Source organism: Bartonella florencae (assembly GCF_000312525.1).
Classification (GTDB): domain Bacteria; phylum Pseudomonadota; class Alphaproteobacteria; order Rhizobiales; family Rhizobiaceae; genus Bartonella; species Bartonella florencae.
Genome location: NZ_HE997452.1, coordinates 335,203 through 392,873, shown reverse-complemented (window position 1 = coordinate 392,873; position 57,671 = coordinate 335,203). Strand labels below are relative to the sequence as shown.

The 57,671-nt window shown below is 39.0% G+C and carries 50 protein-coding genes, 1 tRNA gene and 5 pseudogenes (2 of these 56 only partly in view); 17 read left to right on the top strand and 39 right to left on the bottom strand.

The window, feature by feature from the left end:
- Positions 1-545, top strand: the 3' portion of a protein-coding gene (locus BN202_RS04465) for a SapC family protein (RefSeq protein WP_019219349.1). Its footprint begins 265 nt before the window's first position; 545 of the gene's 810 nt are visible here — the last part of the coding sequence; the start codon falls outside the window, past its left edge; it ends in the stop codon at positions 543-545.
- Positions 546-548: 3 nt separating this feature from the next.
- Positions 549-1,517: a tyrosine recombinase XerC gene (locus tag BN202_RS04460; RefSeq protein WP_019219348.1), complete on the top strand. Its 969-nt coding sequence runs from the start codon at positions 549-551 to the stop codon at positions 1,515-1,517.
- A 172-nt stretch (positions 1,518-1,689) separates the two neighbouring features.
- Here the strand turns inward: BN202_RS04460 and BN202_RS04455 are convergent, their stop codons facing one another.
- Positions 1,690-1,968, bottom strand: coding sequence for a BolA family protein (locus BN202_RS04455; protein WP_019219347.1), 279 nt, complete (start codon positions 1,966-1,968; stop codon positions 1,690-1,692).
- A 122-nt stretch (positions 1,969-2,090) separates the two neighbouring features.
- Between BN202_RS04455 and BN202_RS04450 the strand changes: the two genes are divergently transcribed.
- The 3 genes from BN202_RS04450 (at position 2,091) to cobT (ending at position 5,965) form a co-directional block, all read left to right on the top strand.
- Positions 2,091-2,711: a J domain-containing protein gene (locus tag BN202_RS04450; RefSeq protein ID WP_019219346.1), complete on the top strand. Its 621-nt coding sequence runs from the start codon at positions 2,091-2,093 to the stop codon at positions 2,709-2,711.
- 348 nt (positions 2,712-3,059) lie between these two features.
- Positions 3,060-4,046 carry a cobaltochelatase subunit CobS gene (gene cobS / locus BN202_RS04445; RefSeq protein ID WP_019219345.1) on the top strand — a complete coding sequence of 329 codons (987 nt, stop codon included), beginning with the start codon at positions 3,060-3,062 and terminating at the stop codon, positions 4,044-4,046.
- Positions 4,047-4,060: 14 nt separating this feature from the next.
- Entirely contained in the window at positions 4,061-5,965 is a 1,905-nt protein-coding gene (cobT, locus tag BN202_RS04440) for a cobaltochelatase subunit CobT (RefSeq protein ID WP_019219344.1), read from the top strand.
- A 590-nt stretch (positions 5,966-6,555) separates the two neighbouring features.
- Here the strand turns inward: cobT and BN202_RS04435 are convergent.
- Both BN202_RS04435 and rpmB read right to left on the bottom strand, forming a co-directional pair.
- Positions 6,556-7,239, bottom strand: a complete 684-nt coding sequence (locus tag BN202_RS04435; RefSeq protein WP_019219342.1) for a queuosine precursor transporter — start codon at positions 7,237-7,239, stop codon at positions 6,556-6,558.
- Between the two features lie 119 nt (positions 7,240-7,358).
- A complete protein-coding gene (rpmB, locus tag BN202_RS04430) occupies positions 7,359-7,652 on the bottom strand; it encodes a 50S ribosomal protein L28 (RefSeq protein ID WP_019219341.1) in 294 nt (97 codons plus the stop codon).
- Positions 7,653-7,931: 279 nt separating this feature from the next.
- Between rpmB and BN202_RS04425 the strand changes: the two genes are divergently transcribed.
- Positions 7,932-8,717, top strand: a complete 786-nt coding sequence (locus BN202_RS04425; protein ID WP_019219340.1) for an SURF1 family protein — start codon at positions 7,932-7,934, stop codon at positions 8,715-8,717.
- 627 nt (positions 8,718-9,344) lie between these two features.
- On the opposite strand, the gene BN202_RS09430 is transcribed toward BN202_RS04425, so the two are convergent.
- From BN202_RS09430 to htpX, 5 genes and pseudogenes are all read right to left on the bottom strand, one after another.
- A complete protein-coding gene (locus BN202_RS09430) occupies positions 9,345-9,497 on the bottom strand; it encodes a DUF1127 domain-containing protein (protein WP_019219339.1) in 153 nt (50 codons plus the stop codon).
- Positions 9,498-9,645: 148 nt separating this feature from the next.
- Entirely contained in the window at positions 9,646-11,262 is a 1,617-nt protein-coding gene (gene purH / locus BN202_RS04420; RefSeq protein WP_019219338.1) for a bifunctional phosphoribosylaminoimidazolecarboxamide formyltransferase/IMP cyclohydrolase, read from the bottom strand.
- A gap of 169 nt (positions 11,263-11,431) precedes the next feature.
- Positions 11,432-13,129 carry a heparinase II/III family protein gene (locus tag BN202_RS04415; RefSeq protein WP_019219337.1) on the bottom strand — a complete coding sequence of 566 codons (1,698 nt, stop codon included), beginning with the start codon at positions 13,127-13,129 and terminating at the stop codon, positions 11,432-11,434.
- Positions 13,130-13,193: 64 nt separating this feature from the next.
- Positions 13,194-14,561 (bottom strand): RsmB/NOP family class I SAM-dependent RNA methyltransferase, encoded by a 1,368-nt coding sequence (locus tag BN202_RS04410; RefSeq protein ID WP_019219336.1) that lies wholly within the window; start codon positions 14,559-14,561, stop codon positions 13,194-13,196.
- A gap of 52 nt (positions 14,562-14,613) precedes the next feature.
- Positions 14,614-15,644 (bottom strand): annotated as a pseudogene (htpX, locus tag BN202_RS04405) (zinc metalloprotease HtpX).
- A gap of 83 nt (positions 15,645-15,727) precedes the next feature.
- Between htpX and BN202_RS04400 the strand changes: the two are divergent.
- Positions 15,728-15,943, top strand: a complete 216-nt coding sequence (locus BN202_RS04400; protein WP_019219335.1) for a DUF1674 domain-containing protein — start codon at positions 15,728-15,730, stop codon at positions 15,941-15,943.
- Between the two features lie 318 nt (positions 15,944-16,261).
- On the opposite strand, the gene rpsP is transcribed toward BN202_RS04400, so the two are convergent.
- The 4 genes and pseudogenes from rpsP to BN202_RS04380 all read right to left on the bottom strand — a co-directional run bounded on the left by rpsP (position 16,262) and on the right by BN202_RS04380 (position 19,444).
- A complete protein-coding gene (gene rpsP / locus BN202_RS04395; RefSeq protein ID WP_019219334.1) occupies positions 16,262-16,630 on the bottom strand; it encodes a 30S ribosomal protein S16 in 369 nt (122 codons plus the stop codon).
- Between the two features lie 16 nt (positions 16,631-16,646).
- Positions 16,647-16,974, bottom strand: a pseudogene (locus tag BN202_RS04390) (chorismate mutase).
- Positions 16,975-16,999: 25 nt separating this feature from the next.
- Positions 17,000-18,568 (bottom strand): signal recognition particle protein, encoded by a 1,569-nt coding sequence (gene ffh / locus BN202_RS04385; protein ID WP_019219332.1) that lies wholly within the window; start codon positions 18,566-18,568, stop codon positions 17,000-17,002.
- A 219-nt stretch (positions 18,569-18,787) separates the two neighbouring features.
- Positions 18,788-19,444, bottom strand: a complete 657-nt coding sequence (locus BN202_RS04380; protein WP_019219331.1) for a carbonic anhydrase — start codon at positions 19,442-19,444, stop codon at positions 18,788-18,790.
- A 253-nt stretch (positions 19,445-19,697) separates the two neighbouring features.
- Here BN202_RS04380 and BN202_RS04375 point away from each other — a divergent pair, with 253 nt between their 5' ends.
- Positions 19,698-24,407 carry an NAD-glutamate dehydrogenase gene (locus tag BN202_RS04375; RefSeq protein WP_019219330.1) on the top strand — a complete coding sequence of 1,570 codons (4,710 nt, stop codon included), beginning with the start codon at positions 19,698-19,700 and terminating at the stop codon, positions 24,405-24,407.
- Between the two features lie 161 nt (positions 24,408-24,568).
- Here BN202_RS04375 and BN202_RS04370 read toward each other — a convergent pair whose 3' ends face one another.
- The 4 genes from BN202_RS04370 to BN202_RS04355 all read right to left on the bottom strand — a co-directional run bounded on the left by BN202_RS04370 (position 24,569) and on the right by BN202_RS04355 (position 29,376).
- Positions 24,569-25,624 (bottom strand): DUF2125 domain-containing protein, encoded by a 1,056-nt coding sequence (locus BN202_RS04370; protein ID WP_034987438.1) that lies wholly within the window; start codon positions 25,622-25,624, stop codon positions 24,569-24,571.
- A 148-nt stretch (positions 25,625-25,772) separates the two neighbouring features.
- Positions 25,773-26,519, bottom strand: coding sequence for a glutamine amidotransferase (locus BN202_RS04365; protein WP_019219328.1), 747 nt, complete (start codon positions 26,517-26,519; stop codon positions 25,773-25,775).
- A 119-nt stretch (positions 26,520-26,638) separates the two neighbouring features.
- The gene (locus BN202_RS04360; protein WP_019219327.1) at positions 26,639-28,177 is read right to left on the bottom strand and encodes a heme biosynthesis protein HemY; all 1,539 of its coding nucleotides are present in this window, start codon (positions 28,175-28,177) and stop codon (positions 26,639-26,641) included.
- Between the two features lie 11 nt (positions 28,178-28,188).
- The gene (locus tag BN202_RS04355) at positions 28,189-29,376 is read right to left on the bottom strand and encodes a COG4223 family protein (RefSeq protein ID WP_019219326.1); all 1,188 of its coding nucleotides are present in this window, start codon (positions 29,374-29,376) and stop codon (positions 28,189-28,191) included.
- A 387-nt stretch (positions 29,377-29,763) separates the two neighbouring features.
- Here BN202_RS04355 and tsaD point away from each other — a divergent pair, with 387 nt between their 5' ends.
- Both tsaD and BN202_RS04345 read left to right on the top strand, forming a co-directional pair.
- A complete protein-coding gene (gene tsaD, locus BN202_RS04350) occupies positions 29,764-30,858 on the top strand; it encodes a tRNA (adenosine(37)-N6)-threonylcarbamoyltransferase complex transferase subunit TsaD (protein WP_019219325.1) in 1,095 nt (364 codons plus the stop codon).
- 465 nt (positions 30,859-31,323) lie between these two features.
- Complete coding sequence (locus tag BN202_RS04345) at positions 31,324-31,740, top strand: EVE domain-containing protein (protein ID WP_019219324.1); 417 nt, start codon at positions 31,324-31,326, stop codon at positions 31,738-31,740.
- A gap of 32 nt (positions 31,741-31,772) precedes the next feature.
- Here BN202_RS04345 and BN202_RS10280 read toward each other — a convergent pair whose 3' ends face one another.
- Together BN202_RS10280 and BN202_RS10275 are read right to left on the bottom strand one after the other, a co-directional pair.
- Positions 31,773-32,120, bottom strand: coding sequence for a L,D-transpeptidase family protein (locus tag BN202_RS10280; protein WP_019219323.1), 348 nt, complete (start codon positions 32,118-32,120; stop codon positions 31,773-31,775).
- A 5-nt stretch (positions 32,121-32,125) separates the two neighbouring features.
- Positions 32,126-32,314 (bottom strand): hypothetical protein, encoded by a 189-nt coding sequence (locus tag BN202_RS10275; protein WP_019219322.1) that lies wholly within the window; start codon positions 32,312-32,314, stop codon positions 32,126-32,128.
- Positions 32,315-32,383: 69 nt separating this feature from the next.
- On the opposite strand from BN202_RS10275, the gene BN202_RS04335 reads away from it, so the two are divergent.
- Positions 32,384-33,067 (top strand): response regulator transcription factor, encoded by a 684-nt coding sequence (locus tag BN202_RS04335; protein WP_019219321.1) that lies wholly within the window; start codon positions 32,384-32,386, stop codon positions 33,065-33,067.
- A gap of 311 nt (positions 33,068-33,378) precedes the next feature.
- On the opposite strand, the gene BN202_RS04330 is transcribed toward BN202_RS04335, so the two are convergent.
- From BN202_RS04330 to argH, 5 genes and pseudogenes are all read right to left on the bottom strand, one after another.
- Entirely contained in the window at positions 33,379-34,143 is a 765-nt protein-coding gene (locus tag BN202_RS04330; RefSeq protein WP_019219320.1) for a class I SAM-dependent methyltransferase, read from the bottom strand.
- Positions 34,144-34,396: 253 nt separating this feature from the next.
- Positions 34,397-36,829, bottom strand: a complete 2,433-nt coding sequence (locus BN202_RS04325; protein WP_019219319.1) for a TIGR02302 family protein — start codon at positions 36,827-36,829, stop codon at positions 34,397-34,399.
- A gap of 126 nt (positions 36,830-36,955) precedes the next feature.
- Positions 36,956-38,221 (bottom strand): diaminopimelate decarboxylase, encoded by a 1,266-nt coding sequence (gene lysA / locus BN202_RS04320; protein ID WP_034987279.1) that lies wholly within the window; start codon positions 38,219-38,221, stop codon positions 36,956-36,958.
- Positions 38,222-38,230: 9 nt separating this feature from the next.
- A complete protein-coding gene (gene lptM / locus BN202_RS04315; protein ID WP_019219317.1) occupies positions 38,231-38,410 on the bottom strand; it encodes an LPS translocon maturation chaperone LptM in 180 nt (59 codons plus the stop codon).
- Positions 38,411-38,470: 60 nt separating this feature from the next.
- Positions 38,471-39,705: pseudogene (gene argH / locus BN202_RS04310) on the bottom strand (argininosuccinate lyase).
- A gap of 33 nt (positions 39,706-39,738) precedes the next feature.
- On the opposite strand from argH, the gene BN202_RS04305 reads away from it, so the two are divergent.
- On the top strand, positions 39,739-40,434 hold the full coding sequence (locus tag BN202_RS04305) for a TlpA disulfide reductase family protein (RefSeq protein ID WP_019219316.1): 696 nt from the start codon (positions 39,739-39,741) through the stop codon (positions 40,432-40,434).
- A 1-nt stretch (position 40,435) separates the two neighbouring features.
- Here the strand turns inward: BN202_RS04305 and BN202_RS04300 are convergent, their stop codons facing one another.
- The 7 genes and pseudogenes from BN202_RS04300 to BN202_RS04270 form a co-directional block, all read right to left on the bottom strand.
- Complete coding sequence (locus tag BN202_RS04300) at positions 40,436-40,930, bottom strand: YaiI/YqxD family protein (protein WP_019219315.1); 495 nt, start codon at positions 40,928-40,930, stop codon at positions 40,436-40,438.
- 12 nt (positions 40,931-40,942) lie between these two features.
- Positions 40,943-41,796 (bottom strand): annotated as a pseudogene (locus tag BN202_RS04295) (YihY/virulence factor BrkB family protein).
- Between the two features lie 493 nt (positions 41,797-42,289).
- Positions 42,290-43,222 carry a prephenate/arogenate dehydrogenase family protein gene (locus BN202_RS04290; protein ID WP_019219313.1) on the bottom strand — a complete coding sequence of 311 codons (933 nt, stop codon included), beginning with the start codon at positions 43,220-43,222 and terminating at the stop codon, positions 42,290-42,292.
- Positions 43,223-43,611: 389 nt separating this feature from the next.
- Complete coding sequence (gene holA, locus BN202_RS04285; protein ID WP_034987275.1) at positions 43,612-44,652, bottom strand: DNA polymerase III subunit delta; 1,041 nt, start codon at positions 44,650-44,652, stop codon at positions 43,612-43,614.
- Between the two features lie 4 nt (positions 44,653-44,656).
- Positions 44,657-45,451, bottom strand: a complete 795-nt coding sequence (locus tag BN202_RS04280; RefSeq protein WP_019219311.1) for an ABC transporter ATP-binding protein — start codon at positions 45,449-45,451, stop codon at positions 44,657-44,659.
- A complete protein-coding gene (locus BN202_RS04275; protein ID WP_019219310.1) occupies positions 45,448-46,341 on the bottom strand; it encodes an ABC transporter permease in 894 nt (297 codons plus the stop codon). Before BN202_RS04275 ends, BN202_RS04280 begins: the two co-directional genes overlap by 4 nt.
- A 61-nt stretch (positions 46,342-46,402) precedes the next feature.
- The gene (locus BN202_RS04270) at positions 46,403-47,380 is read right to left on the bottom strand and encodes an ABC transporter substrate-binding protein (protein WP_019219309.1); all 978 of its coding nucleotides are present in this window, start codon (positions 47,378-47,380) and stop codon (positions 46,403-46,405) included.
- Positions 47,381-47,574: 194 nt separating this feature from the next.
- Between BN202_RS04270 and BN202_RS04265 the strand changes: the two genes are divergently transcribed.
- A tRNA-Gly gene (locus BN202_RS04265) sits at positions 47,575-47,649 on the top strand.
- A 246-nt stretch (positions 47,650-47,895) separates the two neighbouring features.
- Here the strand turns inward: BN202_RS04265 and BN202_RS09425 are convergent.
- Positions 47,896-48,027 (bottom strand): annotated as a pseudogene (locus tag BN202_RS09425) (DnaB-like helicase C-terminal domain-containing protein); the annotation flags it as partial.
- A gap of 264 nt (positions 48,028-48,291) precedes the next feature.
- Between BN202_RS09425 and BN202_RS04260 the strand changes: the two are divergent.
- Positions 48,292-49,017 (top strand): GNAT family N-acetyltransferase, encoded by a 726-nt coding sequence (locus tag BN202_RS04260; RefSeq protein ID WP_244426411.1) that lies wholly within the window; start codon positions 48,292-48,294, stop codon positions 49,015-49,017.
- 1,001 nt (positions 49,018-50,018) lie between these two features.
- Here the strand turns inward: BN202_RS04260 and BN202_RS10425 are convergent.
- The 6 genes from BN202_RS10425 to thiD all read right to left on the bottom strand — a co-directional run bounded on the left by BN202_RS10425 (position 50,019) and on the right by thiD (position 52,460).
- Positions 50,019-50,153, bottom strand: a complete 135-nt coding sequence (locus BN202_RS10425) for a hypothetical protein (protein ID WP_019219305.1) — start codon at positions 50,151-50,153, stop codon at positions 50,019-50,021.
- A 175-nt stretch (positions 50,154-50,328) separates the two neighbouring features.
- Positions 50,329-50,457 (bottom strand): hypothetical protein, encoded by a 129-nt coding sequence (locus tag BN202_RS10420; protein WP_019219303.1) that lies wholly within the window; start codon positions 50,455-50,457, stop codon positions 50,329-50,331.
- Entirely contained in the window at positions 50,444-50,569 is a 126-nt protein-coding gene (locus BN202_RS10415; protein WP_280109564.1) for a hypothetical protein, read from the bottom strand. The genes BN202_RS10420 and BN202_RS10415 overlap by 14 nt, the downstream gene beginning before the upstream one ends.
- A gap of 177 nt (positions 50,570-50,746) precedes the next feature.
- Positions 50,747-50,812: an NAD(P)H-dependent oxidoreductase gene (locus BN202_RS10270; protein WP_280109567.1), complete on the bottom strand. Its 66-nt coding sequence runs from the start codon at positions 50,810-50,812 to the stop codon at positions 50,747-50,749.
- 12 nt (positions 50,813-50,824) lie between these two features.
- Complete coding sequence (locus BN202_RS10265; protein ID WP_019219301.1) at positions 50,825-51,019, bottom strand: NADPH-dependent FMN reductase; 195 nt, start codon at positions 51,017-51,019, stop codon at positions 50,825-50,827.
- A gap of 577 nt (positions 51,020-51,596) precedes the next feature.
- Entirely contained in the window at positions 51,597-52,460 is an 864-nt protein-coding gene (thiD, locus tag BN202_RS04245) for a bifunctional hydroxymethylpyrimidine kinase/phosphomethylpyrimidine kinase (protein WP_019219300.1), read from the bottom strand.
- A gap of 129 nt (positions 52,461-52,589) precedes the next feature.
- Between thiD and BN202_RS04240 the strand changes: the two genes are divergently transcribed.
- The 3 genes from BN202_RS04240 to BN202_RS04230 all read left to right on the top strand — a co-directional run bounded on the left by BN202_RS04240 (position 52,590) and on the right by BN202_RS04230 (position 56,190).
- Positions 52,590-53,402 (top strand): lysophospholipid acyltransferase family protein, encoded by an 813-nt coding sequence (locus BN202_RS04240; RefSeq protein WP_019219299.1) that lies wholly within the window; start codon positions 52,590-52,592, stop codon positions 53,400-53,402.
- A gap of 594 nt (positions 53,403-53,996) precedes the next feature.
- Positions 53,997-55,124: a D-alanyl-D-alanine carboxypeptidase family protein gene (locus BN202_RS04235; RefSeq protein WP_019219298.1), complete on the top strand. Its 1,128-nt coding sequence runs from the start codon at positions 53,997-53,999 to the stop codon at positions 55,122-55,124.
- A 4-nt stretch (positions 55,125-55,128) separates the two neighbouring features.
- Positions 55,129-56,190: a CobW family GTP-binding protein gene (locus BN202_RS04230; RefSeq protein ID WP_034987432.1), complete on the top strand. Its 1,062-nt coding sequence runs from the start codon at positions 55,129-55,131 to the stop codon at positions 56,188-56,190.
- Between the two features lie 145 nt (positions 56,191-56,335).
- Here the strand turns inward: BN202_RS04230 and BN202_RS09695 are convergent, their stop codons facing one another.
- Positions 56,336-56,548 (bottom strand): hypothetical protein, encoded by a 213-nt coding sequence (locus BN202_RS09695; RefSeq protein WP_156792107.1) that lies wholly within the window; start codon positions 56,546-56,548, stop codon positions 56,336-56,338.
- A gap of 462 nt (positions 56,549-57,010) precedes the next feature.
- Positions 57,011-57,671, bottom strand: partial view of a L,D-transpeptidase family protein gene (locus BN202_RS04225; RefSeq protein ID WP_034987270.1) — the 3' portion only. Its footprint extends 89 nt past the window's final position; only the last 661 of its 750 coding nucleotides appear in the window; its start codon lies beyond the right edge, outside the window; it ends in the stop codon at positions 57,011-57,013.

Genomic DNA, 57,671 nt, shown 5'->3' with positions numbered 1-57,671 from the left:
AAAATTGGAAAACAAACACTTATGTTCCGGCTTTTGTCCGCCGTTATCCTTTTGTTCTTGCGCAACTGAGCAATGAAAAAGAACTTTCCGTTTGCTTTGATCAAAAATCAGGCATGTTTAATGAAGTAGCAGGCACAGAACTTTTTAATTCTGATGGCTCTATTTCTCCTTTTATGGAAGAGCGGATTCGTTTTCTTGAAAGCTTTAAAATCGCTATGGAAAAAACTGCTGAATTTATTGATGCCCTTGTGGAGATGGATCTTCTCAGTCAAAAATCCATCAATGTGAAAAATGACAAAGGTCTTTCAGCGCAATTAGAGCATTTTTGGATTGTTGATGAAGAAAAACTCAATAAACTCTCTGCAAGCCAACTTGCAAAGCTGCACAAAAATGGTTTCCTAGGATTGATTTTTGCACATTTGATGTCAACGAATAATCTTCTAAAAATACTCTCTCTCAAAGGGGAAAAGCAACTTGCCAATAGTGAAGAGCAACTACAAAGTGAGAAGAGTGAAAAACCTAAAAAGAAAGAGACACTTAATTAAAAAATGCCCATAAAAGATGACACGAGAAAAGACGAAAATATCCCTCTCATTCCAGCAAACCATGTTGTTTTAACAGCAAGAAAAAATTGGCTGGACTGTCTGCGAGAAACACGTCGTATGGCTGTAAAAACAGTAGAAGCCTATGAACGTGATACACGACAATTTTTGTTTTTTCTCTGTCAACATTTGGGGCATGAACCAACCTTTAATGATCTCGCCAATTTGCGTGTTGTTGATTTGCGGGCTTATTTGGCTTATCGACGCGCGGATAATATAAGTGCACGCTCGTTAAGCCGAAGCATAGCTGGTTTACGCTCTTTTTTCAGCTATCTCGCCCGCGAAGAAATTGTCAGTATCCCTGCAGCTCAGCTCATAAGAACCCCAAAACATCCAAAATCTCTGCCAAAGCCTTTAACGGTAAAGTCAGCACTGCATTTAGTCAAACAAGAAAACCAACAAGAAAATGAACCATGGATCACCGCTCGTAACAGCGCTGTTTTGGTACTTCTCTATGGTTGTGGCATGCGAATATCAGAAGCTTTAAGCCTCACACCAGAACAATTTTCTGATCCGCAAAAAACAAGTTTATACGTGACAGGAAAAGGTCAAAAAACGCGCCTTATTCCTCTAATCAAAATTGTTCACGAAGCGATACAGAATTATCTCAAATGCTGCCCCTATCCTTTAGTAGAAAACCAACCAATGTTCCGCGGTGCGAGAGGTGGCCCCCTGCAACCAGCCATTATTCAACGCGCTATGCGAAACTTACGGGCGCATCTTGGTCTACCAGAAACAGCAACCCCACATACATTGCGTCATTCTTTTGCCACCCATCTTTTATCACGAGGTGGGGATTTACGTTCTATTCAAGAACTTCTTGGTCATGCGAGCCTTTCTACCACCCAAGCCTATACCCATGTGGATACAGACCACCTTTTGGAAATTTATCAAAAAGCACACCCACGTTCTTAAAAGATTTACAAAAAGAAAAAACGGAAGAGATACAGCTTCCACGCCAAAGCATGAAAATCGATTGTAAGCTTCATTCTAAAAGACCCAAATAAAAGCCCCTGATGGATTTCTACACGCATCATTCCTATAAAACTATACTTTGTATCTCAACACTCTTATAAAACAAGAAAAATTAAACAGGCGCAATCTCCAAAGCTAAAGCATGAACGCAGGTTGCCAATTCTTTTTCTAAGACTTTATAAATCGACCGATGGATCTCTACACGCGTCATTCCTTTAAAAGAAGAAGACAAAATTTTCACCCGAAAATGCGTTTCCCCTTTACCATCAAAAGCATATTCATCATGTGGATGTCCTTCATGCAGGTGACTCTCGTTAATCACCTCAAGTTTTTGTGGATGAAACGCGTCTTGAAGCTTCATCTTAATCGTTGTTTGAACTGCTGTAACCATTTTTATTCCTTCAGAAAATGAACGATGCAAAGCATTTTCTTCATGAGTAAACTAAGTGTGAAAATAAATTTTTCAAAAGTCAATTCTTGTAAAATTAATTGATTTTGCATAAATCTAAAGATATGACAATAACATCTAAATTATTCGATTCAATTCGAATCAGCTCTAATAAAAAACAAAAAGCTGAATCAGAGGCGCAAAAGTGCCAGTGGGAAGGTTGTGAAAAATCAGCATCCCATAAAGCGCCAGCGGGCCGAAATCACGAAGGCCAGTATCTGCATTTTTGCATTGAGCATGTACGTGCCTATAATAAGAATTTTAATTATTTCTCTGGCCTTAGTGACAAAGATATTGCAAAGTTTCAAAAAGATGCCCTTACAGGACATCGCCCAACATGGCCTACCGATTTTAACAATGGCACATCGAAAAAAACAGCTGCCAATTATGCACAAATTCGCTCTGGAACAGCGGCCTATCAAAATCGTATGCGTGATCCCTTTACGATTTTTAACAAGCGTCATTCAACCGATAATCCGTTGCGAAGGTTAAAACCCTTAGAAGCAAAAGCTTTTGATACATTAGGATTACAAGCAAACGCTTCCGCTGAAGATATTAAAACAAAATACAAAGAGCTGGTAAAGAAACACCATCCAGATTCCAATGGTGGCAACCGCTCTTCAGAAGAGCGTTTTCGCGATGTTTTACACGCCTATAATTTGCTCAAAAAAGCTGGTTTGTGCTAAAAAAATACATTCCAATACCCTCATTTTATTTTCACTGTAAGAAAATTCAAAGAGCGGACAAAAAACGTCATTCAGATTCCAATGGTGGCAAGCGCTCTTTGAAAGAAGTGTTTTGATAATCTTCTATAGGCACCTATAATGTGCTTAAAAAATTAGTTTATGCCAAGGGAAATTACCCCTATCAAATTCACTCTCACACGCATTATCGTTTTTTTCACAAAATATGATAAAGCCTAAATCTGCTCCTCCCTATCCAAGACTTTCATTATAGGGCATTGCATAAGAGCTCTAACTCTTGTATCACTTCCTAACAAATGAAAATAGCATTCTTTCCCTTCCAGAAAAACCATGACAAAAACAAATCTTACAGTAGAAAATGTGCCCAATATTACACTCTGTGCTCGTGATCTGTTTCATGTTGATACGGATATGAAAGTTCCTGCTTTTAGTACAAAAAGCTCCCATGTTCCGGATATAGATCCCGATTATCTTTTTGACCAGCAAACAACTTTAGCGATTTTGGCAGGTTTTGCCTTTAACCGCCGTGTCATGGTTTCCGGTTATCATGGTACAGGGAAATCGACGCATATTGAACAAGTTGCAGCACGTCTCAACTGGCCTTGTATCCGAATTAACCTTGACAGTCATGTGAGCCGTATTGATCTAGTGGGAAAAGATGCCATTGTTTTAAAAGATGGCTTACAAATTACTGAATTTAAAGAGGGTATTTTGCCATGGAGTTATCAAAACAATATTGCTCTTGTTTTTGATGAATATGATGCCGGTCGTCCTGATGTTATGTTTGTCATCCAACGCGTTCTTGAAGCCTCTGGACGTCTCAGTTTACTTGATCAAAGCCGTGTTATTACGCCTCACCCAGCATTTCGTATTTTTGCAACGACAAATACGGTTGGACTTGGTGATACAACAGGGCTCTATCATGGTACGCAACAAATCAATCAAGCCCAAATGGACCGCTGGTCTATTGTAACGATTCTCAATTATTTGCCCCATAACAAAGAGGTTGATATTGTCTGTTCAAAGGTCAAATCTTTTCAAACAACAGAAGGAAAAAAGACAATTTCACAAATGGTTCATGTTGCTGATATGGTACGTCAATCTTTTATCAATGGGGATCTTTCAACCGTCATGAGCCCACGTACAGTAATCACTTGGGCAGAAAATACGGAAATTTTTCAAAATGCGGGCTTTGCCTTCCGGCTTACTTTTCTCAATAAATGTGATGAACTTGAACGCCCTATAGTTGCAGAATTTTATCAACGTGCTTTTGGAGAAGAACTTTCCGAGTCACTCATTCACGGTGTTTTGCCTTAAGGAATCTGTCACGCATGACTACCGATATTGGTGATAACAAAAATCCGGCAAAGGACTCTCCCAACAACACTCTTGATGTTGAAGCTTTTAAAAAAGCACTTTCCACCTGTATGCGTGCCATTGCAGGTACACCCAACCTTGAAGTTTCCTTCAGTCATAATCGAGCATCTTTGAGCGAAAATTATGCGCGTTTACCGGAATTTCCTGTTCATACCACAGAGAAAGATATCATGATTAGCCGTGGATTAGGAGATTCCATGGCTTTGCGTACGGCATGGCATGATAAGCATATTCACACACAATTTTCTCCACAAGAATCGCAAGCACGTGCCATTTTTGATGCTCTTGAGCAAACACGTGTTGAAGCCATTGGCACTTTAAGCATGGAAGGAATTGCACAAAATCTTGATGAAATGCTTGCCGATAAATATCAAAGAGCCCATTATCAAAAGATAAGCAGCCAAAGTGAAGCGCCCATTCAGGAAGCGCTTGCGCTTTTATTGCGTGAAAAAATAACAGAACGCCCTCCCCCACAAGAAGCAGGACCTGTCTTAGAATTATGGCGTCAAGAAATTGAACAAAAAGCCGCCACGCAGCTGAATGAATTAACACAGCATATTCACGACCAACAAGCGTTTGCGCGGATTGTTCGTCAAATGCTTTTTACACTCAAAATGGCAGTTCAACTTGAAGAAATCTCTGAAAGTGAAAACAATAAAAAATCAAAAGATGGGTGTGAGCCTCAAAACCCAGAAGAAAAAGAAAACCAACACCAAAAACACGAGAAGAGTGAAGAACAAACAACTACTGAACAAGAAAGTGATGTGCAAGACAAAGGCAAAACCCAAGCAACAAAATCAAACGACAATGATAAAGATGAAGAAGAGCAAGAAAGTGATGCTTGGCAAAAAAAATCGAGCCAATCCAAACATCTTTTGACTATTTCAGAACAAATGCAAAAACTGACTGATTATAAAGTTTTCACCCGTGAGTTTGATGAAATTCTAGAAGCGACAGATTTTTGTTCTGAAAGCGAATTAGATCATTTACGCCGTTATCTTGATAAACAAATCAACCATCTACAAAACATTGTTGGGCGCTTAGCAAATCGTCTACAACGCCGCCTTATGGCACAACAAAATCGCAATTGGAATTTTGATCTTGAGGAAGGATATCTCGACACATCACGGCTTTCACGTCTGATTATAGACCCCATGCAACCTCTTTCTTTTAAAATGGAGAGCAATACTCAATTTCGCGATACCGTTGTTTCACTGCTCATCGATAATTCGGGTTCCATGCGAGGACGCCCCATTACGGTTGCAGCAAGTTGTGCAGATATTTTGGCACAAACTCTTGAACGCTGTGGAGTAAAAGTTGAAATTTTAGGCTTTACCACCAAAACTTGGAAAGGAGGAAAATCGCGAGAAGAATGGCTCAAACAAAATAAGCCTCATCACCCAGGCCGCCTGAATGATTTGTGTCACATTATCTATAAAAGTGCGGATACTCCATGGCGTCGTGCGCGGCGCAATTTAGGTCTCATGATGCAAGAAGGATTGCTAAAAGAAAATATCGACGCAGAAGCATTAATTTGGGCGCATCAACGCCTTTTATTACGACGCGAACAACGGCGCATTCTCTTGGTCATTTCTGATGGAGCCCCTGTTGATGACTCAACGCTATCGGTTAATTCCAGCAATTATCTGGAAAAACATTTACGCGCAGTGATTCAAGAAATCCAAACACACTCACCTATAGAGCTCATTGCCATTGGCATTGGTCATGATGTCACACGCTATTATCAACATGCTGTAACAATCATGAATGCCGAAGAACTTGCCAATGCTATAACAAAACAATTAGAATCACTCTTTAGCGATAAAAAAGCTCGTTCTCATCATCATAAGAGAATTTAACACAAGCTCTATACTCTTTATTTGATTTTCTCCTTTTAAAAACACCTTCACCACAACATAAAGATACCTAGTTAAATTGTTTTGCACCCTTCTTTCGCGCCCCCACCCCATGAACCGTTCCCCTCTTATCAGCAAACCAACCATAGCACGTAATCAACACCATAGGACACAATTCCTACAATAAGCCTTGCCTGCCTAAAGCCAATACCGCTTTTCTTTTTGCCAGCTTTCACTGCACGTTCTCTTACATTGAAGAATAGTCCCTCACAAAAAACAGAGGGCGCCACAAAGTACCATTGTGTTGAAAAGAAACCATCCCCATCAGAGCACGGCGATTTGTAAAGCGCCCTTTATGTTTCCCAATCATTTATAAGAAGTTATTACATTTGAAAAAATTGAATGTCTAGAACGCACACAATCATAAATCTTTAGAAGACGATCATCCCCTCAACCAAAACAGCCTCTTGAAGTTATGCGAGAAAATAAGAAATCTATAAAAAATCTCTATACAGCACACACAACTAAAATGCCTCTAATAAAGACACGTAAAAATCTTTTTTTCTCTAAAGAAATAAGAGGACAAATAATGATTATTTGCTGCTCACAAAAGATGGATCATCTTTTGAATGTCCTTGATAAAGAGGTATTCTCACAGCGCTAAGAATTGTTCCATAAGGAATTAACATAAACAGACTCATAATGATTTTTACAGAAAAATCGCCAAAAGCCAGCGAAAACCAAACTGGAAGATCTATCACACCAAAAACAGTACTCTCCAAAATGGAACTATCAGCATAACCTGTTATCTGATCGATAACAGCAAAAGCGCTAGAAAAAGCAAGAGCAAAAAACACAACCGTATCCAAAGCCGAACCGACCAATGCTGCTGCGAGAGGTGCCTTCCACCATGTTTTACGTCTCAAAGGAGTAAACACAGCAATATCGAGCAGTTGCCCAAACAAAAACGCTAAACTTGATGCAATTGCAAGCCGTGGTGTAGCCAATACCCACGAAACAAAAACACCGGAAAAAAAGCCAGCATAAACCACGTGCCGTGCAGCAGCCGGACCATAAAAACGATTGGTTAAATCATTAATGAGAAAAGCAAACGGATAAGTAAAAGCCCCATAAGTGAGCAGTTCATTTAAACCAAACCAGTAGACAGGATACTGAACTAAAATATTAGAAGCCGTCACAGCAAGACACATGGCAAGAGAAAAAGCGATATACTTCTTCTCTTTCCATGCTAATAAAAAATCGTGTTTTGAAGACATTTTTTTTAACCTGGGATATGGAACCAATCAAATACAACGAATCAAAAACTGCAAATCTATAAGACAATACCCCTAGAGAATATAAACAAACAATTGAGCTTCATAACAACCAGAGGCAATTAAGCTGCTTGTTCAGCTTTTTTCTTAACGATTTGGCGCTTTAACAAACGCGCACGTTGTGACAATTCTTTATCATCGGCTTTAAGCAAAAAACCATCCAAGCCACCGCGATGCTCCACAGACCGCAAAGCACTTGCTGAAACCCGCAAACGGTAATTTTGCTGTAACACTTCAGAAATCAATGTCACATTGCAAAGATTTGGTAAAAAACGACGACGGGTTTTATTGTTCGCATGGCTAACATTATTGCCATAAAGAACTGTTTTTCCTGTCAATTCGCAAGCACGAGACATAAACTTCACCTTTAAACTCTAAAAAACTCTCAAAATCCCAATACCCATAAAGCAGAATGAAGGCAAACAGCGCACAACACCCCTTAAACAGATATTAGGGAAGTCGTGCTTTTAATAGGGTGTCGATACCAAAAGGTCAAGTCTTTTGTAAAACCTTTTGCATTCCTTACCGAATCGTACGGCTCTCTTTTCTTAATGAAATGAGGCAGAAAATGGTTTTTTTTACCAAGTATCATGTTAAAAGAATGCTTATTATCTTAAATAAGGAAGCAATTCATCATGAGCAAAACAGATTCCTCCATGACAAAGCTTCAACAAAAACAAAGTCATTTTTCTTCATTTCTCTTTGGCATATTCTGTATGTGTTTTTTTCTTCTCTTCAGTGCACTTGGTATATGGCAAGTACAACGATTAAACTGGAAAACAAATCTTATCACCAGTGCCAATCAACGTATTCATTTACCTCCCATAATAGCCCCATCACAAAATCAATGGGAACAAATTACTTTTGAAAAAGATGAGTATCGCCCTGTCACGATCACAGGAAAATTTTTGACAAATAAAAACATCTTAGTCACGGCTGTTGCTCAAGATACGAGCGGTTACTGGGTTTTGACCCCTTTACAAACAGCAGATAACGCTCTGACCTTTATTAACCGTGGTTTTATTCCTATGGACGCACGCGATGACTTTCAAAACTCTGATTCATCACAAACAAATACGCAATCTCATCAATATGAAGCTATAGATACCCAACAAACCACCATCATAGGGTTGTTACGCATGAGTGAAAAAAATGGTTTTTTTCCACGTAAAAACGATCCTGATAAAAATATATGGTACACGCGCAATCTTCCCACTATGGCAGAGAAACTTGGTCTTTCCACAGTTGCACCTTATTTCATTGATGCTGGCAAAAAAACAACACCACAAGAAGCCCTTCCCATTGCTGGTCTCACGATTGTTCACTTTCGAAACAATCATCTTGTCTACGCCATCACATGGTTTATCTTAGCTGCTGGCATTTTGGGTGCCTCTCTTTTTCTGCTACAGCAAAAAAGATAAAAAATAAGATATTTACCTTAAGAAACATCACCACAACAAAACATATTCTCACCCCCATTATGCAGAGAATTTTATCAACGATAACATTTGCTTTTTCAAGAAATAGCACGCAAGCCCGCCACTAGGGCAAACACAGAGGATCCCCTGCTCTCTTTACCGTATTATAAATGGAGAAAAAACTCTTCCTTTCATCTCATAACAAGACAAGAGATTGATTTATAAGGATAACAAAGGTTTTACACCTATTCTGAGAGAACCAAATACACGCAGACTCTCTGATATCAAACCTATTTATGGGCAAGCAATTAAAATGATTCCCTTACCCCATCACAAACAAAATTTACGTATGGCAAAATTTACGTATGGACAAAGCTCTCAACGAAAAGGAGTAAAGATGCCCCTCCTAAACACTCTCAAATGCAAGAGCTTGTTGCAACACTAAAGGACTCGCACACCGGACAACTGCACCGATTTGCACTTTTTTAAACGTAAAAATGACGGTTCCCGACAGCATTTAAACCACACTGTCACACGATCCACCAGCAATATCATGAAACCAACTTGAAAACATCGCAAGATGCTTCTTTACAACAAAACAGCTTTTTTAAACGCCAACATAAATAAATCTTACAAAGGCTTCCGAGAATAACGCCGCGCAATGGAATCAATATCGCCACGATGAATGCCAAGATCATTAAGTTCATATGTTGAAAGACGACTCAACGCATTTACTGTCCGCCGGTAACGACGCCAATTACTATAAGAACGCAAAATATCCATATCTTTTACTCAAACTTTATTCTAATCCCTCTGCTGTATAATTTAGAGCAAATTACAAAAAAGTGTTGTGCTATAAAATCATAACAGACATGCGTCCACGACATGAGAAGCGCCTTTAAAACTTATTCGTAAAAAACACCAAAACCCGTTAATGACGGAAATGCCGCACACCCGTAAAAACCATTGCTAAACCATGCGCATCACAAGCCTCAATCACTTCTTCATCACGCACAGAACCACCTGGTTGAATAACTGCTGTTGCGCCTGCCCCAGCAGCTGCCAATAAACCATCAGCAAAAGGAAAAAAAGCATCCGATGCAACCACAGACCCTTTCGCAAGAGAGTGTGTTAAACCTGCTCTCTTTGCACTTTCTTCAGCTTTACGTGCAGCAATTTGGGCCGAATCGATACGACTCATCTGCCCCGCGCCAATTCCAACAGTTGCACTATTTTTTGCATAAACAATAGCATTTGATTTAACATGCTTTACCACCCGAAAAGCAAATTGAAGATCACGCATTTCTTCTGGACTAGGTGCCCGCTTTGTCACCACTTGCAGTTTAAGATCATCAACCACCATATTATCACGCGACTGCACTAAAATTCCACCTGCAAGCGTTTTGGCAAGAAGTCCTCCACATCGTGGATCAGGAAGACCACCCGTTATCAGCAAACGAAGATTTTTCTTGCTTGCAATAATTTCCCGTGCCGCCATTGTTGCATCAGGAGCAATAATCACTTCCGTAAAAATTTTAACAATCTCCTGAGCACATTCTTCATCAAGAGTTTGATTTAATGCAACAATTCCGCCAAACGCGGAAATATCATCACACATCAAAGCCTTCAAATAAGCCTCTTTCAAACTCGCACCTTCTGCAACACCACAAGGGTTTGCATGTTTAATAATCGCAACAGCAGCAGTTTTTTTGGGATCAAATTCTGTTACCAATTCAAATGCCGCATCAGTATCATTCATATTGTTATAAGACAGCGCTTTACCTTGCAAAAGTTTAGCTGTTGCGACCCCAAAACGTTTTTCACTATTGTGATAAAATGCTGCCTTTTGATGCGGATTCTCCCCATAGCGCATAACCGTCTCAAGATGCCCCGAGAAACTCTGCCATGCTGGTGTCTCAATTTTTAAATCCTCTGCAAACCACGAAGCTATTGCCGCATCATACGCAGCCGTATGTGCATAAGCATGCATTGCTAACTGACGTCGCAGAGAAAAGCTTAAACATCCCTCATGCTGCTTTAATTCAGTAAGAACCACCTCATAATCACGCACTGCTGTTACCACAGCAGTATAAGCATGATTTTTCGCCGCAGCGCGGATCATTGCTGGTCCACCGATATCAATATTTTCAAGAATGGTTTGTCCATCTGCTCCAGATTGAACAGTTTCTTCAAAAGGATAAAGATTCACCACCAGAAGATCAATTCCATGAATGCCATGCTGCTCCATAGCACTCGCATGGCTAGGATTTTCTCTGACTCCCAAGAGAGCCCCGTGAATCAAGGGATGGAGTGTTTTGACACGTCCATCCATTATTTCTGGAAATCCTGTGACCTCCGCAACATCTTTTACCGGCAAACCAGCAGTCATTAAGGTTTTGGCTGTTCCTCCTGTTGAAATCAATTCAACACCGTAAGCGTGAAGCGCTTGTGCAAAAGCAACCACACCTGTTTTATCAGACACGGAGAGAAGAACACGACGAACCCGATGAAGATCAGGTATGGGAAAATTTTTTGCAACAACACCCATAACAGAAACCCTAAAAATGAAATGGTTAAAATTCAAATAAAATAATCTTATAGCTTCATAGCACACGCTCTTATTAAAATACACTGCAAGGATAAAATCCCTTTCTCTTTTAACAGAGAAAGAAGAACGCTTCATTTATCAGCAATGATTAAGAAGAGGATCATTTTTCTCATGAACGGCGGATAAAACGCCAACGAACTTTTTCCTGAACTGTAGGGTGGAAATACAAAACAATCTGTTGTGTACGCTGCGGTCCTGTTAACGCAGCAAAATCAATTGAATCTTCAAGGTAAATATCTGCATCAGGGGATATAAAGTACCACACTTGCCCATTCTCCACAGCTAAACGCACATGCTTACCATCATAATTGACTTCTACTTCTGGGTGAAGATGAAACCGAACAGCAACATTATTTTGTTCACTTTGTACTCTCTTCTGTCGCTTTGAGAGTGCTTTATTTGGCATAAAAAAGCGATCAAAACCCTCGATCATGTCGCCATTTGTCGCTAAGATGAGACCACGCTCATGCACAAGATTAAAAGACCGCACATATCCATCATGGCTAGCAATAAAACCAGTTTTCTCTGAATCGTCTATACGACGCACTTTCACATCTGTTGGTCCCTCAAGCAAAAAGGAAGCACCCGTTCTTTTTTTATGAAAAACCCCGACACAGCAATCATTCACCGTTGCTGTTGAATGTGCCGCGGTAACACGCCCTAAATGTCGATATTCTTCACGTCCATAAGGATCAACACCCATATTAATAACAAAACGACTTCCCTTTGAGGACATTTCAAAAGACAAACATCCCGAACCAGCATATTTTGCAGCGGAACGTGGTGGAAATTTTCCTGTATCGGCAAGCACTGTTGTTTGATTGGCTTGTAAACGCTGAAATCCTGAATAACGCGCAAAACTAAAAGGTTGCCCTACTGTCTCATCGAGCTCTAACAGTGCAGATAAGCGTTCTGATACAAGGGGCCCCACTCCATTAAAATGCGCCAAAGTTTGATCTTCATGGATAAAAAACCGTAAAGCTGGCAACATACGCTCTACAGAATCAATCAAAATACGCGGTGCCGTTTCATTGCTATGCATAAAAAGATGCCGTAACGACAATAAATCCGTTAACAAATTCATCAAAATAACAGGGCTACGCGAAATATGTCCACCATCAACCAAAATTTGGCATGAAAGCTCCTCTATAAGGAAATTTTGCGCCTTTTTTTTCATAACTGCAGAAACAGGCAAAGCCAAAGAAGCAAATGTCAAAGCTATTGCGGCTTGTAGACGTTGATCATTATTTTCCATACTGGAAATCGTGACACGCAAATATCGAAATTGGAATCCCAGTGCACGCAAAAAGCGTTTTTCAAACTCTTCACTTGCTCCTTGCAAGAGCATTTTTGAGTGACAAATCCAAGAAATTAGACGCCGTGCCACCACCGGTGCACTCCAAGCCAATCCCTTTACTTTTTTGCCTCCATGATCCAGCCAATCCTCTAAGAGCGTGCGTGCATGGGCTGTTGCCAAATTGCTCTCTGCTGCTGTCATATGTCGCAACCAATGAAAATCATGAAGAGCTGCCTCCCATTCCGGTGTTGGCGGAACCAATGCAAAAGGGGAAACAGCACCAGAATGAACAACCTGACCCATAAAAGCAAAACGTCCATGGTAAAACTCATGTGCCATCACCGGATCAGCCAAATGCAAATCCATGGGATGCGCTAAAATTGTATGGGGACGAAATCCTGAAAATCGCCAACGAAACAGTGGTCCAACCGATAAACGCCTTATAAATTGCTGTGCCCCATAAACGAAGTCGGACGCCTTTATCTGAGGACCTTTTACTGCAATTGCCACAATCTCATCTCCGTACCTACTGAATCGTGCACAATTTCAGCCATTTTAGTAAATGAACCGTTAATTAAGCTACTTTTCGCAGGCGTGCGGCAAAAAAACCATCCATTCCTAAAAAAATATTTTTCTCAGCGTCAAAATCTTCCTGACAAAAATCTGCAGGTGTTGTGCGCAAAATCCCCTCACACGAGAGCAAATGCGCCATCACCCCCATTTCCTCTGCAAGGATAGGCTCTAAAACAATATCGTTACGTGTCGACAAAATTTTTTCAATGACACCTTCACCTTCTTCTTTTGCCAAAGAACAATTAGAAAAAACAATGCAGCCACCTTTTTTCACCAAAGCAACTGCTGCAACAAGCAAATCATATTGTAAGGCCGCTAATGTGGCAATATCATCCATTGATTTTGTCCATAAAACGTCCGGATGACGGCGTATTGTGCCCGTAGATGAACAAGGAGCATCAAGAAGCACGGCATCAAAAAGCTTTTCAGGATGAAAATTTCTCACATCCCCCTGCCAAGTAGAAACTGAAAAATGCAGGCGCTCCATATTCGCCTTTAAACGCTTTATCCGACTAGCAGAAAGATCAATTGCTGTCACATCAGCGCCCTGCAAAGCCAATTGAGCAGTTTTTCCCCCAGGACTTGCACAAAGATCAGCAACCCGTTTACCCTGAATATTGCCAAGTAAGCAAGCAGGCAACGCCGCCGCAAAATCCTGAACCCACCAAACTCCCTCCTCATAGCCCAGCAAATCAGCAACAGCACAATCTAAACTGTTCAACCGAATAGAACCATTGGGCAACACAACACCGCCCAGCCGTTTAGCCCATTCCACACTATCGGATTTCACTGTCAAATCGAGAGAAGGTGGAACAGTTTGAATTGTCAAAATCTGTTGAGCCTTTTCTTTTCCATAAGTTGACACTAAAAGCTGGGAGAACCATTCTGGCACTCCTTCAACGCTAGGAGCTTGAAGGCGCAAAAAGGCTGCCTCACGTGCAACATTGCGTAAAAGAGCATTAACCACCCCTGAAAACCGGCGCATACGCGGATCAAATTTAGCCACACGCACTGCTAAATCAATGGCAGCATGATCGGGAATATTAAGATAGAGAATTTGCGCGACACTGATATGCAAAAGATGCTGAAGAGAAAATGCTTGTGAAGGTAAAGGGCGCGCTAAAAAGCGTGATAAAGCTGCTGTAATCTGTCCTCGATGACGCAACGCCGCTGCCAAAATAGCGCGACACAACAAACGATCTCGCTGAAAAAGCCTTAAATATTGAGGATGCCCATGATCATTATCCGTTAATCCTGAAAGGGAAGCATATTTATCAAGCACCGCGCCTAAAAGACGAACACACACCTGCCGAACAGTTAATCCCAGAATCTCTTTTTCGGACACATGCCCCGCTTTTTTGTCTTTCAAAACAACACCTTTATGCCTTTATTTCTTTAAGATTTCTATAGTCAAGGCTTTTTTAGTCTCCATAATGAAGCCAAGAAGGGCGTTTTGTAACGCGCTGAAAATCACTCTTTTGTTGATGATCCGATACACCGGTTTGGGCATAATGCTGGAAAGCTCTCTCATGAAAGGCGCTGCTTTTTTCCTTCAAGCCATCCTCTTCATTCCATCCTATGTTTTGTGCAAGATCCCCTTTCATTTCTTCAGCCTGCCGATAAAGAGCAGCAATACGATTTGCCGTTGCTGGATGGGTAGAAAAAAGGCTATCAGCTCCCTCACCACTCAAGGGATTAATAATAAACATATGCGCTGTTGCTGGATTATGCTCTGCCTCTTCATTATATATTTTATGCCCACCATGGGCAATTTTACGCAATGCCGAAGCCAACCATAATGGATTACCACATATTTCAGCACCTCGTCGATCGGCAGCATATTCACGCGTGCGGCTAATAGCCATTTGCACAAGCATTGCAGCAAAAGGTGCCACAAGCAGAGCAACAATTCCCCCAATTCCGCTCATACCATGAGAATCCTCTGAAGAATGACGCCGTCCACCCATAAAAAAAGCGAAATTACCAAGCATTGAAATTGCACCCGCAATCGTTGCTGTCAAGGTCATTGTCAAGGTATCACGATGCTCAATATGTGCAAGTTCATGTGCCATCACTCCCGCAATCTCCTCTGGACTTAACTGCGCTAACAATCCGCTACTTGCCGCAACAGCTGCATTTTGAGGATTACGTCCTGTAGCAAAAGCATTAGGCTGCGCGTTTTCAATAATATAAACCTTTGGTTGAGGAAGAGAAGCTTTTTTGGCTAAATCGCTTACAATCTTATAATAAACAGGCGACGAATGCTGATCCACTTCACGCGCGCCATACATGCGTAAAACGATTTTATCTGAATTCCAATAAGAAAAAAATTAAGACCACTTGCCATAATCAGGGCAATGACCATACCGCTGCCCCCTCCAACAAAATAACCAACTCCCATAAAAAGAGCGGTCATAAAAGCCAAAAGCATGGCTGTACGCATTATATTCATTACTCAAAAAACTCCATGATAAAATATAATCAATACTATATGATGGGGTTTTCTTTCTGCTTCTTCAATGGAATAGGTTTAAAATGGATAAAAAATATGAGAAAATAAGCACACAAAATGTCACTATCGATAAACAACAATCCCTCTCTCCTGCCGCACAACGTGCACTAAAAGAGGCCGAAGAAAGGCGTAAACATGAAAAAAATGAAGCAAAACCCTTAGAAAATGGCGGACGTGGCGGCAAAGACCCTTCACGCTACGGAGATTGGGAAATTAAAGGCCGCGCCATTGATTTTTGAAAATATATCTTCATTTCTTTGAAAAGAAAACGGCTTTTGGCAAACAAAAGCCGAGAGCAATGATTATCCTCTCATAAAGACTTTTCTACAAGGAGTACCCAAGTCCTATTAAAGAAATGAGGCATAGCAGTAAAAAACCATCTTCTTATGAAGACAAAAAAACCACACCATGACTTTTTAAAAAGAACATTGATTTAAAAAAAATCAAACATCTTTTTAAAGAAATATCCGTTTTTGTTTTTCAAAAACGGATAAGGGTTATTTTTTTCTATAAAAGCTTTTAAAGCAGAGACGATGATTCTTTAAAAACAATCATTCTTATGCTTCTGAAGCAGCTTCAGCCGCAGCTGCTTCTTCAGCCGCTTGTTTTGCAGCTGCCACACGTTCTTGTGCCTTTTTGCCCAGTTCACCTTTTTTTGGATTATTACGGGTTGGACGTTTTTTCAAGCCAGCTGCATCTAAAAACCGTAACACGCGATCTGTTGGCTGTGCTCCTTGACCAAGCCAATATTGGATACGTTCTTCATTAAGTTTCACACGTGGTCCATCTTTTGGCAACATTGGATCCCATGCACCAACACGTTCAATAAACCGTCCATCACGCGGACTGCGTACATCCGCAACAACGATGTGATAATAAGGACGTTTTTTTGAACCTCCACGGGACAAACGAATTTTTAATGCCATATTTTATCTCCTATTGTCAGCTCTGGCTTTCGTTTAAATTAATTTGCATCATTTTTGTTTTTAGCAATCACCTCATGGTGCTGCACAACCTCTTTAATAATAAACTTCAAAAATCTTTCAGCAAAATCGGGATCAAGACGACTTTCTATAGCCAATTGCCGCAATCGTTCTACTTGATGTTGCTCACGCAAAGGGTCAACAGCAGGCAAATCATAATGGGCTTTTAAATGTCCCACCAACTCTGTACAACGAAACCGCTCCGCCAAAATATGTATCAAAGCTGCATCAAAATTATCAATAGATGCTCGTAAATGCGTTAATTCATCTAATATTTTTTTCTGCATCCTCTTTCCTTATTCTCTTCGCATCTTACTTTTTCTTGGGATGTTGAGGAAATTTTCCTCTCTCAGCAATGCCACTGGAAAGCCCAGGAAATGGAGACCTACTCCCTGGAAGACCAGGGAGAACATTCCCTCCCTTACCACTTTCTATTTGCTTTTGCAGTGTTGCAAGCTGCTTTGGATCAAACCCCGATAAATCAGGTAGTGTAGCGTAATCACCGCCCAAAGTATCCTTACTACCAAGCCCCATCTTAGAACCAAGCCCGCTCAACATTTTTCCCATAAAACCGCCTTTACCTTTGCCCCCAATAGCTTTTACCATATCAGCCATCTGACGATGCATTTTTAAAAGCTTATTAATATCAGCAGCGCTCGTGCCAGAGCCTTTAGCAATTCGTTGTTTACGGCTATGTTTTAACAGCTCGGGATTAGCACGCTCTAAGGGTGTCATGGATGAAATAATAGCCAATTGACGATTAAACAAACGATCATCAAGTCCGGCAGCAGCGATCTGATCTTTTACCTTACCCAAACCTGGCAACATTCCCATAATGCCGCCCATTCCGCCAAGTTTTTTCATTTTCTGCAATTGTTCCGCCAAATCATTGAGATCAAATTTACCAGCCTGCATTTTTTTTGCAAAAGCAGCCGCTTTTTCATGATCCATTGTCTCAGCAGCTTTTTCGACCAGAGAAACGATATCCCCCATTCCGAGGATACGATCAGCAATACGGCTTGGATGAAACTCTTCTAAAGCGTCTATTTTTTCACCGATCCCGATTGCTTTAATCGGCTTACCCGTAACAGCACGCATGGAAAGCGCCGCCCCACCGCGACCATCACTATCCATACGTGTTAAGATAATTCCTGTAATTCCCACCCGCTCATCAAAAGAACGTGCAAGATGGACAGCATCCTGACCTGTCAAACTATCCGCGACCAACATAATTTCATGTGGCAGAGAACAAGCTTTAATTTCAGCCAATTCAAGCATCAAAGCTTCATCAACATGGTTACGACCTGCTGTATCAAGGATTAACACATCATAACCACCCAATTTGGCTGCTTGTACCGCACGTGTTGCAATATCGACAGGAGACTGCCCAGCAATAATAGGTAAACTTGGCAAATTTACCTGTTCTCCTAATTGACGCAGTTGTTCTTGTGCAGCAGGACGGCGCGTATCCAAAGATGCCATAAGAACTTTTTTATTATTTTTATCCGTGAAACGCTTGGCAAGTTTTGCTGTTGTTGTTGTTTTTCCAGAACCTTGTAGACCAATCATCATGATCACAACAGGTGCAGGCGCATTTAAATCACTAAGAACACTTTCACTTCCAAGAACATGAACCAGTTCGTCATGAACAATTTTAACAACCATCTGGCCCGGTTTAATTGATTTAACAATCTCAGCCCCAATAGCTTTTTCACGAACCCTATCGGTAAAAGAACGCACGACATCGAGTGCCACATCGGCTTCCAATAAAGCACGACGAATTTCGCGCAATGCCTCTGCAACATCCTGATCCGACAAAGCGCCACGTCCTGTCAAATGAGACAGTATGGACCCAAGTCGTTCTTGTAAGGATTCAAACATTCTTTACCTCATTGCTGCACAACAACCAAAGCGAAATGACATCCGAGAACGCATCGCGTCGTCGGATGTTGACCTCTGAGATCTATTTATACCCTTAAACACTGGGGTCTCAGTTGGTGGCTCCAAGTTAATTTTGTCACTGAAAGCTCGCTCTTTCAAACAATAAAACCAAGCATTTGTCAAGATTTATCATACAATAGCTTCAAAAGACAGCACATATTACCCTTCATCTGTCTCAACTTCAACACGCACAAAATTCCCTGTTTCCTGTTCTACACTCCATAATTCACCGCTTGAGATATCAAACCAAACCCCGTGTAATGTCAAAATACCTTGATCTTGGCGTGCTTTTATCCATGGAAAAGTCTCTAAATTTTTCATCGAATAATGTATAGACAATTGCTCCAATGTAATTTGCTGTTCTAATGCGGACAGTGATTCATCTTTAAGGACTGTTTGTGCTGCTGGTGCTAAAAGACTTATCCATTGGCCAATAAAATCATTTGAAGATAAAGACTTGCACGCTCCTTGCAGAGCAGTACCCACCCCACCACAATGAGCATGACCAAAAACAACGATATGCTTCACCTCAAGCAATTGCACAGCATATTCAATTGCTGATGATGTTGCGTGATACTGGTTATCAGGAGAAAATGGAGGAACCAAATTTGCCACATTGCGTAATGTGAAAATTTCACCTGGCTTAGCATCAAAAATCGTTTCTGGTATTGCCCGCGAATCACAACACGCAATGACCAAAACTTCAGGTTTTTGCCCTTCAACTGCCAATTGTTGATAATGTTCTGTTTTGCGTGAAAAATGATTTTTTCTAAAGGATTGATAACCACTTAAAAGTCTTTCAGGCAAACATGTCATTCTTTACTTTACTTTCATTCTGTATATTTAAAGAAACAAAATATTAACATTAAAAAAATACTAAAACGTCTCTTTATAGACGCAAGATATTGCTTTAAAATAACAGATTATCACCATAAAATGGAAGAAACCAATTTATTTTCTCCAAATAAATTACTATTTCCTGCAAAAAGAAGGTGCTACATTAAAGAGAATAATGTAAAGTCTATTTTACAAAAAAGGAACACCAAGAGCAAACAAAAGGGAAAACGCTGTGTTAAAACAACAAACATCAGACAAAACAAACAATCAAAATAAAATAGAACAAGTTCTTTTTGCTCATACTGATACAGAAGATATTATTTGTTACCAAGACAAAGAACTCCAAAAAGCCACAGCCATTGCCACTGAAGCTTTTAATCTCCATAAGGCAGAAAAGAGTATTATCTGCTTTGAACAAAATTTAACCCGCAACAACAAACCTATCACAGTTATCACGCTTGTTAACGATAATAAACCCTTTCTCCTTGATTCTATTTTAAATGTCTTTAATCAGCATAAAAATCATATTTATTTGATTGCCCATCCTGTCCTTGATTGTGCCTCTGGACAACGCATCAGTCTAATGCAAATTCATATCGAGTCCTTAAGTGAACAACAAATCCAAAAGCTTAAGGAAGAACTTACTTTAGTTCTTGAACAGGTCAATGCTGCTGTGAAAGACTGGCAGCCTATGCTTGAAGAAGTTAAAAAACATATCCACGCTTATCAAACGGGTCTCCCATCAAATTACAAACAAGAAGGTGAAAAAGCCATTGAATTTCTCAATTGGTTAATGGACGATAACTTCATTTTTCTTGGCATGCGTACTTATAACTTTCTTAAAAACCAAGAGCCTACAAAATCCTTTACAGCCAGCAATATTGAACTTGGTATTCTCACCGATGCTTCTATTCGTATTATTGGTGATGCAAGCGTGGAAGAACCCCCTCAAGAAATCCTCTCTTTTATGGAAAGTGATAACCTATTTATTGTTACAAAAGCCAACAGTCGCTCAAAAATTCACCGTCCTGTTTGGCTTGATTATATTGGTCTAAAAATCTTTGATAAAGACAATAAACTGTGTGGAGAACTACGCATTGTTGGACTTTTTACCTCCTCAGCTTATACGCGCTCTATTTTGCAAATTCCTTTCTTAAAAGAAAAAGCCAAAACCATTATTCAACGGCTTGGACACAATCGTGCTGACTATTCTGGAAAATCCCTTATCAGTGTTTTAGAGACCTATCCAAGAGATGAAATGTTTCGCTCTGATATTAATATATTGACAGAACATGCCAAACTTATCATGCAACTAGACGAACGTCCACGTTTGCGAGTGCTTGCTCATACTGATTCTTTTGGGCGCTTTGTTTCTATCCTCGTCTACATACCGCGTGACCAATACAGCAGCAATATTCGTGAAAGAGTTGGCGAATATTTTGTTGAACTTTATAAAGGTGACTTCTTTGAATCCTATCCTCTCTTTTTGGAAAGCACCCTCATACGCGTTTATTATGTCATTCATCGCAAAGTCAGTGAAAGTGCTCCACTTATAGAGCGTACCACACTTGAACAACATGTGCGTTCTATAGCAAGAAGTTGGGAAGACAGTATTCAAACTATAGCTCTTTCTGGTAAAACAACAGAACCACAAACACGTTTGGCCAAACAATTTCCCAACAGTTATCGTGACTTATTTTCCGCTGAAAACGCTATTGAAGATGCTAAACATATTTTAAGTCTTCATGATAAAAAACCGCTTTTTGTTACTTTTTATCACACACCTAATAAAGAAAAGCGCAGCATTTCTCTTCGGCTTTTTCACCGCCATGAAGCACTAGCTCTTTCCAAGCGCGTACCACTTCTTGAAAATATGGGATTTCGAGTTATAGCTGAACAAACACTTGAATTACCCGATGGCAACGGACATTCTGTTTATCTTCATGACATGCAATTAGAAAGTGCTTTCCAAGTCTGTATTGATTTCGCTAAAAACGGTCAAAAACTCGCTGAAACATTTGAAGCCATTTGGGCACAAGATGCTGATAACGATGCTTTTAATGCTTTAACACAAACAGCTGAGCTTAATTGGCGTGAAATTGTCATTTTGCGTCATTATGGACGCTATCTGCAACAAGCTGGCATTCCTTATTCACAAGACCGTGTTGCCCAAACTTTAAATGCCTATCCTGACATTACGCAAGATCTTTATGCCTTGTTTCATTTAAAATTTCATCAAAGCCATACAGAAAAAGAGCGAGAAAAGAATCAGCTAATTATTCAAAAGCGCATTGAAGAAAAATTACAAAATGTATCAGGTCTCGATGATGATCTCATCTTACGTCGTTATCGTAATCTTATCGATGCGAGTTTACGAAGTAATGCCTTTACCCCTCTTAGCAATGGGAGTCCACGGCGTATTTTAGCTACCAAGTTAGATCCACGTCAAATTGAAGGCCTGCCTGAACCGCGCCCTTATCGCGAAATTTTTGTTTATGGACCAGAAGTAGAAGGGGTTCATTTACGCTTTGGTCCTATTGCACGCGGAGGAATCCGTTGGTCTGATCGTGCACTCGATTATCGTACTGAAGTGCTCAGTTTGGTTAAAGCCCAGCAGGTTAAAAATGCTGTTATTGTTCCTGTTGGTGCTAAAGGTGGATTTTATCCTCATTGTCTTCCCCAAACGAATGATCGTGCCATAGTCATAGAAGCTGCACGACAAGCTTATATTGATTTCATCACAGCTTTGCTTTCCATTACCGACAATCTGGTTAATGACAAAATCAGCCCTCCTCACGACATCATCAGCCATGACGGTGATGATCCTTATTTTGTTGTTGCAGCAGACAAAGGTACGGCAACATTCTCTGATACAGCCAACAGCATTAGCCAAGCAAACCACTTTTGGCTTGATGATGCCTTTGCCTCTGGAGGTTCCGCAGGTTATGATCACAAAGAAATTGGGATTACAGCCAAAGGTGCATGGGAAGCGGTTAAAAGACATTTCCGAGAATCCTTTAACCACGATATTCAAACGACTCCTTTCACCTGTGTTGGGGTTGGTGACATGTCTGGTGATGTTTTTGGCAATGGAATGCTGCTTTCCAAACAAACAAGATTGATTGCCGCCTTTGATCACCGCGATATCTTTATCGACCCAGATCCAAATATAACTGAAAGCTATGCAGAACGTATGCGCCTCTTTCAACTTCCTCGTTCAAGTTGGCAAGATTACGACAAAACAAAATTATCAAAGGGTGGTGGCATTTTCTCACGCACCATGAAAACCATTACGCTCTCACCCGAGGCAGCACAAGCTATTGGTTTTGAAAAACAAACAGGAACGCCCTTTGAAATTATCTCTGCACTTCTTAAAGCACCCGTTGATCTTTTATGGTTTGGCGGCATTGGTACTTATATCCGTGCAACAACAGAAACAGATGCACAGGTCGGAGATCGTGCAAATGATTCACTCCGCATTACTGGTGAACAAGTTCGTGCAAAAGTAATTGGTGAGGGAGCTAATCTTGGTGTGACACAACGTGGCCGAATTGAATACGTCTTAAATGGTGGGCGCTGCAATACGGATGCCATTGATAATTCGGCAGGTGTTAATTGTTCAGATATTGAGGTCAATATCAAAATCGTTCTGGCATCAGCCCTTCGTGCAAAAACGCTTACCCGCGAAGCACGCAATGAACTCTTGAAAAAAATGACTCCACAAGTTGAACAATTAGTCTTGCGCAACAATTATTTGCAATCCCTTGCTCTTTCTCTGACTGAAAGCCAAAGCATTGTTGATTTACCTTATCAAATACGCTTTATGCATAATTTAGAACAGAAAGAACTTCTGGATCGTAGAGTAGAAATTCTCCCTGATGAACAAATTCTACGCCAAAGAATAACACAAGGTCAGGGACTTATACGTCCAGAGCTCGCTGTTATTTTGGCATATGCTAAATTAACCCTAAAAGAAGAAATCGCTCACAGCCCCATCGTTGATGATCGTTATTTTGATACAATCTTGTTACACTATTTTCCAACACAAATTCAAAAAAACTTTGAGAAAGAAATCCTCAATCACCAATTGCGCCGTAATATTATCGCAACAATCCTTGCCAATGATATTGTCAATCGAGGAGGCCCAACATTTGTAAGTCGACTACAAGATTCTACAGAACAAAAGGTTGAAAATATTTTTCGCGTTTTCGTTGCTTTGTGCGATGGTTTTGAAATACCGCAATTGTCTAATGAAATTGATAAGCTCGATAATAAAATACCCGGTCTTGTCCAAAACAAATTTTATGCAGCCATTACTTCGATGCTTTTTGAGACAACAAATTGGGGATTGCGCAATATGGATCTCTCAACTCCATTAGAAGAACTGGTAAAAATAATAAAACAAGCCCGCACTGTTATTGAAAAACTGCTTACACATTCCAATAACAAAGATATCAACCAAAAAATTAAAGAAAAGACGATACATTATAATGAAGAAGGAGCAGCAAAATCTCTAGCAAAACAATTAGCCCTCTTGGAAGCTGCTCCAATAATTTGTGATATTTCTTTAATTGCACAACAAAGTGACAGCGACCTCATTAAAACTGCAGAGATTTATTTCTCACTTGCTCAAATCACTCGTATCAACCGTATTAATGAAGCAAGTCGAACAATTCCTATACTGGATTATTATGATAGTATGGCCTTAAGCCAAGCTAAAGAAAATATTGCCGAAAACTTACGGAAAATTGTTATGAAAATCTTGAAAAATTATGGAGTAAAAGAAGATCCATTTACAGCTTGGAGTAAAAGGGAAGAAGACCACATTTACAATATAACAAACCGTATCAGTGCCCTTATTGAAAATGATCTCAATATTTCTCGCTTTACTTTTGCAGCGGGGTTGATCGCACAACTTCAAAATACTGGCTTTCAAACTTAAAGCATTGCAAAACAGACTAGGTTTTCAAGACTTCGTTTTGCCTACTACCCATGGGTAATTAACAAAAAAGCAGGTGCACTATCTTTAATTTTAAGACAGTACACCCTCTTCACTTTGCTAGTAAAGTTAATTGTGCAACCTCAAGACACTGACTTTTAAACTTAAAACGGAGCAAGACGGCCAAGTTTTAAAAATCCTAACTTTGCCCATCCGTGATTAATGAACAAGGGAATAACAGGATAACCATCCGCACTTTTAGGCATAGCACCCAGAACAAAAAATAAAGCCTGTAGATTATTAGTTTGCTCAGGAAACAAGTGTTGCATAGTTGTAAGAAGTTCCATATGCTTAACAAAAACAAGTTCAAATTTTGCTGTCAAATATCCTTCATTATCAAAGGAAAAGGGCCCACTCACACGGAATGTACCACCTGTGTGAAAACTCAATTCACCGCGCTTTAAAAGTCCATTTTTTCCATACAGATGTTGTTTCCAACTGCTTCCTTCATTTTCGAACAGACGAGGCATATCATTGAAAACCCATTCCAAATTTCCATCAATTTTTGGAACTTCCCCAAAATAAGAAGCAAAAAACGCAGAAGGATCAAAATCATCAAAAGTAATATGCCCCGATAAATGATTTTTATCGTGTTTCAGATCAAAGCGTAAAAATTCTGCTGTTATTTTTGGAGGCACATCTTCTTGATCTAACACAGGCACAATCACATCTGAAGCATCTTTTAAAGATGCTTGGTCTCCAATATTTTCTTGCACGGTCTTTTTACTTTCCGTCTGTAATTCCGGTTTTTTTTGAGATTTTTTCTTTTCCAAAGATGAAGAAATGGGGGAAATTTCAATCCCTTCAGCGATCAATTGAAATGTCTTATCCATTTTCCGATAAGATTCTGTTTCAATCACCAGATTACGCCAATGTGACACGATAGGCGTTTTTCCATCTAAAACAATAGATACAGGAGAATGAACGTTAAGTTCTATTCCATAAGGAGCATAAATTGGTGTTCCAGCTGTCAAATATCCCGTCGATAAAGAAAGCTCGTGTAAAGGCCAAGTAAAATGAAATTGATCACAAGCAACACCAATACGTAATGGATAACCGTTCTTGTGTAGATGCTCGCACTCCACCTTCATATCATGGGCAGCTGCTCTTGCGAAGAGATCAACAACACGGTCTTCTATTTTACGTGAAAAAAAAACCACATTGCGGTGTAAATAAGTATCAGAGCAAGACAAAATAGCCCATAAAATAAATAGCTTAAAGAAAAACTTTTCCGTATTGATTTCAATGAAGGGAACATAGACAAAATAAAAACTTTCCTTATTTCATAATGATCAAAATTCTTAAATCTCACGCATGGGCGGCAGACACACAAAAGATCTGTTGCAATGCATTTTCAAACCATTTACTCAAAGCCTGATCATAAATTAAACGACCTTGCAAATGTGCAGGAGCAGGTTGAGCACCTTTTTCCATGAGTTTATGTGCCGAACGAGCCACCAAACGCCGCATCATAGCACGTGTGAATTCAGCATGAAATTGCAAACCCCATGCATTTTTTCCATAACGAAAAGCTTGTGTAGGATATGTGTGACCTGTGGCCAAAATTTCTGCTTCTTTAGGTAAATCATAAATACCTTCATCGTGAAAATGATAGACCATGTTTGGCCAATTCATCACTTCCTTTCCTTGCAATGTTGCTTCCAATGGATACCAGCCAACTTCAACAGTTCCATCACTTCTTGTTCCAACACGCCCCCCTAAATTTCGTGCCAACATTTGTGCTCCAAGACAAATACCCAAAAAAGGTTTATTTTCTTTTAGTGATAGAGAAATCCAATCAATTTCCTCACCAATATAAGCATCCCTGTCATTTACACTCATTGGTCCGCCTAAAACGACAACACCAGCATAATGCTTCAATGTATCGGGAAGTTTCTGCCCCAAAATAGGACGATAAATGTCAAGAACAAAACCATTTTGTTGCAAAAATTTTCCCAAACGACCAGTATATGTAGACCGACGATGAATAACGACAGCAATTCTTTGTTTGCTCTTTCTTTGTTTTTGAACAATACATCTTTGACTTAAAAACATTTTTTAACCAATCACTTCTGCAATCAAGTAAAATTTTATCCTTCAAGTATAAGAAAATAATTTTTGCAAACAATATTGATTATAACTCTCCTTATTTAAAATAAAGGAAATTTATTTTTTTATAAAGATGTCTTCTCATCTTCTGTGTTAACCCCTGGATCATCAACATTTAAATGGGTTTTGCTGACTGTTTTAGTCTCTTGCTCTTTGATATATTGTTTCTCTATTTGTGCATCATACAAAAAAGAATTCTCTAGAGGAGGCAACTTTTCTGGTATCTTATCTTCAACATTAACGACTTTTTCCACAATATCTTCTTTATCTTGTTTTTGAGGCACAATATTGGCCGCCTCTAATGTAATGGGAGGCATGCTGGGAGGGGCCTTCCATTCAAAACAGCCCAAACGCCCACTTATTGGAGAAACCACCGACCAAGAAGGAAAAATAGCCCCCTCACACATCCACACCGGATCCCGCTCAGCACGTAGTGCTAAAGAAAGCCATTGACGCACAGCCCCCTGATTATTGCCCTGTGCCTCTTCAATATCTGCCAATAATAAATAGACACTTTCTCGTTGATGATATTGCAGAGCTTTTTGTGCCTGTTGCCTTGCTAATACTATCTCACCAGCATCCAAAGCAGCTTTAGCAATAAGAAAGGTTGCTGCAAATGTATCTTTATTATAAGAAGCAAGCTTCTTAGCCTTTTTCAATCGCCCGACAGCTCCCTCTTCTCCTTCAAGATAAAGCGCACTCAAATCAGGATGAGGTTCTTTCTGCCAAGCTGTAATAATCATTTTATCAGCTTTACGTGTTTCATTTAACTTATAAAGTATATTAGCAGCAACAACTGTTATCGGAATAAAATCAGGCTCCAATTTATGTGCTTTCAAAATGGCAGCACGCGCTTCTACCGGATGTGTCTCAAACAGGTAACGTGCTTTCCCACAAAGCAGCAAAGCCTGTGTATGTTGACGCTCTAGAGTCGAGCGAACAGAACGCGGTAAAACTTTTTGCGCGCGTTCAAAAACAGTAAGCGCCCTCTCCCACTGCCCGCTCATACTAAGCTGATCAAGCACCGCCTGATGTGCCCACACAAGTGCTGGTGATAAATTCAATGCTTCTTCTGCATATTGCTGTGCTGCTTCATAAGCTTTGCTCTTTATAGCTTCACGAAACAAACCGTACAGCCCTACCAATTTTGTTGGTGTTTCTTTTTTCATTTCCTCATAAAGATTTATGGCAGAGGCAGAATTATTTTGCAAAGACAAGGTCTGCGCTTTTAAGAGTTTTACCAACGGCTCACCTGTACCTGCAAGATATTTATTAACACGTGCTTCCATTTGTTTTGCCAACACACTATCTCCAGCAAACACTGCGAGAATTCCTTGTGAAAGCGCTTCATAACCGCGCCTTTTATGGCGTTTATAAAAATAATTGGAAAAAATACGAGGTACAGAAAAAAGTACAGAAAACAACCACCATAAAAGTGCTGAAATTCCAAAAAACAAAATCAGTATGCTGAACACTGTAAGCAATGAAGCAGAAAAGCGAAAATGCAAAAATGTTAGGACTAAAACACCATTGTGATTAGCAACAAAGCCAAATACCAAACCCAGCACACATACAACAAAACTATAAATAAAAACACGTATCATCTGGAGCCTATTTACATCTTTGTTGCTTTAAAGGATTCTTGTTGCACAGACATCAACAACTTCTGAAACAACTGATGAACAGCAATATGTGTTTCAAGCTGACGAATAAAATCCACTGAAACATCTTTTGCATTTTGAGGCAATGTTTGCCATTCACCCAAAGCTTTTTCATAATCCCCCATCTGAATGGCAACTTCCATCCGCGCTGCAATTGCCCCCAATGTCATACCTTCAATATTTCCAATCGGACGCGAGACAATAAGACCTTTTGCCCATGCTAAAATCCGTTGAAAAAAACCGGTATTCGGTGGAACACTATTTTGTGTCGCAACGATTTTATCTGCAACACGAGCAAAATTCGCTGCAAGCTGTGCTGAACTTGGCAATCCTGCGATCGCTGTTTTTTGTAACAAATCAAGTCCATCAATCGAAGGTGATAATTGCTGTAAGAGCTTTAATTCATTATTATAAGATCCACCACGTTCTACAGCATTTTTCAAAGAACTGATTGCACTAAACAGTGCGGTATTTATTTCTTGTTTTTCATTTTTTGTCGCAACAATTTCTTTCTGCATAGTTTCTAACTGTTGCTTTAGGAGAGCAAGAGCGTTTGCATTGGTTTGTCCAGCCGATAAAGCCGTTTCTATTTCTTTTGAAACATCAACAAAAGCTTGCACAGACTTTTCAAGATCATTCACTTTTTTCTCTAAAGAAGCAAAAGCTTTTCTGCCATCTTCTTGCATTCCTTCATCATTGTGAATTATTTCCACCTGTTGTGATGACAAAGAGGCAAACTCTGCTTTCAATGCCTCAATTTCTTTCAGCATATGCCCCAATTGCTTGTGTGTCTCTTCACTTTGACTTTTTGCAATTTCTGCAATTTGTAAAGCCTTTTCCTCTCTCGCATTGTTTTTCAGCAATGAAGAAGGAAGCATGCTCGCCCATTGCAACCCCATCAAAATACCTAAAGCGATAAGTCCACCTAAAATTCCTGAAATAAGCAAGTAAAAGCAAGTTATACGAGACATGCATTGTTTCTTCGTACTTTCTTTGCTCTGTTTTTCTTTCACACCCGATTCTGCTGGATTTTGTGTTACTTGTTCTGAAGCATGATTGACAATTTCATTTTCAATCACTGGTGCTTTACGGCGCGTACCAGCATAATGTGATTTAACTTTTGGTTTTGCAGAATCTACCATCTTAGTCACTTTTTGTGCACATTTTTTCTTATTGATAAAATAATAAAATGAAAAAATCTTTAAAAAATAAAGAATTTCTCAAAGAGCATAGCTTGTTTTAAACCTTTTGTATAAAGTTTATAACTTCAGGAAAATTTACAACACTGTATTTTTAGCGAACACCTTTAAACTTATATACTTTAAATGAACAAGATTTTGCATACATATCATTATTTTATACTAAAAAATACAGCTTCATTTTTAATAAAAGGAGTTACTATATTAAAATCATTCGTTAAAATGCATTTTTTCATAGAGAAATTAATTTCAAGAGGAATTCTTTGCATCTCCACCTGTCCGTGCTACCCACAAAAGAAAAAGAATCTTTAACATAAGGTTTTGTTTGAAATGCGCCTATTAGGAATAGAAACCAGTTGCGATGAAACGGCTGCTGCTGTTGTTGAATACCACAATGATCAAAACAGCCAAATTCTTTCCAATATTGTTTGGAGTCAAATTGATCATCATGCGCCCTATGGTGGAGTTGTTCCTGAAATTGCCGCTCGTGCCCATGTTGAAATTCTCGATAGTTTAATTCTAAAAGCACTCACAGAGGCAGAAACAAAATTGAAAGATATTGATGCCATTGCAGCCACCTGTGGCCCAGGTCTCATAGGAGGTCTGTTGGTAGGCGTTATGAGTGCAAAAGCACTTTCTCTTGCCACGGGAAAACCATTCATTGCCGTAAATCATCTGGAGGGCCATGCGTTAACAGCCATACTAACGCATAATGTTCAGTGTCCTTATTTATTATTGTTGGTCTCGGGTGGACATACACAAACAATTCTTGTTCACGAAGTAGGCAACTACCAACGTTTAGGAACAACCATCGACGATGCCTTGGGAGAAGCTTTTGATAAAACAGCAAAACTCTTAGGCCTTCCTTATCCTGGAGGTCCAGCACTTGAAAAAGCAGCTTTATTGGGTGATAAAAATCGCATTGCTCTTCCACGGCCTTTAAAAGGTGAAAAGCGGTTAGATTTTTCTTTTTCCGGTCTTAAAACCGCTGTCCGGCAAGCAGCAACGGCCATGGCTCCTCTTACAGAAAGTGATGTTGCTGATATTGCAGCAAGCTTTCAAGCAGCCGTTACCGATACGCTACATGATCGTGTTCATTTGGCTCTACAATATTTTACCCACCAATACCCCCTTTCTCATAATCAAGAGCGTCGTCCTCCTGCTTTAGTTGTGGCAGGTGGTGTTGCGGCCAACCAAGCTATTCGGTTGACACTGCAAAAGCTTGCACATCAACATGGTTTTGAATTTATAGCGCCTCCCCTTTCCTTATGTACCGATAATGCTGCAATGATTGCTTTTGCTGGTGCACAAAAACTTGTGCGTGGGGAAAAAAGCCCCCTTGATCTCGCCCCTCGCTCACGCTGGCCATTGGATGAAAAATCCGCACCCCTCATCGGGATGGGACGCCGTGGAACAAAAGCATAACCAAAAGAAATAGCCCCCTGTGTTCTACAAAACATAAGAGCAATCACCATTATTTAACATCTTATTTGTTACACTTATCATTGGAATCTTTAAGACTTCTAAGACACAATTTTCCTCCATCATTTTTTCAACGCAAAGCAATCAGAAGCTGCTCTTTCCAGACAAAGGTTTTAAAGAACCAAACTTGTTATTAAGTAGCTTACTTTAAGCACAATACTGCAATTCATATGCTTATCTTCTCTCCTAAAAGGACGCAAAAAACAGAGCAGTCTTATGCAATTTCCTCTAGAAATCTATGAAACAGCTCCAGCGCATGATACACTCGAGGATTTTTAAAAAAGAGCAACAAAATCGATATTGCGCATTCTTTACTTGATTTTAAAGGAAAAATCATAGTTGGAATGTTATATAAAAATAGACACGTGGTGTGTGAAATAAATTCACAGTCCATAAAAAGGAGAAAGCATGGCTTATTGGCTTTTTAAATCTGAACCCCATAAATGGTCATGGGATATGCAAAAGAAAAAAGGTGCTGAGGGCGAACAATGGGATGGTGTACGCAATTATCAAGCCCGTAACAATATGCGCGCCATGAAATATGGTGATAAAGGTTTTTTTTACCACTCTAACAAAGGATTAGAAATTGTTGGTATTGTAGAAGTCTGTGCGCAAGCACACCCTGATTCTAGCACTTCTGATCCTCGTTGGGAATGTGTAGATATTCGTGCAGTTTGTGATATGCCAACCCCTGTTTCATTAAAACAGATTAAAGCCAATCCTAAACTAAAAAATATGGTACTAGTCAATGCAAGTCGCTTATCAGTACAACCGGTAACAGAAGATGAATGGAAAGAAGTTTGTTTGATGGGCAACCTTAAATAAAGAAATGTTCTACCTTAACACAATAATTTTGTTCATCTGCACATATAGGACAAAAGACGTTCCATATCACGCTGGGCAAGTGCAATACATCCTTCTGTTGGTGGATAATTCTCCTGTGCTAAATGCATAAATATGGCACTTCCTCTTACCATTTTGCGTTCTGTAATATTCCAATCCAAAACCACAGCAATTTCATAAAGCCCATCTTCACGCTGCATTTTTTCAGCACTGTTACCATAGGGAAGACGTATCAAACGATTATAATTGGCATCACCACATGTATCACACCAACCATCTCGTGTTCGAATACGACGTAAAGGCAAAGCAGAACGTGGCAAGAAACGATAAGAGTTGCCACAAAATCCACTCAAACAACGCATATGAGTTAAAGGTGTAGCATCATCTCCCTCGCGCTTAAAAGCAGAAATACCAGCCCACTCCAGAGCACAAAAAAATGATTTTGATCAACACGCAAAACACGCCGTCTTGCACCATGACCTGCTTGTCGACGAACGACCATAGAAACAACAAAAGTTCGTTTTTTAGAAGCTTTCTTTTTCAATTTTCCTTGCATGAAATCTCATTTTTCAGAAAACTATTTTCCACCTCTTTTGTGCATTAACATATCTTATAAGGAAAAAAAATGAACCGCCATACTCTTTTAATTGTTGAAGCAGACAATGATTTGCGCCCTATTTTGGTAGAACAATTACAAATGCATAAAGAATTTGAAATATTCCAAGCAAAAACAGCGAAAGCAGGGATAACGATAACCCAAACAAACAATGTTGATCTGGCTATTTTGGGACTTGAATTGCCTGACCTTGATGGCCGCAAAACTGTTAAACAATTACGCGCCCAAGGATTTCGTGCTCCCATTATCATGATCACAAATCATGATACAGATTGCGATACCCTTTTACATCTTGAAACAGGTGCTAATGATTATGTAAAAAAGCCTTTTCGCTTTGCAGTATTATTGGCACGAATTCGCGCCCAATTGCGCCAATATGAACAAAATGACGATACAATTTTTTACATTGGCCCCTATATTTTTAAACCTAGACAAAAGCTGCTCATTGATCAACACAACAACAAAATTCGTCTTACAGAAAAAGAAACAGCAATTCTTAAATACCTTTATCACTCTCATGACCAAATCGTGAACCGAGAAACACTGTTAGAACAAATTTGGGGCTACAATGAAAATATTGTCACCCATACCTTAGAAACCCACATTTACCGTTTACGAAAAAAAATCGAAAAAGACCCCTCCAACGCGCAAATTCTCATTACTGATCAAAACGGCTATCGTTTAAATCTTTAAAACCTCCTCAATATAAAGAGCTTCAAAACAATTGTGATACTTTCAAATTTTTTAAAATACGATTTTTAGCAGAGACAATTCACCGTTTTGTAACTTAAACAAGCTAGGTGGATAAACTAAGCTCTCTCACTGCAAACGTACCTTATAATCAATCTAATACGATCTTCCACTTGTCTATCAACAAAATGCGCACAGAAATAAAACCATTTGAAACGAAACTCCCTATCGTCTCATTACCCCATGCAAAAGCAAGAACAACATTGTAAGCTAGCAAACAGAATATGTCATCGACAAATTCTGTCTTATACTCTTCATGGACACTGTCGTGCGAGAGCATTCGAAACAGACTGAGAAGAGCTTTCATAGGCTTGAGGTGATAAAGCAGGAATAAAAACACGCCGTGATTGACGAGGCTGTACAAGCAAGCCTTGATAAACACGTTTTTGCGCCTTACACATTAAGAGTCCCCCAAAATAAGGCAAAAGATGACGTGCAAATGGCTCATAAAAAAATGAGAATAACCGTGAAATATAACCCAAAGAAGGTGTATAATGTACAATTTCTTGCATTGACTCAGAAATAAAGTTTGTTTTTTCAAACAAACGAGCAATCTGTTGTCGGCTATAAGGTTCGCCGTAACCAAAAGGTGTAGAAGTATTGCGCGCCCAAAAACCGGAACGATTAGGAACAATAACGATCAAGCTACCATTAGGAGCTAAAATACGCCATATTTCATTAAGAGTTTCGTATGAATTTTCTGTATATTCGAGTGCATGTACCAATAAAACACAATCAATTGAAGCATCAGGAAGCGGCAAATCTTCTTCAAAAACAAGTGCTGTAGCGACTTTTTCAGCACAAGGCCAAGGCGAAGCACCCTGAGCAGCTGACATAAAGGCAAAACATTGTCGTGCCCGTGTATGTAACACATCAAGATAAGGAAGGGCATAACCCAAACCCATCACCCGTTTATCAGCAAGATCAGTCCACCATAAATTTAATTGATCAGACAATGTCGCCTGCACGCGCGACCCAAGGGGCGAAGCATAAAAATTTCTCAGAGTGACTATATCCAACGCAACATACCGTTTTAGAAAAAAATGTTAAACATTACAGGCTTTCATATATCTCAATTTATATGGATTTTTGCCTTTTCTCCGCAATAGCGAACATCTCAGTATCTCACATTTTAAACGCAAATAATAAAAAATCGTACAGAACATTTTTATTATTACGTAAAACAAGCCTTTTAAATATGATTTTTATTTTTGGACCTTGTGCTCAATAAGGCTTCCAATGCATTTCTCTTGGTTAAAAGAAAATCAGCGCCTAATTAAAATGGAGCAACCTCTCAAGATAGTTTTTTTCTGCTTCTAGAATATGTTCTTTGCCAAGACGTTTACGAATTTCTTCCAAAATCTGTCTTGTACGCATCTGGTCACTTTCTTGTGGTATAGCCGTTCCTTCTTGTCCTTGATCTGTTTTTGAAGAAAGTGGACGCCCCAATGGATCTTCAGAACCAACAGCAGTATTTTGATTATCTCCAGCTTCTTTAAGTGTTTCGCGCATTTTTTCTAAAACATTTTGTGCACCTTGCCGCAAAGCTTCTAAAGCATCTGCCTGACTATGCATAGATTTTTGATGATCTCCTTGATCAAGAGCATCTTGCGCAGAATTCATTTTCTCTTCTGCCCTTTTGAAGGCATCACTTGATTCAAATCCTTGCGCTGAGAGTTCTTTTTCTAACACTGACAATTCAGACTGCAATTCGGCTTGCCGCTTTTTTAAAGATTCTCTTTGCGTTTCTGGAACATTTTCTCCACGTCGTTGTTCTTTTTCTAATTTGTGTGTTTCATTGAGGATTTCTTGCTGACGACGCATTAAGTCTCCAAGCTTATCCATTTTTTCTTTCATCTCTGCCGATTGGCTTTGGCGCTTTTCCCCACCTTGATTGCCTTTTTGGACTTGTAAATGATCAAGAGTTTGTTCAACTTCAGCCAACAGCTGTTCAGCCGCCAAAGAAGAGCCCATTTTGGCCATTTCTTCAATGAGATTCAGCTTTTTTTCTAATGAATCCTCTGAAAGATTGGGACGACTAAGATTGTTATTGGCAGCATGCGTACTATTTTGTGCATTTTCAGCCAAAGCGTGAATATACGCATCCATAGCTTGGCGTAAATCTGCCATAAGCCGTTCAATTTCTGCTGCTGGAGCACCATAACGAAGCGCATCACGCAAAGCAGCTTGTGCTTGTTTTAAATTTTTCTGGACAGACTCGAGCTGATTACCTTCAAACCCCAAAGCAATCTGCCACAAATAGTCGACCACCCCACGCAAATCATCCTCTGTTTCTGCCATAGAAAGCTTTGTCCATGCACTTTGTAGAACAAGAACATGTGTAAAATTTTGTAATCCATCTTTTGGACGCACCAGCAAAACAGCAAGCATATCAAGGACACGGTCTTTCGCAGAAGTATTAAGAGCTAACATACGACGCAATTCAATCACTGCACGTGCAACAGGATTAGAAAATACACGCTGTGGTAGGGTCATTACAAAAGTTTTGCTCTGTCCTTGTTGTCCCGCACCATCTTCTGCCAACAAAGTAATTTTGACTTGCGAACCAGCCCATGGATGTGCAGATATATCTTGTACCGTCCGCATTTTACCCTTTCCACTGCGAGGAAGAAGAAGTTTTATTTCAGGTGCCGTATAGAGAGAAAGAGTGTTTTTGTGCTGATTAAAAAAAGGCTCTATTTCAACAACAGCTTTTGTCACACCATAATCATCATCGAGCTCATACTGCAACTCTAACGAACCGGTTAAAATTCGCCCTGGCTTTTCCAGCCAACGAATTGTTGGATACTGATCTTTCATCACCTGTAAATGCCACCGCTGTTGTTTGTGACGTGATGAGACCAACAAATCTATTGAATGTTTTAAATGTGTTTCAAACTGAACGGTTGGATCATTCAAAGCCACCTTTTCATTTTTCTTTTCAAACAAAACCTCACCTGCATCCTCTTTAGATACGGCTTTTACTGAAATACCAACACCATTTGTAACACGCACAACCACAACACTCCCTTCAGGAACTGCTAGCTGTTTTGTTTCGCCTTTTGTTAAATAAAGAGGCGCAACACCGGTATAAGCAGGAGGTGTTACCCAAGCATCAATCCGCATGGATGCTTCATCGATGATAGGACGAAAATCAAATGCATCTGCCAAATGGCCTCCTCGCGAGCCAAAAGAAAAACTAAAAGCGCACACACAAAGGAGAACACATAAAGCCCTCAAAGCGAAAGGATCGAAAGCCGCACTATTTAGAGAAACAAATCCAATTTTTAAATGATCCAATTGCTCTGCCATGCGGCGCTGGTGTTCACGCCAAACAATCGCATGAAAATCTTCATCATTTTCAAAACATAAACGATCGGTTTGAACACTTAAAGGCTGATGCTGAAGACCGTTTGCTTGTTCAAGACGCTGATTAACCTCCCGCCTTGTAGGAAATCGAAAATGTTGAAGAAAAAATAAACTCCCCATGGCCAAAACGAGTATTAGCAAAAGCAAAAGCAGATGTGACCAATAACCCAGAATGCCAAAAACACCCAACCAACTCAGCGAACAAAAAACACTAAGGACGAGAAAAAGCGGGAACAATCGCCCCCATATCCGCTCCAAAGAGAGGATAAACCATATCAAAATGCGCACACCAACAAGTTTTATTCCTGCAAAACTTTTGATGTTTTCATTTTTCATAGACAAATGTTTGTCCCCTTTTACAGCGATGAATTGGGATCATAAAACCCATATAAGACAATTTCCAGAAAATAAATTGTTTCATCGAAGTTTAATAAAAATAAGACCTAAAAGACTTAAACAATACTAGATCCAACTAGGGATATGATCAGATTCTATTAATTGCGCATAATCAAGACGTGGACGAATGATTGCATACCGCGTGTCCTGCACAAGAACTTCTGGCACCAAAAGCCGGCTATTATATGTGCTTGCCATCACTGCTCCATAAGCCCCCGCTCCCATAATCGCCAAAAGATCCCCCGGTGCCAAAATTGGCAAACAGCGATCTAATGCTAAATAATCGCCGGTTTCACAAACAGAACCAACAATATCGGCTCGAATATGTTCTGCATCTTTTGATGTTTGTTTGATCGGCCACACATTCTGCCAAGCATCATAAAGCGTTGGACGTATAAAATCATTCATCGCCGCATCAACAATAACAAAATTCCGCCCTTCTCCCCTTTTTAAATAGAGAACAGATGTCACCAACACACCCGCTTCACCAACAATGCTCCGTCCTGGCTCCACGATAATATTGATTCCTAAAGGGGCAATATGTTTTTTCACAAGTGCTGCATAATCAAAAGGAGAGGGTATGACATGTTGTTCATGACCATATGCTATACCAAGCCCACCGCCAATATCGATATGCGTTATCGCAAAGCCATCACTCCATAATTGATGCACAAAATCTGCAATAATACGAAATGCCTCTTCAAAAGGTTTTAAATCACAGATCTGACTGCCAATATGCATATCGACACCGCAAACCTGCAATCCAGGTAAAGAAGCGGCTTTTTTATAGGCTTCTCTTGCAAACAACAATGGAATACCAAATTTATTTTCAGACTTTCCTGTTGTAATTTTCTTATGTGTTTTTGCATCAACATCTGGATTAATGCGCAATGAAATACGTGCTGTTTTTGCAAGTGCTACAGCACGCTGTGACAATTGTTCAAGTTCTGGCTCTGATTCAACATTAAAACAATAAATATCTTGAGCAAGAGCAAAATCTATCTCTTTCACACTTTTACCAACACCAGAATAAACAATACGATGAGCAGGAATACCAACAGCAAGTGCGCGTCGCAACTCACCTTCTGAAACCACATCAGCTCCCGATCCATTTACCGCCAAAAGCCTTAAAACTGCTTGATTAGAATTGGCTTTAACCGCATAAGCAATCAAACTTGGCATTTCTTGAAATGCCTTTTGATAATCTTTAAAACGTGTTAGCAATGCATTAGCCGAATAACAATAAAAAGGCGTTCCTACATTCTGCGCAAGAGCAGAAAGTGAGAGACCTTCAGCGTGAAACATATCTTGACGATAGGAGAAAAACCGCACATCTCTCTCCTATTTTATCAAACGATCAAGAATAAAAGCTTTATCTTCTTCACTTTTGGCAATAGATGCCCCTTTTACAGGCTTCTGGACATCGAGAGGAGGCATCTCCAATGCTCCCTTACGCCCACATCCAACAAGGACAATCCCCCCCAAAAGGACAATTGTTAAACTCCTTAAAACGATTTTCATACGCCCTTTTCTCTCCTATCGATATTTCTTTTTATGCTGTTGGATTGCAAATCCATCCCTTCAGGCTGTAACAAGATGCTTTTTCCAATAGGCAATTTGATGAATTACCTCTGAAGGTGCTGTACCACCAAAACTTTTACGGCTTTCAACTGATTTTTCAACCGTTAAAACATCAAAAACTGCTGTATTAATCTCAGAGTATATTTTTTGCAGTTCCGCCAATGACAAATCATTAAGACGACATTGTTTTTTTTCTGCCAATGCGACAACATGTCCTGTAATATGATGTGCTTCACGAAAAGGAATCCCTAACACACACACCAACCAATCAGCAAAATCCGTTGCCGTTGCATAATAAACATCAGCTGCTTGCCTCATTTCTTCTTTATCGACCTGCAAATCACCTATAATCCTTGTCATTACAGCCAGCGACAACTCTAGATTCAAAGCCCCATCAAAGACATATTTTTTATCTTCTTGCATATCTTTTGAACAGGCAAGAGGCAATTCTTTCATCACCGTTAACAATCCCATCAGTGCGCTATTCAGTCGCCCTGTTTTAGCCCTTATCAATTCCGCTGCATCAGGATTTCTCTTTTGCGGCATAATAGACGAGCCAGTAGAAAATGCATCTGACAAACGAATAAAATGAAATTGTCCTCTTATCCAAAGCGTTATTTCTTCTGCCAAACGCGAAAGATGCATAGCACAAAGAGCACCAGCGCTTAAAAATTCTAAGGCAAAATCACAGTCCCAAATACTATCAATGGAGTTGCGTGTTGGCTCACGAAAGCCTAGCGCTTGTGCTGTCATAAAACGGTCAATCGGAAAGCTTGTCCCTACCAAAGCTGCCGCCCCTAATGGCAATTCATTCATTCGCTCAATCGCATCCTTGATAAATCTCGACCAAACATTTCAACATAAGCCATTATGTAATGAGCAAATGTTACAGGTTGTGCTGATTGTAAATGGGTAAAGCCTAGCATAAAGCTATCGACATGTTGCTCTGCGCGAACAAGCAATGGCTCTATCAACCCTTTTAAAGCTTGCGCTATTCTCTGTAATGCCTCACGCACCCACAAACGAAAATCAACGGCCTCTTGATCATTACGTAAACGTGCTGTATGCAAACGTCCAGCAACAGGACCAATTAATTCAGAGAGTCGCGCTTCAATATCTTGCCGATAAAGTTTTTGGTCAAAATCAATTGAGGCATTAATTTCTTCTATAATTGCAGCAGGCCCTGCTATAAATGGGCCACCCCACATTTGGTTTTTTAACTTCTCGACTGTCATATTCTAAAAATGCCCATAAAAAGGATAAAAATCATGGTTTCTCAAATTTTTGATAGCCAAAAAAAGAAAAACAAAAAGAAGCTCGTTATCGCATCCTTTCTCGCTGCCTTAATCTTAGCTGGTGTCAGTTTATACGCAATAAAAGCCTCTCATGACAAGAGAGCGTCTCCTTTTGCCAATTTTATTTCAGAAAAAAATACTGAAAAAAGACAAGTAGAAAAAATGGGAACAATACGAAAAGCAGCAAAAGGATTTTTTGCCAATATACGATTTTCTGATACGCTATTAGATATGAACACTCTCTCTTTCAAAGATCTTCAAGGAAAAGATCACAAACTCTCTGAATTTACTGGAAAACCGATTCTGATCAATCTATGGGCGATCTGGTGCGCCCCCTGCCGCGCAGAAATGCCTGAACTGGCGCAATTAAAACGTGAATTAGGTGGAGAAAATTTTGATGTGATAGCTATTAATACCGATAAAACAGCTTCTTCTGAAAAAATTCAGCAATTTTTACAGAATGTTGATGCCAACAATTTAGTCTACTATCGTGATGAAACAATGAATATTTTCAACAATGTTCGAAAACAAGGGTTAGCCCTAGGACTACCCATCACACTTCTGATTGATAAAAATGGTCATCTTATTGCTTCCTATAATGGTGCAGCTCCATGGGCTAATGCGGATGCTAAAGCACTTATAAAAGCTGTCATAGAAGAAGCACAATAACCTAATAGCCACATCTTTTTAAACGTTGTATAGCGACATCCAATGCTGACAAAAAAGCAGAACGATCTTTGCGCCCAAAAGGACGGGGACCACCTGTCATATTGCCTTGTCCGCGCAAATCTTCCATTAAATTGCGCATTGCCAAAGCTTGACCGACAGAGCTTATATCAAAAACACGCCCCGTTGGCGAAAGACAAGCCCCTCCCGCTCGCACAACTCTTGCTGCTAAAGGGATATCGCTGGTAATAACGATACTCGCCTCATGCACATGTTCTACAATCCAATCATCTGCACCATTGAATTCATCAGCCACAATGACTCTTTCAATGAGCTCTTCATCTGGAAGAGAGAGAAAACGATTTGCCACAACAAACGTCTTTAGCTGATAACGATTCATCACACGATAAACTTCATCTTTTACAGGACAAGCATCCGCATCAACCAATAAAGTAATGGCAGGTTTTATTTGTCTATTCGTCTTTAAGCTTTCACACACACATTCGTTCTTTCATTCTTCTGAATGCTGTAGATGATTGCGATAAAACATAATTGCTGCGTTTATTTCGCCTCCCAAAATAAAAATTGCGCTTAATATGTAAAGAAAAATAATAGCAACCATAATAGATGCTAACCCCGCATAGGTAGAAATATAATCAAACATCGTCAAATATTGTGCAAAAGCAACGGAAGCTATAAACCACACCGACATTGTTACCACAATTCCTGGTAAGATATCTATAAATTTCCGCCTTTCTGCTGGAAGCCATTTATGAACAATCAAAAGACTGATAAACAAAACGACAACTGCGATTACATAGCGCCATAGACGAATAACACTTATATATTCTGTTATGAAAAAAGAATGATTTTTCATAATCTTAATCAACAAAGGTGCCAAAACCAACAAAAAGCTGATCACCACAAGACCAACAGCTCCAAGAATGACAAAAAACAAACTTTGGAAACGACAAAACAATAAACCACGCTGCTCAGTGACACGATAAGCTTTATTTAAAGCCGTACGCAAAGCCTCTATTCCGTTAGAGGCAAAATAAGCAGCTACAATGACAGAAATCGTTACCACATCCCCTCGTTGAACAGTTAAAACATTGATAATTTCTTGAGATAAAGGCTCTGCAATAAAATCTGGTAATAACTGCACAAGCGCAATAATTTTTTGCGGTGTATAGGTAAAAGCGCCGAGAAAACTAGCAAGGGACGTTCCAAAAATAAAAAAGGAAAAAACGCTAACAACCCTGATAACGCGACATGACTGGCAAAAGCACTTCCATTATCACGCCAATAATGGCTTATTGCATTAACAAGAATATGGTAGCTATACCAAAAGATATTTCTTAACAAATCTCAATACTCTCTGGTAGTACTCTCTCTCATATATACAAGTTTCATAATCATCATCAAAATTTCAAAACAAACTTGCCTAGTATAAAGGGCAATAATCAAGGCGGTCAAGTCTAACTTTTGAGCATAATAAAACGATGAAAATTAATATAATAAACCATTGATATTATCGGCAAAATAGAGGACAGATATAAATTTATACAAAGCATATTTAAGCATAAATACATCACACGAAATGATCTAAAAATAACCCTTAAAATCGCGTTGTATCAAACTCTCCAACGACTTAAAGGAGCTCTCTTCTAAACTTCATAGCCTCTTATCCTACATCCCATACTCTACAGAACCAAAAATGATAATCTCCCAACCATAAAAACCTTTTAACTCTTAAGCCTCTCCACACAAGCAATCACCATTTTCAAGCAATTGTCACTCTTCTGTATAGAAATATAAACTTCTAGAAAAACGAGAGAAATTCAATAAAAAACCCTTTTTACATGCTCTCTTTAGAAATATTATGGCGTCCAAAATCAGGCACATCAATTTCCTGCCCTGCATCAATAATATTACGACGCACAGCACGCGTACGGGTAAAAAAGTTAAACAGTGTCTCACCATCACCCGAACGAATTGCCTGTTCTAAAAAAACAAGCCCTTCAGTAAAACGGCTCAACATTTCTAAAATAGCCTCCTTATTATGCAAACAAATATCACGCCACATAACGGGATCAGAAGATGCCAAACGGGTAAAATCACGAAAACCTGAAGCAGAATAAGCAATCACTTCCGAATTGGTCACTTTTTCTAGATCACTGGCTGTCCCCACAGTATTATAAGCAATTAAATGCGGCAAATGGGAAACAATAGCCAATACAAGATCATGATGTTTAGGCTCCATTTTTTCAACACGCGCACCACAAGCTTCCCAAAACGCTGTCAATTGCGCTACAGCTCCAGCATCACTTTCCGCAAAAGGAGTTAAAATACACCAGCGATTTACAAACAAATCAGCAAAACCAGCATCTGGTCCTGAATATTCTGTTCCAGCAATCGGATGCCCTGGAATAAAATGAACTGTTTTGGGCAATAAAGGAGCCATTTCTGCAATAACCAATTCTTTTGTAGAACCAACATCACTCACAATCGCGCCTGGCTTTAAATGATCGCGTATAGTTTTTGCCACCTCTGCACTCGATCCAACAGGAACAGAAAGCATAACAAGGTCTGCTCCTTTAACAGCTTCTGCATTATCGGTTGTATAGAAATCTCCAAGTTGCAATTCACGCGCTCTTTCCAATGTTTCTTGACGACGCGTTGCAATAGAAATCTGAGCCGCAAGATTTTTCTTTTTAATCACTCTTGCTAAAGAAGAGCCAATCAAACCAATCCCAATAAGGGCTATTTTTTCAAACCGAATATGGAGCATTTCTCACCTTTAAAGACTCTTTGGAAACAGCAATAAAACCAAAATTTATCTGCCTCTTTGTTCAAGAGTTATCTACCAAACATTTAAAAAACCACAACCAGCAAGAAAATAAAATAATAAGATTGCACAGACCAGCCAATATCACTTGGCACAAGCCATCAACAGATCATTTTATCTAGAAAATGCCCCCAAAAATGATAGAGAGCGTAACATCACACCTTAAAACTTGTCAACTCTTGGCCCGCAAGCGCAACTCATGGCACCAAAGACAAATGCTCTTTCTTCTCTTGCACGGTAACAACAACCGCTCTCTATAAAACATCACTGTTTTACTTTAGAAACTGTTATCTTAAAAAAACAATAAATCTTATAAGAGATAGCCTAATATTTTAAGCAGCCTTCTGGCGTCGCGCAACAATTGTAAGCCCCAGCAAAGCCTGGCGAATAATTGCTTCACTCAAAAGCGGGTTTTTACGGCTTTCTAAAACAGCAGTTTGAATTCTTTCCATCGCATAGGAAATCTGTTCTAATTTCCAATATCTTAAAGCTTGTTCAACTGTTTTTTTCCGTTGAAAAAAAATCGGCGGTCGTGCTTGAGAAATCACGATAGAAGGAGATTTTCCTTCAACCTCCACTTGATAACGCAAAAGCTGCAGTTGCTGAAAATGCCTTTGTGCGGTACTCAAAATCAAAAACAACGCCCCACTCAATAGAGCATTTTGACTAAAACGCGCCTCAAAACTTGATACATCACCCAATAAAAGAGCATCAATCACTTCATCGAAAGAAACAGCACTCACATGACTCACGATAGCTTTCACATCCTCAAGAGTAATCTGTCTATCGGCAGCATAAAAACAAAGCTTCTCTAATTCACTTCGAGAAACAAGGCGATCCGCTCCCAAACTTTCATGCAACCACTTGCGTGCATCCAAAGAAATACTCTTTTTAAAATAACCCACAACCTCATCAATCAGAGCATCCAGAGAACGAGCATCATCAGCAAAACAAGGCAGCGCCATCGCTTTTTCTGCTGTTTCAACAACATTGCGCAAACCCGTTCCTTTTTTCAAATCTCCCGCCTCAATGAGAATAAAACTTTTCTCTGGAGGCTCTTCAATGAGAAGCTTCAAGGCTGTAAGAAAACCTTTTTGATTAGCAGCATGAGAGATCCATATCAAACGATCGCCTCCAAAGAGTGATAAAGTGCGTGCTTCATTTTCCAAACGTGCGGGATCTTTATCAATCTCAGCTGCATCCAAACGAATTGTTGAAAACGGATCATCTATTGCTATTTGCGTCAGTTTAGCAAAGCGTTGCGCAGACTCACAGACAAGCCCCCGATCTGGTCCGTAAATGAGCACAATAGGAAAAGCACGTGAAAGACGCATTAGAAAATGACCAACTTCATGCGCTTTTTTCTGAGCCAAAATATTAATCCATTAACAATTCATCATCATCAAGAGCTTCCCCACGAACTTTTTGAAACATGCCAATTAAATCATTGACATTCAAGCCTTGACGCTCTTCTTGACAGACATCCAAAATCACTTTTCCGCCATGCAACATCAATGTGCGATCTCCATGATCAAGAGTTTGACGCATAGAATGCGTCACCATAATAGTTGTTAATTTTTTCTCTTCAACGATTTTTTCGGTCAATTGCATCACAAGATCAGCCATTCCTGGATCTAAAGCTGAGGTATGTTCATCAAGCAGTAAAACATCGGCATGCGCCAAAGTTGCCATCACAAGACAAACTGCTTGGCGTTGTCCCCCCGACAAACTATCCATAGGATTATGGATATATGCTTCAAGACCAATGTCTAATTTTGCAATTTCATCTTGAAAAAATTGTCGTCTCTGATGATTTAAAGCTGAACGCAAACCACGGCGACTCCCGCGAAGAGCAGCAAGAGCCAAATTTTCTTCAATTGTTAAAGAACCGCAGCTTCCCATTGATGAATCTTGAAAAACACAAGCAACCTTTCCCGCACGCTCACTGACTGATTGCCTAGAAACATTTTGTCCATTGATGATCACTTTTCCTGTGGTAGGCAGAGTTGCACCTGCTAAAACACTCAGCAAAGTTGATTTACCAGCGCCATTTGAGCCGATAACCGTAACAAAGCTCCCACGATTAATCTTGAGATTAATATCAATTAAGGCTTGTTTTTCTAAAGGTGTTTGCGGTTTAAATGTGACTCCAACATGTGAAAACTCAATCATGTTTTACTCCTCCCCCAATAATGTGGTATAACAAGGGCTAAAACAACCAGCAACGCAGTGATCAATTGCAAATCTGTCGATGTATCAATACCAATCCCATTTGCTTCAAAGGCAAATTGCACTGCAACACGATAAAAGACAGAACCCACAACACAGCTCACAATAATCCAAAAGATATTGCGCGTACGAAAAAGAGTTTCTCCAATAATAACCGCTGCTAAACCGAAAACGATTGTACCAGCTCCACCGGTAATATCGGTAGCAATTGCAGTTTGAATATAAAGAGAGCCACCAAGGGCAACACAAGCATTAGAAAGCCCCATACCAAAATAAATCAATGCTGAGGTATGAATGCCTTGCGCCTTAGCCATCCGCGGATTAACTCCCATTGCACGCATAGCAAGACCTATTTCACTTTCTAAAAAGCGCCAAATAAAAAATGCCACAATGAATAATACAGCACCAATAAAAAGAGGACGCACAAAGATATCAGACAAGCCAAACAAGTTATAAAAGGGTGTTAAAGCTGTATCAGAAAGCGCCAAATTAATATTAGAGCCTCCCATAATCCCCATAATACGAAGATTAACCGTATAAAGTGCTGACATTGTTAAAATAGAAGCCAAAAGATTTAGAATGCCGAAACGTAAATTGAGCAAAGCCGTTACCAAACCTGCCAGCATACCAGCACAAAAAGCACCAGCCATAGCAATCCACGCATTAAAACCTAAAAGAATCAACACACCACAAACACAGGAACCAAGGAGAAATGATCCATCAACTGTTAAATCAGGAAAGTCTAAAACGCGAAATGAGAGATAAACCCCTATAGCCACAAACGCATAAATAAGACCTAATTCCACAGCGCCAGAAAAGGCAAATATATTCATGTAAAACCACCCATGAAAATTTAACGTACTTTTATTGTGTCAATATTATACGAATGAAAGCCTATTGAAGAACTTTTGTTGCACGCTCAATAACTGCCTGCGGAATAACAATACCAGCTTTTTTTGCAGCCTTCATATCAATTCTAATGTCGTTATTAGCCGCCTGCACCACATCAATATCGCCAGGCTTTTCACCTTTTAGAATGCGCACTACAATTTTTCCAGCATCAACCCCAACATCGTAGAAATTCACGCCTTGCGTCATAAAAGGCCCTCTCCCAATAGCGTTAAAATCGACAGTAAATAGAGGCATATTGGCTTCCTGTGCAACTTTTACTGCCCCCTCTAAAACAGAAAGCACTGTATTATCAGCAGGAACAAAAATAATATCCGCCTTACCAATTAAAGCACGTGTTGCAGCCTGCACATCAGAAGGTTTAGGCGCGGATGAGGGAATAATTTCAATACCAACTTTATTTGCCTCCTCCTTTAAGGTCTTCAATATTGCAACAGAATTGGCTTCAGAAGCATTATAGAGGAAACCAATTTTTTTTAAATCTGGTTTTACTTCTTGCAAAAGTTTAACACTTGCTTCCACATCTATGCGATCAGAAGATCCGGTTACATTTCCGCCAGGTTTAGTAAGCGAAGGCACTATTTTGGTCCCCACAGGATCAGAAATCGCAGCAAAAACAATAGGGATTGTTTTTGTTGCCGCAAGCATTGTTTGGGCTGAAGGTGTGGTAATTGCTACAATAACATCGGGTTTATCACCAACAAATTTACGTGCAATCTGTGTTGCTGTAGAAATATTGCCTTGAGCTGATAAAAAGGTAAGTTCGAAATTTTCACCCTGTTTATACCCATTTTCCGCAAGCGTATCGATAACCCCTTTACGAACAGCATCTGCAGCAGGATGTACCATAATTTGTGTAACTGCAACCTTAATGTGTTTAACGTGATCATCAGCTTTTGCAAAGCAATTCATCATAAAAACAGCTACAATCACAATGCATAATATATTGACTCTTTTCAACACTCTACTCCACCCCTTTTTTGCAACAATTAAAGAGCGATTAATTTATTGAAGAGTACTATCAAAATCAATCTTTATTTTTATTTTTGAAACATTTACAAAATAAATCAGACTGACATGTTATTTTTTTGTTGCAATTCGCTAAAGCCTACGCCATACAGACAGCATCTGAAGCAAAATATGTTTCGAATCGGTGAGCGGGTGTAGCTCAGGGGTAGAGCACAACCTTGCCAAGGTTGGGGTCGTGGGTTCGAATCCCATCGCCCGCTCCATTTAAATCTTGTGTTGCGTAAAGTTTACATTTGTAAATGCCTTTTGTAGTGTAGCCCCCCTGTAGCTTGCCAGCGGGTTTTGTATATTTTGACACTGGTTTTTGTACCAATTTATTTTCTTTAAAATGATTTTTATAAGGGTTCTCAAAGGGGCTTCAAAGACCTTTCAAAGCTTTTTAAGATTCGTAATTTTTTGTAAAAATCTATTGGATTTTACTCCTAAACCATCGGATGATAATTTTTAGCTCAAGCGGATTTTTCTAAAAAGTGGCTCTTATCTGCTAGGTCACTAAACCGTGTAAAATAATCTTGAAAAGCGAGAAGAACATTTCCTGTTGGTCCATGACGTTGTTTGGCAATAATAACGTTAGCTTTGCCAAGAGTATTTTTATTATCTCTTGCCATCCCGAAGATAATTTTTTAGGTAGATCTTTTGCGAACTTACAGTTTATAGAGGCTTATTTAAAAGAATTTGCGATTACCTTTAAACTGATATTCTTTTACAACCCCAATATTGAAAGATCAATTTAAAATGATGAGCAATTATAGTGACAACAAATGTTAAACAAATCAAAAATCGACTTGCTGTTAGAGAATAATTTTTTTTCAAAGGTACGTTTTTTACCAAAATTGTGTCCCAAAATGAAGGTTGTTGATTTTTCAAATGGAGTGTCTTCTGTTAATTCAACATTTGCTTCAGACACATTCAATATTGTCTCTGCTAAAAATTTACAAGAAACGGTACCTGTAGACCAAGCAAAATCTATAATCGATTCCTTTAATGCACAAAAACTGCCTTTAGCTTGGTGGGTTGGATCGCATTCATCTCATTATAAAGTTGATGAAGTTCTCTTATCTATGGGTTTAGAGCATGTTGAAACAGAAGTAGGAATGGCAGCTTTAGCACAAAATATAGACTCACATGTTACTTCTATGCCGGATAATTTCAAAATCAAAGAAGTTAAATCCCTTCAAGATTTTAGAGATTACGGAAATGTTATGGCATCAGTATTCGAGCCTTTTGATGAAGAAGCGGTCATATTTTATGAAACAATAGGAAGCTGTTATAAAAAAGATCCTAATGTAGATCTATTCGTTGGTTATATAAATAACAATCCTGTAGCCATATGCTTTTGTATTAAAGCGGATGAAATTGGTGGAATATATGATATTGTTACCAATCCAGATTTTCAGAAAAAAGGTATAGGGACATTCATGACAAAAATTGCTATTAAGCATTTAAAAAGAAAAAAATGTCATGTTATTGGTATGCAAGCATCACACGAGGGAATTGGCATTTATAAAAAATTGGGTTTTATAAATTTTGGTGAATTCAAAGTTTATTCCAATAAACACATGGTCATTTAGTTATGAACCCTCCTTTTGCTCATCTATTAAGAGAATTTATGATTTACAGATCCAATTTGAACCAGTGAATTTTTTTGATATAATTGATAAATGAATATTTGTTGTTGGTATTTATGAAGAGCTAAAAAACAAATATTTAAAACTATATTTTCATCATAGTTTATTAGATGATTATTCTGTGAGTAAATTAATAGAAAATTTTTACTTTATACAATAAATAAAGGGGCTTACAGAACCTTTCAAAGATTATTTAACACCTCTTTAAGGAGTTTTTTCTTTTTCTCAATATCGCAATTGGGAGGATGATTTTCTTAGTACGAATTGCATTATTTGAAGAGTTACACAAATAAACTTTTTTCATTTCTTTTAGTGTAAATTGACTGAAGGTTTTTTGTATCTCCAACACATCTTAAATACACTGAGTGGCTTTCTTATTGCCTTTGTCCATAAAGCTTTAAATTTAAGCAAACACACCGCTTGTTTTTAAAGCTTACGGTAACATCTTTGGACACTACAAATAATCAGAAAAAACATCGGATGCGATAAAAGCTTTTACAACTGCTCTTTTTAGAAAAACGCGCATTTAAATCGAATATACCAACCAATAACTACGCTTTCAGTGTATCGATAACTTTCCCCTTTTTAGTGACTACAGGTAACTCTTCTATAATTTCTGCTACCTCATCACAGGATATTATTTTTTGCTCATTGAACTACATCAGCATAAACTTTTTCTTACACAGTTTTGCACATTGATCGACATGCTAGTTTAGACTTTTTCACTTAATTCTTGCCAAACCTTGTGCGCTTCTCTCTTCAGCTAAACCATGGAAAAATCTTGACCGATTTTAATATTATCCTCTTGATAATAAGTATTTTGATATTTTGACGTTTCAAAAGAATCCGCAATACCAATCGGGCTTCTCAAATAATCACGATTTTTCATTATTTTTCATGACATTCAACACCTGTTGACTTATTTTCTGATGGGTAAGCCAGCATCAACCATTTGGTGTTGTTTTTCGTCCTAATTTAACAGATATGAAATCAACTTTATTTTTGCGCGCACAATCAACAAACACTTGATCATGAGAATTGGAACCAAAAACATGAAGAATACATGGTGCCTTAGCCAAAAAAGCCAACTCGCTCAATTAACGCACAAGAAAATGTATGGGCAGGCGAATGAACCCACAATATGCAATATTTCAACCCACCCCATTGTTTCACAGCTTCTAAAAATTGTGCCCGCGAAGCCGCACAATAATAATCTAACGACACACACAGAGAGTTTTTTTGTAATGCTCCAAGCTAATTCTGATGAGAAAGAAAGCGCGCGGCAATAATCACTTCTTGCGGCTCAAGCGAAAGACATAAAGAGACAAACATCCTCGTGCCACCTACCACAAAATAACGATATTGCGCATCATTTTTTGTCATCTCTCCCAGCTTTTTGGTCTAAAAACGCACACATTTTATCAGCAAGACACTCACAATGTTTCCGTACTTCTTCACTGATAACTTTCCATGTACGCCCCTCATCATCCGACACAAAATCCTCTTTAGCTGAAGCAACTTGACACTGCAACGGATAACCATAAAGCATACACACCACCGGCAATAAATGCTCACACGGTTGTACACATTTTTTGGCTGTATTACCATGAGAAATAAGCCCAACGAGTTTCCTTAAAAAAGCATTATAGGCCAAATGATCAAGAGCATTTTTTTAAACACCCGAATAAGACCCTTGGTAAAGAGGGCTAGCAAGAATAACCCCATCAGCCGCCGCGATTGTTTTAACAGATTAGCGTACAGCAGCGCTCGTATGAGCCTCCACATCATGATGATAATCTGGATCAGCAATCGGCAAAGGCTGTTCACGAAAATCAACCCAACAAAGCGCTCCACCCCGCGCCAATAGGTAATCAGCCAAGCAATTTGCGACAGTTCTTGTTAACGATAGTTGACGCACAGCCCCTAAAATAATTGCAATATTCAACAGAACTCTCCCCTTTATTTGCCCCGAAAAATCTAACTACATGGTGAAAAATGATCATAAACAGAATAGCTAATATAAATACACCATCTCTATAACACCAACCGTGATTGCAAAGCATAGTCTAAAATCAGCCAACCTTAACAATATTATTGGCAAAACAAAAACGAAAAAAATCTTGAAAATAAAATTATAGCAATAGCCCGCAGCCATTTTAACATTCTAGACTAAGAAATAACTGCTGTTTGTGGAATTATAATAAATACTAAAAATCAATATCGCTGACCAATGCTCATGAAAATCTTTTTTGCTCTTTTGTTTTTTAGTTGTTTTTAAGACGCGTTAAACTTTTTGCTTAATTTTTATAAAAAATATTCCCAAAATGATTTTCTGGACTTTTACAGATTTTTCAAAAGAGCTTACAAACTCTTTTCTCCTTTTACTTCCCTTATTTCACCTCTTTCCGCTTAAGCTAAACCCTTGTACCAAATGGCACCTGTTTTATCCGTTTTTTTATGAGCATAGAAAATATCACGACGAAACACGCGGCAGAGCAAAAAATTTTTTTACATCTATTGTTTCATACACTCTTCCATAATTCATAAAAATGATGAAGAGGGCCCCGTCCTTTCCCGACTTGCAAAGCATGTGAGGCAGATAACGCTCCATGTAAATAGTCCTTTGCTTGTTTAACCGCACAAAATAAAGGCTGTGTAGGCAATAAAGCTGCAATTGCAGCAGAAATGGTACAACCCGTACCGTGATCATGAGTGGTTGTAAGACGAGGTGCCTCAAGCATAATAAGATCTTCACCATCACAATAAAGATCCGGACTAGAACACTTGTCATTCTCCATAGTCTCTCTTGCAAGAATGCTCAGATGTCCCCCCTTCAATAAAACGGCATTACAACCAAGCCCCAGCAATTGTGGGGCATATTGATACATAGCGTTTAACGACCATTGCACCTCACATCCCAACAGCAGAGATGCCTCAGGTAAATTTGGCGTGATCAAAGTTGCCATGGGCACAAGAACATCACGCATAATTTCAATGGTGTCAGGCTGTAAAAGCACATCTCCACTTTTTGCCACCATAACGGGATCAAAAACAATGAATCGCGCTTTGTGATATGCAAGGCGCTCTGCTATAACCCTTGCAATCTGAGCATTTGCCACCATACCAATTTTAACAGCATCAACATAAATATCTTCAAAGACTGAATCAATTTGATCAGCAACAAAAGAAGCATCCAACGCTTGAAAAGCACGTACACCCCGCGTATTTTGTGCAACGACAGCTGTAACAACACTCATACCATAAGTTTTCATGGCTGAAAAAACTTTCAAATCCGCGTGCATTCCAGCACCGCCGGAAGGATCAGTGCCAGCAATAGATAAAATCCGTGGAATAAAAAATTTATTTTGGCTAAGCTGTAACTCCATCAATCTCTTTCCTTATGTTTTTAAATATCAGAAAATAATTTAGCGAAAAATAGCTGTTTGAAAAAATATAAAGAAAGATGTTTTCTCATATAAATTACGTTATATATACGGTCTTTTTGTAGAGATAAAATGGAAAATTTAGTGCTTATCCTTCGCTCCCTTCTTTTCACATTCGCTTTTTATACGACAACTTTCATACAAATGATTCTTTATGCACCCGTTTATTTTCTCATGCCACGCAAAAAAGCATGGATTGTACCAAAAACATGGGCGCGCGTTACGCTTTTTTTGCAAAAATACATAGCAGGTACAAACTATGAAATTGAAGGATTAGAAAATCTCCCCAAAGGGGCCTATATTATTGCCCCCAAACATCAATCTGCATGGGAAACCTTTGGTCTTGTCCCGCATCTTGATGATCCTGCTCTCATTCTAAAACGTGAATTGACATGGATTCCACTTTTTGGCTGGTACATGGCAAAAACACAAATTATCCCCATTAACCGTACAACGCCCATCAAAGCCCTGAAAACTATTATACAAAAAGCCAAAGAAAAAACAAAACAAGGGCGCCAAATTCTCATCTTTCCCGAAGGAACACGCCGCAAACCAGGTCAAGAACCAGATTATAAATCAGGGATTGTTGCTCTCTACAATGAACTAGGGCTTCAAGTTGTTCCTATTGCCCACAATGCCGGCCTATATTGGCCACGAGGCAATTTCCGCCGCTATTCAGGAACAATCCGCGTTCGCATTCTTCCTCCCATAGAAGCTGGTTTAAACAAACGTGATTTTCTAGAACAACTCATCGAAAAAACAGAAAAAGCTTGTGATGAACTGCTTCTCCTAGCAACACAAGATATAAATCCTCCACCTCTGCCACCTTGTGCTGTTAAAAAACTTCAAAAACTAAATCAGCATAATCAACATATTGATTTATAAAGTAGTTATTATTTTTCATATTGCGTTAAGAGGGCTAAATACAGGAGTCTTTTTCACCCTGCTCTTTTAACGATAAATCATTTAAAATTTTTTACACCTAAGAGAAAGTCATATGTGGACAAACAATATTTAAGAGAGAAGTGCATATATCTGAAGTATTTCAAGAGAAGAGCAGTTACACCTCTAAGAGCTGTTAAATAATATTATACAGCTACATCTTCATAAAAATCCAAAGAATATTTTCCAAGAAATTTCATATTACACACTCCATAAGTTGTACTAAGATATGAGATTGAGATAAATTAAGACATCTCTTAAAAAAAAGATGGAGATAAAAAGAACAATAGCCTACTCTTTTTTAAGAAAAGCAGAGTAAACATAAAGCATTGCCCAATATCTATTATTGAATAAATATTACTCTAGAAAATTTTGCATGCGATAAATTTAAATTTAAAGGGGATGGCATTTTTATCTCGATAAGCAAAACTAATACGCAATTAACCATTTTAACTCTCTATCATAGAATAAAAAGCTTTTTGTACTAAATTAAAGTGTTTTTAAAACACTGATAAGAAGGCATTGGACTTAAACTTAATGAAAAAACTCTTTACTAAACTGTTTTTATCTTTTATTTTGAGTTTGACAAGCAATCTTTGTCGAGCTCAGCCCTTTATATCTGTTGATGTTACAACGGGACATATCTTAGAGCACCATCAAGCCTTTGAGCGTTGGTATCCAGCCTCCTTAACAAAATTAATGACTGCTTATGTTATCTTTCATGCTATGAGAGCAGGGGAAATTTCACTCAACAAACACATCACTATCAGCAAAAATGCAGCCAAAGCCCCTGCACACCGTTCAGGATATAAAGCCGGTTCTGTACTCACCCTTCATACAGCCCTAAGCATTACTTTAGTGAATTCCACCAATGATTTAGCCATTGCCATGAGTGAAGCCGTTGCTAGTTCACAAGAAGCTTTTGTACAAAAAATGAATACTGAAGCCAAACGCCTTGGCATGATTGGTACCCATTTTGCCAATGCAAGCGGATTACCAGACCCACAAAATTACTCCACCGCACGCGATATTGCTCTTTTAGCGGTGCAAATTCGCCGTGAATTTCCTCAATATGCACATTATTTTTCTATTCCTGCCATTGATTTTGGTAATAAACGAAAAATCAAACCCAATTCAAATAACCTCATTGGTCGCTTTAATGGCATAGATGGCATGAAAACAGGTTTTATTTGTGCCTCTGGTTTTAATCTTGTTGCCTCCGCAACGCGCCATAAACGCACAATTATTGCTGTTATTTTAGGAGCAAACAATATAAGTGAAAGAGAAGAAAAAGCCGCCCAACTGCTCGAAGCAGGTTTTTTACATCAAGGTACACCTCAATTAACGCTGGCAACATTAAAACCCTATGGTACCAAGATGACACAAGCAAATGATATGAAACAACAAATGTGCACACCTGAAGCCATAAAAATGCATGCAAATTCTTATGACGATCAAGGAAATATTATCTTTACTTCACCTTTTATTACTGATCCACCATCTTCCATACTTCCTTTACAAGTACGACTTATCAGTAAACCACAAACAAATGAATCTACACCTCAATATAAAGTGAAAGTGAAAACAAAACCGCTAAAAACTTCATATTCCGTATCAAAACAAGAAAAAAGCTCTATAATCAAGTCGGCAAATGACGGTCGGTAAAAACATGAAAATAAAGCGCATTCCCCTCACTCTCATTACCGGCTTTTTAGGTTCTGGCAAAACAACTTTGCTCAATCGGATGCTACGCGACCCTCTTTTGGCTGATTGTGCTGTAATTATCAATGAATTCGGTGAAGTAAGTATTGATCATCTTTTGGTTGAAAAAACAACGGAAGGAATTATCGAACTTGCCAATGGTTGCTTATGCTGCAATTTACGCAGTGATCTTATTGATACCTTGACTGATTTAATAAATCGCGTTCAAAGGGGAAGTCTCAAACCATTCAATCGCATTATCATTGAAACAACAGGCATGGCTGATCCTGCGCCTATTTTACAAGCCCTTCTAAGCTACCCTCTTTTTATGCAAACATTGTTCATTGACGATATTTTGACAACATTTGACACATTAAAGTCGATTTCTCTCTTGGAACGCTATCCTGAAATACACAAGCAATTAGTACTTGCGGACAAAATTATCCTCACCAAAACAGACCTTATTGACGAAAAAGTGCTTTCCAATACACTTCTCAAAACACTCAAAACAATTAATCCTACAGCACAAATCATCGATGCCAATTCTCATCATTGCTGTGCAAATGTATTAATAAGCAAAACATTATGGGATGAAAAAGAAGAAAATATACAACATAAACAATGGCCCCCCCATGCTCCCCATAATCATGCACACCATTCAACCATTTGCGCTTTTTCACTAGACTGTGAAGAACCAATAGATTACGCTAGCCTTGATGCTTTTTTAGAGCTCGTAAAAGATCTTTATGGTGCAAAATTGCTCCGTATTAAAGCGATCGTTGCGTTGCGTGATGATCCACATCGTCCCCTTGTTTTACACGGTATACAGACATTTTTTCATCCACCCATAAGATTGCCAGAATGGCCAAAAGGAATCATACAAACGCGTTTTGTTATCATAGCCGATGGTGTTGAAAAGAAAGCAATACAAAAACTTTTCAATGCTTTTTTAAACAAACCAGAAATAGATACAGCAGACAAAACTGCTCTATTAGATAACCCCCTGAGCATTCTAGGAATAAAGTTTTAATTTTTTTCAAAATTCAATAAATGAAATTTTTTAAGGAACAACACAGCTAATTTTTGAATATGCTCTATGACATTTCATGACAAACGCTAACATATCTTTTAATCTCCTCCTAAAAGACAAAAAATCTAGGTCTCCCCATCTATAATCAGATTGATTTCTTTTTAATGGTGCCATTCCTCTCACGCAAAACAGAGCGCCATAAAATGCCACTATATTGCCAATTCATAGGTTTTTTTAAAGAGAAATTTCTCAACACACCTAGATCTATTTCACGAGGAATCCATAAATGGATAATGGTAAATTCATTGTACACCAACAGCACCTTTACACTCATGAATGAGAAAACCGACATCATCATATTGCTTCCAATGTTGCATACTTGCACTTAAGTGCGTTTATAGAAATTCTTTCTTTAAATTTTTTATCCACATGCTCCCCTTTTGTAAGATGCAAGCAAATGATTTTGAACAATTGAACTCAAACAGACCAGCAATGAGAGAATTTCACGGTATGAAGATTTCTCATCCAAGTTGCAAAACAACGGAATTATAACAAATCAATCTATTTCCCTTGAATAACCTTCACCTGTTTATCACTCATGTGATTTACTTCACCAGAACAAGCTTCATCCTAAAATATTCCTCTTAAGCAATACATACCCTCAGTGGATTGATACAAAAAACAAACATCAAATAGTTTTTAAGATGCGAATAAGTTTTATATCACCGTACGACAAAACAATATTTTACAGCATTACAGATAAAAGAATAAAGCATTCTGAAACAAGTAATGAGCATTCCATTTTGCAATAAGATAATACTCACGGTTTTAGAGCCATTGAAGTTTTATGAATTCCACGATTGAAAACGTAACGCTTTTCATAAACATCTACCGTTGGGGGCATACGATTTTTCTCAAAAAAATCATAACCTTCCTTAAGCATAACCCAGAATGGATAATGAGGGTCAGTCTTATAGCGTTCCATATTTTCATGAGTCATGCGGAAAGGAAAAGCCTGCAACTGAAATTCTCTCTGTCCACCTTTAAAAGCATCCCGTGCAAACGCATAAATCTGTGCCATATTCTTATCACTCATGGAGTAGCAACCAGCAGAAAAGCAAGAACCATGCACCATCAGATTACTTCCTGTTCGACCATTTGCTTTATCATAAAGGTTTGGAAATCCTATATTAAAAGAGAGATAATATTTCGAATAAGGATTCATTTGATTTGCGCTAATAGTGTAAAAACCTTCCGGTGTTTGAAGGTCTCCTTCCTTATACTTAGGTCCAAGTTGACCAGACCATTTGCAAATGCCATAACGCGCCATCAAAACAAAAGTCCCTGAACGAGACTGCTTCCAAATTTCAGCAACATTTTCTTCTTTAAAAAACCGCATCATAATTGGTGCATCGGGATCAATATCATGCATTAACATTCTATTTTTGATTTCTTTGGGGAGAGGCTGTTCAACTTTAGCA

What these genes read in the sequence shown, in the direction of transcription:
- BN202_RS04460 (WP_019219348.1), top strand. Translation starts at nt 549, where the DNA reads ATGCCCATAAAAGATGACACGAGAAAAGACGAAAATATCCCTCTCATT.
- BN202_RS04455 (WP_019219347.1), bottom strand. Translation starts at nt 1,968, where the DNA reads ATGGTTACAGCAGTTCAAACAACGATTAAGATGAAGCTTCAAGACGCG.
- BN202_RS04450 (WP_019219346.1), top strand. Translation starts at nt 2,091, where the DNA reads ATGACAATAACATCTAAATTATTCGATTCAATTCGAATCAGCTCTAAT.
- cobS (WP_019219345.1), top strand. Translation starts at nt 3,060, where the DNA reads ATGACAAAAACAAATCTTACAGTAGAAAATGTGCCCAATATTACACTC.
- cobT (WP_019219344.1), top strand. Translation starts at nt 4,061, where the DNA reads ATGACTACCGATATTGGTGATAACAAAAATCCGGCAAAGGACTCTCCC.
- BN202_RS04435 (WP_019219342.1), bottom strand. Translation starts at nt 7,239, where the DNA reads ATGTCTTCAAAACACGATTTTTTATTAGCATGGAAAGAGAAGAAGTAT.
- rpmB (WP_019219341.1), bottom strand. Translation starts at nt 7,652, where the DNA reads ATGTCTCGTGCTTGCGAATTGACAGGAAAAACAGTTCTTTATGGCAAT.
- BN202_RS04425 (WP_019219340.1), top strand. Translation starts at nt 7,932, where the DNA reads ATGAGCAAAACAGATTCCTCCATGACAAAGCTTCAACAAAAACAAAGT.
- BN202_RS09430 (WP_019219339.1), bottom strand. Translation starts at nt 9,497, where the DNA reads ATGGATATTTTGCGTTCTTATAGTAATTGGCGTCGTTACCGGCGGACA.
- purH (WP_019219338.1), bottom strand. Translation starts at nt 11,262, where the DNA reads ATGGGTGTTGTTGCAAAAAATTTTCCCATACCTGATCTTCATCGGGTT.
- BN202_RS04400 (WP_019219335.1), top strand. Translation starts at nt 15,728, where the DNA reads ATGGATAAAAAATATGAGAAAATAAGCACACAAAATGTCACTATCGAT.
- rpsP (WP_019219334.1), bottom strand. Translation starts at nt 16,630, where the DNA reads ATGGCATTAAAAATTCGTTTGTCCCGTGGAGGTTCAAAAAAACGTCCT.
- ffh (WP_019219332.1), bottom strand. Translation starts at nt 18,568, where the DNA reads ATGTTTGAATCCTTACAAGAACGACTTGGGTCCATACTGTCTCATTTG.
- BN202_RS04380 (WP_019219331.1), bottom strand. Translation starts at nt 19,444, where the DNA reads ATGACATGTTTGCCTGAAAGACTTTTAAGTGGTTATCAATCCTTTAGA.
- BN202_RS04365 (WP_019219328.1), bottom strand. Translation starts at nt 26,519, where the DNA reads ATGTTTTTAAGTCAAAGATGTATTGTTCAAAAACAAAGAAAGAGCAAA.
- BN202_RS04360 (WP_019219327.1), bottom strand. Translation starts at nt 28,177, where the DNA reads ATGATACGTGTTTTTATTTATAGTTTTGTTGTATGTGTGCTGGGTTTG.
- BN202_RS04355 (WP_019219326.1), bottom strand. Translation starts at nt 29,376, where the DNA reads ATGGTAGATTCTGCAAAACCAAAAGTTAAATCACATTATGCTGGTACG.
- tsaD (WP_019219325.1), top strand. Translation starts at nt 29,764, where the DNA reads ATGCGCCTATTAGGAATAGAAACCAGTTGCGATGAAACGGCTGCTGCT.
- BN202_RS04345 (WP_019219324.1), top strand. Translation starts at nt 31,324, where the DNA reads ATGGCTTATTGGCTTTTTAAATCTGAACCCCATAAATGGTCATGGGAT.
- BN202_RS10280 (WP_019219323.1), bottom strand. Translation starts at nt 32,120, where the DNA reads ATGCGTTGTTTGAGTGGATTTTGTGGCAACTCTTATCGTTTCTTGCCA.
- BN202_RS10275 (WP_019219322.1), bottom strand. Translation starts at nt 32,314, where the DNA reads ATGCAAGGAAAATTGAAAAAGAAAGCTTCTAAAAAACGAACTTTTGTT.
- BN202_RS04335 (WP_019219321.1), top strand. Translation starts at nt 32,384, where the DNA reads ATGAACCGCCATACTCTTTTAATTGTTGAAGCAGACAATGATTTGCGC.
- BN202_RS04325 (WP_019219319.1), bottom strand. Translation starts at nt 36,829, where the DNA reads ATGAAAAATGAAAACATCAAAAGTTTTGCAGGAATAAAACTTGTTGGT.
- lptM (WP_019219317.1), bottom strand. Translation starts at nt 38,410, where the DNA reads ATGAAAATCGTTTTAAGGAGTTTAACAATTGTCCTTTTGGGGGGGATT.
- BN202_RS04305 (WP_019219316.1), top strand. Translation starts at nt 39,739, where the DNA reads ATGGTTTCTCAAATTTTTGATAGCCAAAAAAAGAAAAACAAAAAGAAG.
- BN202_RS04290 (WP_019219313.1), bottom strand. Translation starts at nt 43,222, where the DNA reads ATGCTCCATATTCGGTTTGAAAAAATAGCCCTTATTGGGATTGGTTTG.
- BN202_RS04280 (WP_019219311.1), bottom strand. Translation starts at nt 45,451, where the DNA reads ATGATTGAGTTTTCACATGTTGGAGTCACATTTAAACCGCAAACACCT.
- BN202_RS04275 (WP_019219310.1), bottom strand. Translation starts at nt 46,341, where the DNA reads ATGAATATATTTGCCTTTTCTGGCGCTGTGGAATTAGGTCTTATTTAT.
- BN202_RS04260 (WP_244426411.1), top strand. Translation starts at nt 48,292, where the DNA reads ATGAAGGTTGTTGATTTTTCAAATGGAGTGTCTTCTGTTAATTCAACA.
- BN202_RS10420 (WP_019219303.1), bottom strand. Translation starts at nt 50,457, where the DNA reads ATGACAAAAAATGATGCGCAATATCGTTATTTTGTGGTAGGTGGCACG.
- thiD (WP_019219300.1), bottom strand. Translation starts at nt 52,460, where the DNA reads ATGGAGTTACAGCTTAGCCAAAATAAATTTTTTATTCCACGGATTTTA.
- BN202_RS04240 (WP_019219299.1), top strand. Translation starts at nt 52,590, where the DNA reads ATGGAAAATTTAGTGCTTATCCTTCGCTCCCTTCTTTTCACATTCGCT.
- BN202_RS04235 (WP_019219298.1), top strand. Translation starts at nt 53,997, where the DNA reads ATGAAAAAACTCTTTACTAAACTGTTTTTATCTTTTATTTTGAGTTTG.
- BN202_RS04230 (WP_034987432.1), top strand. Translation starts at nt 55,129, where the DNA reads ATGAAAATAAAGCGCATTCCCCTCACTCTCATTACCGGCTTTTTAGGT.
- BN202_RS09695 (WP_156792107.1), bottom strand. Translation starts at nt 56,548, where the DNA reads ATGATGATGTCGGTTTTCTCATTCATGAGTGTAAAGGTGCTGTTGGTG.